Consider the following 57,671-nt stretch of genomic DNA (forward strand, 5'->3'; position numbering starts at 1 on the left):
TTCGGAAACATACTGTTTAAGGTCACGGTTGCTGGTCGCTAATACACGAACGTCCAATTTGATGCTCTTACGACTACCTAACCGCTCAACTTCGCGTTCTTGCAAAACACGCAGTAGTTTGGCTTGTAGGCTAAGATCCATTTCACTGATCTCATCCAACAGAATCGTACCGCCCTGCGCTTGCTCGAACTTCCCCGGGCAAGCTTGAATAGCGCCAGTAAATGCGCCTTTTTCATAACCAAACAAGGTCGCTTCTAACATGTTGTCTGGGATCGCCGCGCAGTTAATCGCGACAAACGGGCCATCTTTTCGGCTAGAGGCATTGTGAATGTAGCGAGACATCACCTCTTTACCAGAACCACTCGGGCCTAACACCATGACGTTGGCATCGGTTTTTGCGACTTTATCAGCCAGCATCATTAGCTTGATACTTTTTTCATCAGCAACGATAGCGTCACCATTGTCGTCCGACTTTACAGGCGCATAACGGCTGACCATGTTGAGCAGTACTTCCGGCGCAAATGGCTTTGCCATATAGTCGATAGCGCCCTCTTTCATTGCAGCAACGGCATCCTCGATGTTGGCGTACGCTGTCATTAGCAATACAGGTAGGTTGGGCCAATGCTGCTTGATGTTTCTCAATAGCGCCAAGCCGCCCATGCCCGCCATCTGCACGTCAGATACGACAATATCAACGGAGTTCGATTTTAATTTGACCAGAGCATCTTCCGCACAATCCGCTTCCAGCCATTCATAGCCAGCAAGCGCGAGAGTGTCAACAAGGGCTTCGCGTAGACCTTCATCATCTTCGACGATTAACACTTTGCTTTGAGCCATAGGATTCTCCAGTGTAAATTCAGTTAAAACTTATTAGTCTTCAGAAGAAGCACTTCTTTCAAGCGGTAGACACATGGTAAAGCATGCGCCGTCGCCTTCTTCTGATATCAATTCCAGTCGGCCTTCATGTGCTCGACATACCATTTGTACAACCGCTAAGCCGAGACCTGTACCTTGCGAACGAGTGGTAAAGAAGGGTTCCATAATTTTACCTTGAAGCTCTTTCGGTACTCCGGGGCCACTGTCTTGCACTGATATCTTAAGCTCGCCGTTTACGGGCCTAAAAAACACATCAATCTGCGATTCCTTGCCCGCAATTTGAACCGCGTTCAACACTAAGTTGCTTAATGCTGAGGCGATAGCGTTGGCGTTGCCAAACATTTGAGTCTGTTCGCCCTCAACTTCCTGGCAATAATCAATCTGGTTGGTTTTCAATGCCGCTTCCACCATAGGGTGAAATTCGGTGATCAATTCAGCAACAGTAAATGGCTTAACCACTTTGTTGTCACCACCTTTGGCAAACAACAACATGTCGTTCACTTGCTTCTCTAAGTCATGCAATCTATCCATAAGCTTAGATTGAAAACGCGTTTTTGTTGCCGGCGGCAGATTTGGCGCGGCAAGGTTTGATGCATACAGCATCGCACTTGAAAGCGGCGTTCGCACCTGATGGGCAAGCGAGGCCACCATTCTGCCTAATGAAGACAAACGCTGAAGATCACTCACGCGAGACTGCAAGAGTCGGGTCTCGGTCAAATCGGTAATCAAAATCAGCTGACCCGTGGTAGAGGCTGAAATCGCCAAACGTACTTTTCGCCCATTCTTCAATGAGATCTCATGACCATCATCATCTTTTGGGTCGAAGGCACTTTGAATCACTGAAAACCACTTCTCGCCAACCAACTCAACACCAAGAATACGGTGCGCTTCAGGGTTCGCTTCTCTCACTTCGCCGTGTGTATCTAACAAGATGACCCCTGCTGGCATCACGTCGAGTACTTGCTTATAGCGCTCAACCTGCTGTTCAACAGAATCTAGGTGTGATTGATTTTCTGGTTCGTTAGATACGTGCATGTCAAAAATTTGCCTCAAATACTAAAACAGCCTGAGACGTACAACACGAGTCAGGCTATTTGCTATATTTATCACATAGTTAAGCAAGCAACAACTCGACTATGGTTTATCTGTTCACTTAGCTAGAGTTACCAAATAGCTAAAAAGTGTGTGCTAGTTTTTCGTTTTCATCGAAAACTGGGCACTAGCGCTGCAAGTTATATTTACGCATTTTTTCAACCAGAGTCGTTCTACGCATTCCAAGCATGTCAGCAGCGCGAGCAACAATACCGCCCTGCGCTTCCAAAGCTTGATTGATCATATTCACTTCCATATCCGCGAGGAGCTCTTTCAAGTTAACCCCTTCTGGCGGTAACTCTTGAGGAGCATTGGCATTGTCGGCAATATCATCTTGCTGATCAAAACTGAAATCTTCTGAGAATAAGTCAGCAAGTGCATCACGCTCTTGCTCCTCTTCAGATCCGAAGCTATTAAACTCTGGCTGGAACTCAGGGATATCGCTGTATCGATATTTAGTTGGCAGATGATTCACATCAACCAAGCTATTTGGATACAAGATAACCATTCGCTCAACCAGGTTCGCTAGTTCACGAACGTTGCCCGGCCAGTAATGCTCCATCAAAGAGTTGATAGCACGAGCCGTGAAACAGATAGGCATGCTGCCTTCCGCTTCCATTCGAGTCATCAGCTCTTGAAGCAACAGTGGAATATCTTCTTTACGGTCTTGAAGCGCCGGCATTTCAATCGGGAATACATTTAAGCGGTAGTAAAGATCTTCACGGAACGAATCATCGTCGATCATATCTTCAAGGTTGCGGTGGGTTGCCGCAATCACTCTAACATCAGCTTGTATGGTGCTATTGCCACCTACACGCTCAAAGCATCGCTCTTGCAGTACTCGTAGCAGCTTAACTTGCATCGCCATCGGCATATCGCCAATTTCATCAAGAAACAGTGTGCCACCTTCAGCCAATTCAAAACGGCCCTTACGTGCGGTAATCGCCCCAGTAAATGCGCCCTTCTCGTGACCAAACAGTTCACTTTCAAGCAAATCAGGTGGAATCGCGCCACAGTTTACAGGAACAAAAGGCCCTGAACGACGTTTAGAGTGATAGTGAATGTTACGCGCTACGACTTCTTTGCCTGTACCAGATTCACCAAGAATCAGCACGTTCGCTTCCGTAGAAGAGACTTGTTCAATTAAGTGACGTACTTCTTGAATGCCAGCACTTTGTCCTACTAGGCTGCGAAACAGTGTGTTCTTGCGTGCCGAAGACACAACTTGAACACCTTTGCGGCCTAAGAAATCTTTACAGTGTCTTAATGCATCACTTAATTGCGGGTAGTTAAGAGGAAGTTCAAGCTCACCAACATAGTTAGTCAACTCGTCAACCGGGTGATTGTTTTTGCCAATCACCAGTAAAGGGATGTGATTGCCGTGAACAAGCTTCTCATTCAGTAATGCGTTGAAGCCTTTACTTTTAATGGTACCAATAATGCAGCCGGCCCACTGTAGTGACCAGTCAACTTTACGTGCTTGTTCAGAGCTGATTACTTCGCAGCTCTCTCCTACAAACTCTAATATTGTGCTTAAATTGTGACGATCTTGAGCGTTATCGTCGACGACAAGCAGTTTTGCCAAACCTTGCATAAGTAGGAATTATTGCCTTTATTTTGGTGCGATGCGGAAAAACGGTGAGCAACGTAGTCTATAAAACAGTGAAAGTATCAACGATTACGGTCTACGTGGACAAATTTAGGAAATCAGCAACGAAAAAAGCCATTAGGCTATCTAATGGCTTCTATTTTATTTGATTAAAAAAATAAGGCAACCAACCAATTAAGGGATATGAGGTTGGTTAAAACTGCAATTTTTCTTTAAATTCCTACGTCAGCGGACGTCAAGTTGTGATATTCGTTCGGAATTTGGTCCCAAGCGCTCTTAATTTCGCGAATAATATCGATAACATCATCAATAGGCTGTGGGTCATTTTTGTGATTTGCCGCAGAAATTTGCGTGATCATGAACTCATAAAGTTGATCTAGGTTTTTCGCAATATCGCCACCATCGTCCATAGATAGGCAACTACGTAGGCTAATAATGATATCTAGAGCCTTACCAAGTCGCTCACCTTTCACTGGGATGTTGCCTGCTTGCATTGCCGCTTTACCTTGAATCAAACGCTCGATAGCACCGGCCATTAGCATTTGTACAATCTTATGCGGTGAGGCAGCCGTTAGCTGACTATCCACTGATACCTTTTTATATGCCTGTAAAGAACCGCGCATAGTAAACCTCTTCTATAAAAACTTTTTGTATTGTTGAACTGATTTAGCACCGTGACGGTATTTGTGCAGGGTCTTACCTACTCGACTCGTCTCAGACTGCATCAATTCGACTAATTTTCTGGTTCTGGTAATGGCTTCAAACCATTCAGAACTTTGCTTAACGTCGGGATGTGAGTCGATTATTTGAAGCACGTTTTGCAATAACTGTTCTCTGTTATCGACAAGCTGCCTTATTTCTTCAGCATTAATTTCACTAAATTCCAGTTTAGAGATAATTAGTTGATCGAGTTCACAAAGCTCCTGTAGCTGGCTATTCATCTATTAGCCCAACGCATTCATCATACTGCCCAACTGAGATTGCATCTTACTGGTCGCATCTTGCATGGCTGTGAACTTAGAGTGAGTTCGGCTCTCTAGGCTGTCCATGCGGCGGTCGAGCGCGCTTTGGTCATCAACCAAACGGTAATTTTGCTCGACCAAGCTCTTCTCTCTAGTACGGATTGAACCCGTAATACCTGTGATACCTTGAATCGCATCTTCCACTCTTTTGGCGAAACCATTGTTGCCACCAAAGAACTCACCCAACTTATCGAAATTGTTGTTGAGTTGACGATCAAGCATGTCGTAGTTGATTTCTAGCGAGCCTTGTCTTGTGGTGGTGATGCCGAATTCAGTCAAAGACTTTAGGTTGTCTGGCGCACCTTCGATACTTGATGAGAACACCCCTTTCAATCGAGAGTCGGCGTTACGTACTGTACTGTCACCAGAAAGCGGGCCTTTTTGACCGGTCGTTGGATCAACACCCGCAAGGTCTTTCGACACTTGATAGAACTGGTTATAAGAGCTCACAAAGGATTCGATATCTTGGCGAACACTATTACGGTCGTACTCGACACCAATTTCTGCCGGCGGCTTATCTTTTGGCGTTTTTCCTTTCACCGTAATATCAATACCTTCAACGGCATCTTCAATCACATTGTTATTACTAGAGAGCTGAGCAACACCATCTAGGACAACCATAGAATCTTGTCCAGCCTGAACTTCGGTCATACCGCTATAGGTATCAAAAGACTGTTGCGCTTGTTCGAGGTCTGCTTGCGCTTTATCGACCTTCTCTAAAAGCTCACGCTCTTCGGGTTCTAATTTAGCACGCTCAATTTTCTTCGCTTGTTCTGCAGTGAGTTCGCCTTTTTGAACTTTCTCAGCCAACTCTGCTTTTTCTTGTGAGATCTTCTCTTCGATACGCGCTTGCTCAGCCTCAAGCTTTTGTTGGGCTTCGTTCGGTGTCACGTATGAATCGGTCAGAGTACCTGAGGCTGCATTTGACCACCCCGGCACATTGGGAGCCTTCTCTATCGCTTTTTCATCAAGCTCAAGTTCTGGTGTGTAGTAAGAATCTAAAAGCGTACCTGACGCGGTTTCAGTCCAGCCAGGGATATTGTCTTCAGGCATCACCGACTTTGCCGCTTGAGCTGCGTCTAGGGCAGCTTGGCCGTCGGCTGCGGCTTGCTCACCGTAGCTGAGACTTTGAGAGTCTCCGACAACATCTGAAGCAGAATCAGTTTGGGCTGCTGGGATGATATTGCCATCTTTATCGAGTGTTTCATTCGCATTTGGGTCATCGCTAGCGATCACTTCATCGATGAGTTCGACGGCTTTTCCTGCGGGGGTTAGAGCTAGAATATCTTGAGCAGCAACGCGTGCTTTCTCTAGCGCTTTAACACGCTCTTCAAGCGTTTTGTATTCGAGTTTTTTCAGGGGATTAGCAGCATCTGACTCAACATTAATGCTGATCTGCTGATCTGAACCAGACTGGTTCGAGGCAATGATAAGTCTTGGACCTTCGACATCATTGATAATAGAGGCACGAACGCCTGGGTTGCTATCTGCACCGTTGATACCACGAACAACTTCGATAAGTCTCGATCTGTCGCCAACTTGCACGTCAAAGCTGTCATCACCAAGCGAAACCTGCAGCTTACCTGGGCCAAATTTCATGTCTTCTGACAGTACATCAGAAGCCACTTTATGACTTTGGGCAAGCTGCAACACATCGATGGCATATTTGCCAGCGATCGCTTCGGTAGTCGCGGTTGCAGAGACAAGACCTTCATCGGTACTTTCGACTGTTCGCACAGCAAAAGCTTTTTCCTGACGAAAGTTTGTCATCAGGTTCTTCATCGAATCAAGGGATTCTCTGAGTCTTCCATAGGCACTAATGCTGGTATCGATTCGCGTTCGTTCATTGTCGATTCGTTGCTGTTTAGGTACACGCTCCGAATCAACAATTTTGCTAACCATGGAATTGATATCCATGCCAGACGAAATCCCCATTGGGCCAAAACTCATTAAATCACCTCAATAATACGACTTAAACCTTCACCTCAAATATTCGACTATTCGAGTTTTGGGCTGCTAGGCGTCTTAGAATTTCAAGCATTTCTTCATCAGGGATCTGGCGAATAATATCACCGGTTGTGGTCTCATAAATGGTAACCACATCTCTCCCAGATTCTTCATCGACCTTAAACGCCACACCTTTGTTGAGAGAGGAGATAAACTCGTTTACCTTCTCCACCATTTTGACTCGCTCTTCATCATTTAACTCTTGTCTATGTTGAGCTAATTGAATCGCCGCTTCGGTAGCTTCCTCTTTCGATTTCTCTACCTTGTCATAAGATGTTGCTTCTTTTAGTCGCGAAATACTCGACGCACTACTACCTTCATCGCTTGCAATTTTAATGCCATTAGGTGAGCCATAAGGCTGGATGTTCGATGCGTTGGATGATATTTCCATAACACTCTCCCTCCCTCCTTTATGAGCCAAACAGTAAAACTCTACCCAGAGTAGAGTTTACCGCTACTTACCGAGGTAAGTTTAGCCCAATAAGCTTAGAGCTGCTGATGGTGACTGTTTTGCTTGAGCTAGGATAGAAGTACTCGCCTGTTGTAGGATTTGAGACTTCGTCATAGCTGTTGTTTCTTTCGCGTAATCGGTATCTTTGATACGGCTCTTAGACGCATTAACGTTTTCGTTGATGTTGTCTAAGTTGCTGATTGCGTGGTCAAAACGGTTTTGGAAAGCACCTAGAGAAGCACGTTGGCTATCAACAGATTTTAGAGCACCATCAATGATAGATACGGCTTCGTTTGCACCTGCAACAGAAGTTACGTCGATATCGTTAACGGTAACGTCTTTACCAGCACCGATACCTAGTTCGCCCGCAAGGCTGCCGCCAAACTCAACATCACCTTCAACTTTTTGGCTTGAAGCGAAAAGTTGCAGTTTACCGCCTTCACCCACAGACGCTTTAACGTCTTGGCTTTGACCATTGATGTAAGTTGCTAGCTCTTCGATATCGTTGCCTTCTTTCGCAGAAATAGACAACTCTTGAGCTTCACCAAACTTATCGTTGTACTTAATCGTTAGATCAGCACCAGCACCTACACGCCAAGAAGCATCTTTGCCTTCTTCTACGCCATAGCTCTTGCCACCCATGTCTTGAGTGTCAGTACGCATGTTGCTCATAGAAAGCATTACAGCTTCACCGGAGTCTGCGCCGATTTGGAAAGATTGGGTACCGTAAGTACCGTTAAGAAGCCTGTTACCACCAAAAGAGGTCGTTTCAGCAATACGGTTAAGTTCTGTGTTTAGAGCAGATACTTCTTCTTGGATCGCAACACGTTCAGATTTGCTGTTTGAACCATTTGAAGATTGAAGAGAAAGGTCACGCATACGTTGCAGAATGTTGGTTGACTCATTCATTGCACCTTCAGCTGTTTGTGCAATAGAGATACCGTCATTCGCGTTTTTCACAGCCATATCTAGGCCACGGCTTTGCGACGTTAAGCGGTTAGAGATTTGTAGGCCTGCAGCATCATCTTTTGCGCTATTGATTTTATAGCCAGAAGACAAACGCTCCATTGATTTTTGAGTACCTTCAGCCGCGCTATTCAGGTAGCGCTGAGCCGTCATTGCAGACACATTAGTGTTTACATTAATCGCCATAGTTGATCTCCTTTAGGCATTTTTTAATGCACTTATGTGACTCTCACCTCACACAAATACATGTCAATTTGTTTATGCACCAGTGTCTCTCTCACCTTACATTGGTACATATCATTTCTCTCAATCCCTTTAACGGCCCCTTAATTAGAAGCTTTAATAAAAAATGCAATTTTTTTCGTATTCTTTTCAACAACAAAGAAAAGTGTGATCGGGCTTCAATTAATAGACTAGCATTCGTTAAAGTTTCTTATCCTCGCTCATTGATAAGTGTCGCCTTGCACATAAAGACCAAAGGCGATCCCTGATATCTCGTTCTACTCGATTCTGGGATGACGGTTAATTACCTCACTGGCTTATGGTTCACTCTTCATTCCTTACAGTGGTAGATAAGAACGAAACAAACTCCTTCCTCAAAAAACTAGATTCCTGATACCTCGTTCTACTCGATTCTGGAATGACGATTGAAAACTATTGTTTGAATCTGAGTAATTATTTACTCGATCTAACCTTGCCAAAGCAGCTATACAGTCTCCACAACCCAACCCCGTCATTCCCTACAGTGAGCAACGAACGCGATAGGGAATCTCGCTTTTGCTCCTGCTTACCAACATTGCACTTTTTCAAATACACTTTCGCCAAATTGCAGGCAATAAAAAACCCAGCCGAAGCTGGGTCTGTTTAGCGCTCATCTCTCACCACGAGCTAATTTGTGGAAGCCTTGCGTCAACACTATTGGTCAACGTGGCTTTTTAATCGATTAACCTAGTAGGCTAAGTGCCGAGTTCGGTGCTTGCTTCGCTTGAGCAAGAATCGAGCTTGAAGCTTGAGAAAGGATCTGAGACTTAGTCATCTGAGTCGTTTCTTTCGCGAAATCGGTATCTTTAATACGGCTCTTAGATGCGTTAACGTTCTCGTTAATGTTGTCTAAGTTGCTGATAGCGTGGTCGAAACGGTTTTGGAAAGCACCTAGCTCAGCACGGTGGCTGTCTACATACTTAAGTGCCGCATCGATAACTGCTACAGACTCTTGTGCGCCGCCAACAGATGTTACGTCGATAGTGTCAACCGTTACATCTTTGCCAGGTTGCATGCCTAGTTCGCCAGCAAGGCTGCCAGAGAATGCCACTTCACCTTCAACTTTGTTGTTACCAGTAAACATTTGTAGCTTGCCATCTTCAGTTACAGACGCTTTAACAGAATCTTGTTGACCGTTGATGTAAGTCGCTAGCTCTTCGATGTCGTCACCCGCTTTTGCGCTGATGTCGATTTCTTGTGCTTGACCGAAGTTGTCAGTGAATGACAGTTTTAGGTCGTTAGAGCCTGCTTGAACGTTCCAATCTTTATCTTTCGCGTTCTCAGTTTGGTAGCTCTTACCACCCATCTGAGCGTTATCAGAGCGCATGTCTTTCAGTTGAAGCATTACCGCTTCACCGTTGTCCGCACCGATTTGGAATGATTTAGTACCGTGAGTACCGTTAAGCAGCTTGTTACCACCAAAAGACGTCGTTTCCGCGATACGGTTTAGTTCGTCGTTCAGTGCTGTTACTTCTTCTTGAATCGCTACACGCTCAGATTTTGAGTTTGAGCCGTTTGAAGATTGTAGAGACAAATCACGCATACGTTGCAGGATGTTCGTTGTCTCGTTCATTGCACCTTCAGCAGTTTGTGCAATAGAGATACCGTCGTTCGCGTTACGTACAGCAACATCAAGGCCGCGGCTTTGAACGTTCAAACGGTTCGAGATTTGTAGGCCCGCAGCGTCATCTTTTGCGCTGTTGATTTTTGAGCCTGAAGCTAGACGCTCCATTGATGTTTGTTGTGCGCTGTTTGCGTTGTTTAGGTAACGTTGCGCTGTCATCGCTGAAACGTTTGTATTTACATTCACTGCCATGGTGATTTCTCCAATTGATTTTCCGGTATAGCGGTTTCCGACGTCTCGGAAAACCAAGTAGTTCTCTCAAAGTTACTTTTAATAACGGCGCGAAAATCAGAAGCTTTAGAAAAACTTTCAAAAAACCACAAAAAATTATTAATTTAATATTTATCAACAACTTAATTTTCATCACTTTCTAATACAGCGATAGATTTCAATTGGAAAAAGATCTCAACCTGTTCGAAAAACGTACGAATCGCCATCTAAATGACTCAAGGTGGAGAAATGATCAATCGCCAAAGATCTCTGGCTTAGGCAGATCTTGTGTAATAAATGACATTATTTGTCGTGAAGAAGAACCGTCAAATAGAGATTTGAGAAAGGTAGAGCGAGAAAATTCGCAGGAAAATAAATAGCAAAAACAAGAAATACAGAAAGGAAAAAGCCCCTTTTCCTTTGAGAGAACCGGGGCTAGTTGGCGCGTCAGAGCCTGTGTGGAGATCATCGAGAAATGAACACATTTCCGACTTGCCGTTGCATTCTTACCGTAAAAATGGATAGCAGGTGAGAGATGAGAGAGCCAAACACTCAATAGTAAGTATGCTTGCCAGTTTCCCTTGCTGCATGGCTCACGTCTGAACACGAGCAGCAAGTTCAACCAATAACTATTGCAATAATGTCATTGCAGAGTTAGGCAACTGTTTTGCTTGAGCAAGTATCGAAGTACCTGCTTGTTGCAGAATTTGTGACTTGGTCATTTGCGTCGTCTCTTTCGCAAAGTCCGTATCTTTGATTCGGCTGTTAGAAGCGTCTACGTTCTCTTGTACGTTTGCCAAGTTATTAATACTGTGGCTTAGACGGTTCTGTTTCGCACCCAAATCAGCACGCTGTGAATCTACGTACTTCATTGCAGAGTCAATCACACTGATTGCGTTCTGTGAACCTGCAACGCTTGTTAGGCTGATATCTTGAACTGATGTTGCACGGCCTTCACTCTTAATACCTAGCTCAGATGCTAGACCACCAGAGATAGACATTGAACCCTCAAGATCAGGTTCAGCAACGAACAACTGTAAACGGCCTTCATCGGTAACCGATGCGTTCACTAGATCAGATTGACCATTAATGTAAGTCGCCAGTTCTTCAATATCGTCACCCGCTTTAGTATTGATATCTAAAACGATGTCTTCGCCCGCTTTAGTCTTAAATTCGAACTTAAGATCGCTTGCAGTTGGCGGCACTTGCCAATCTTTATCTTTCGCGTTTTCTGAATCAAACGTAGTACCACCCATGCGGAAATCATCGGCACGAATGCTAGTCAACGCCATGATCATCGCTTCACCAGAGTTAGAACCAATCTGGAACGACGCTTCACCAAATGAACCATTCAGTAGACGACGGCCACCAAACGAAGTTGTTTCCGCGATACGGTTAAGCTCATCTTGAAGTGCCATTGACTCTTCGTTCAGTGCTGTACGCTCTGCTGGAGAGTTGGTACCGTTTGATGATTGAATCGCTAGATCACGCATACGTTGTAGTACGTTGGTTGATTCGTTCATCGCGCCTTCAGCGGTTTGAGCAATCGAAATACCGTCGTTAGCATTACGCATTGCTACATCAAGACCACGAGATTGTGCCGTTAAGCGGTTCGAGATTTGAAGACCCGCTGCATCGTCTTTCGCGCTGTTGATCTTGTGACCAGATGACAAACGCTCCATAGAAGTCGCTAAGTCATTAGACGCTTTATTCAGGTAACGTTGTGCTGTCATAGCAGATACGTTAGTGCTTACATTGATAGCCATTTTGCTCTCCTTATGAGTTCGCAAACTTTCTGCGAAGCGGCCAGCTTTACTCTCATATGGATAAGCACTGACCGTGTATTACTCGATAAACCCTATTCAGGATTTAGGATCTGTATTAATCATTTATAACCAACACAGATACAAGTTGTATGCCAAGTTTAATTTTGTATAAATAATTTTTTAATTAAATAAAAATCAAGAACTTACACAAAATTAAACGCGATTATGATTGTTTGTTCTTTGAGGGTAAAACAACGTATACCCTCCTGATTGCCGTTTTTTGCCGCTATCTTGAAAAACAAAATTTTTCGTACAAAAAAGCGGCAAGCATTGGAGTCATTCGCACGTATGGCATAGCACATAAGGCAAAGAATCGACTCCGCGATGAACAGCAGTTCACCACTAAATCGTTAAATATAGTTAAACAAGGTTAGGTCTTTTGTTTTGCCAAACGCTTGTTGTGAAGCTTGGAGCGCTCGAGAGTTTTCATTGAACTCAATGATGGCTTTCGAATAATCCAAGTCTTCAAAATTGCTTTTCGCTTTCGCCAAAGACAACTTAAAATCTTCATGTTGTTGCTCTTGAATATCCAAGGTACTCAAGCGTGCACCGACATCGGTTCTCGCCTTGGTTAAATGGATAAACGCAGCGTGGAACTCTTCTGTTACTTGGTGCAATTTCGCCGTTGCCGATGCATCCGACACAGGGTTTTCTGCTTGTTCTGCCGCCTCTTTGAACGTATCAAAGATCGAAAATGTCTCTCTCGGCTCTAAGGTGATTGAATCACCCTTAGTGATCTGGCCTTTGACTTGAATATTCAGCCCTTCGTAAACAATGCCTGTTGAAGGATCAAAATCTTCTGCCGCAACCACAGCGCCGTCTTTTTCAAGCTGATAAGCGAAATTGCCTGTCTGCATGTCGACAAAAGTCACTTTGTAAGTAGACCCATCTTCATTGCTGTTGGTCGCACGCCCGAGCAATAACTCGGACGCAGGTTCAAGTTCATATTGAGGCTCGTAATCACCGAACGGGTTGTCTATTTCCATAAACATTTTGCTGCCGGGATCATTCATCGCCATTTCAAAGCTGCTTGCCACACGCATCTTGCGTTGGTAGTCATCACCTTGATACGTAACATTCCCTTCGTTATCTCGAAAGAAAGGCTGATTTTTCGGCTTAGTGCCTGCAAATGTGTAGTTACCCGACTCATCTTGAGAGTTGGCCAAGTGCAGGAAGTTATTCGCTAACTCTTGGATCTCACGCTTTTTCGCTAAACGGTCTTCAGGGGAAAGCGCACCGTTGATCATTTCCATCACGGTTCGTTTAGCTTCATCAGCAAAGCCTTCAGTGTTAGAAACCAATACCTCATGATGCTCAAGACGGTTTCTGACTAGAGTAATCGCATCGACATACTGTTTAAGCTGTTCTGACTGCTGACCAATGTTCTGTAAATAGTGCGTCGCTAATGGGTCATCACTTGGCGACTGTAACTTCTTACCCGAAGCAAGTTGCGCTTGGTTGTGATGCACCTTGTTCTCTTGACGGCGCAAGTCGTTTTGTACTGACTGATAATTATGGAAGCTAGAGATACGATTCAACATTTATACCTTCCTATCTCAGAGCCAAAATAGTGTTAAACGTATCGTTGGCTGCTTGCATGATGCGTGAAGAAGCCATATACGCTTGCTGAAATTTCATCATATTTGCCGCTTCTTCATCGAGGTTTACTCCCGAGATAGAAGCTATACGTTCTTGAGCCGACTGTTTTTCTAACGTCGCAATATCACTCAGGCGATTGGCCGTTGAAGACTTCAAGCCCGTATTGGTATTCAGGTTGTGGTAAAGGTCTAAAATCGTAGACTCACCATCATTCAACAGCTTTCCTGTTTGAAGATCTTGCAGCTTACGCAGGTTACCGTTGTCACCTTCTGATGGGACAAGGTTTGCCGTAAACTTATCGTTTGCCACCGCGCCGGGTGTGAGCTCAAACGTCGTACCGTTGATGGTCACTGGCCCTTGTGGCGGATACGGTTGAGGCTGCATTAAAATGTTACCCTTCGGATCCGTCACAGCAAACTGCTCACCTTTTGGTGAGACAATCACTTCAAACTCACGCAGTTGACCTGCTTCTAGAATTTTGAAACCAGCAGTACCCTTAGCAAACGTGGTCGATGCCTCATAACTTTGCGCGGCAATGTCTTTCGGGTCTTTGGTTTCCATCTGCATTTGAGCAGCAAAATTACGCGTTGGACGCAGTAACAGCTTCTCTCCTAGTTCTGGAGGGTTACGTACTTCCACTCGCATGCCATCAAGATAAAAAGCACTACCGCTAGAGTCGATCGCCATCTTAACGGTCTCACCGTTTGGCTTAGTCACGACATAGTCACTGCCATCGTATTTCAGGCCATACTCACCGCCTTTTAAGGCAGAGGTATCATCAATGTATACCGCAACATCTGCTTTCGATTGCCCGCTAGCCGTGACACGAGATTTTGCCACCAGCTCTGAGTTCACATCGGTAAACAGGTTCTTACCCACGTTGCCGTTAAGATCCAAACCTTGTTCTTGAAGACTATTTACCTCATATGAAAACGCGGTCGCCAAACGACCAAGCTCATCCATGATTGCCGGGATATGTTCGTCACGCATGTCTAGCATGGCGCCGATTTTTCCGTCGATATCACTGCTGGTGATCGGTTTTAAAGATTTACCTTCAACAATCGCTAGGCGGCGCTGATGTGCATCGGGTAAACCATCAACCATTTTTAATTGGCTTGCTTCACTACCAGAGACCAAGGTGTGGCCATTACCAATATGGACATTAAACCCTTCGGCATTTGAGCGTGGTGTCACTGTTACTTTGGTGTAACCAGAAAGCTCATTAATCAACTTTTCGTGCTGATCTCGTAGGTCATTATGAGGCCCAGGAGTTCGCATCATTAAACGCTGAACATCACGGATCTCGTACGCTAGTTGGTTAACTCGCTCGATACCCATATCTAATTTTTTATTCGTAGAATCAGACTGTTGACGAACCGTTTCATGGAATTCATTTAACGTCTTGCTGAGTAGTCCAGCCTTTTCTAATACAACTTTTCGAGCACCGACATCATTCGGTGTATCGGCTAATGTTTTAACCGAATCAAACCATTCATTGAGGTTTTCTGGAATCTTCTTCGATGCAACCGATGACAGCATACTCGACAGCATATCGAGGTTCGCTTCGGTGTCGCCTTTATTGGCGGCATTGGTTGTCGATAAGTTAAGTTCGTTGACGGCAAATTGGTCCCAAGAGCGGCGAACATTTTCCACATGCACACCCATACCGTAGCTTTGGCCACCGTACTGACGCGGGTCATTCACACCTTGAATCACAGATTGGCGGCTATAGCCCTCTGTGTTGGCGTTAGAAATGTTATGACCTGTGGTGTTTAGCTGTCTCTGAGCAGTAAGAACACTTTGTGCCCCTACATTCAGAAGATCCGACGCCATAATGCCCCCAAAAAACTTAACAAAATCAGGATAAACTGATTAACTACCAGTTTAAAAAGCAATATATGTGCCAATAGAGATGACGGAAAGCTAAAAGACAATAATTTATTGAAGTGTAAGGAGATAACTAAGGGCTTCGCAGCAAACTTTGAGGTGGCAGATAAGAAAAGAGCCTGCCAATGGCAAGCTCTCGAGTACATTCAATAACGCTAGTTCATCTCGTCAATCTTGGCTTTAACTCGCAAAACCTTGTCTGCATAGTTAGGGTCGGTTGCGTAACCTGCTTGGTGAATACCTTTGATGAAATTCTCTGAGTTGCCTTGATGCTGCAATGCCGTTTCGTATCTTGGGTTTTCGTTCAAGAACTTCACATAGTCGTTAAAGCTATCTTCAAAGTTTGAGTAAGAACGGAAAGAAGCCGACTCTTTAAAGGCTGTTTTGCCATGGAACTCAAGTGTCTGCGTAGCAACCTTATCACCTTTCCAGCTTCTGTCTGCTTTGATGTTGAATAGGTTATTACTGTTACCCAAAGAGTTCTTAACCATTTTAGAACCCCAACCCGTCTCAAGGGCAGCTTGTGCCAATAGTAGAGACGAGTCCACACCAAGTGCACTTGCCGCTTTTTCAGCGTAAGGCTTCATTGAAGTCACAAACGATTCTGGAGAATCAAAGGATACTGGCTGTTTTGCTTTAGACGCAACTTGGGCAGATTGAACGTCTGACACTCGCTCTTCCGAACGGCCTGAATATTGCGGTCTTTGCAATGAAGCATCAAAGCCCTCACTGCGAACCTTCTCTTCAGAGGCGTCGCTTGCTTGGCCAGCGCTTAACTGAGCAACAATCATGTCCGCAAGACCGAGCGAACCTGATGCACTGAGTTCGCTCGCCATTTGGTCATCTTGCATCTGACGATAAAACTGCTCATTCTGGCTGTTCAGCATATCCGACTTAAAGCTCGAGTTCGCATCGCGCATTGACTTAAACAACATCGAGGTGAAAATCGATTCAAACTGTTTTGCCGCAGCGGTTAATGCTTCTTTCTCGCTGCCTTCTTCACCGTTTACCGCTTGTTGACGAAGGCGGTCTAGACTGCCGATATCGTGAATAAAGCCGATATCATTGTTATTCTTAATCATGCTTTGCCCCCTTAGATAATGATCAACTGACCTTCAATCGCACCCGCTTGTTTCAGTGCTTGAAGGATTGCCATTAAATCAGAAGGTGCAGCGCCCACTTCATTGACTGCGCGGACCAAATCGTCCAGCGTTAGGCCAGGTTCAAATTTGAACATCTTGCCATCGCCTTCCGTGATTTCGATATCAGAATCAGGAACCACTACCGTTTGGCCACCAGAGAATGCATTCGGTTGGCTTACGTTTAAGTTTTCTTTGATTGCAACCGTCATACCACCGTGGGTGACCGCGGCTGCTCTTAGACGAACATGCTTACCTACCACAATGGTACCGGTACGAGAGTTAACAATGATTTTTGCAGAACCCTCTGCAGGATCAAATTCGATGTTTTCGATTGCCGACAAGAAAGCCACGCGTTGGCTGATTTCTCGAGGAGCGCGAACTTTTACAGACGTCGCGTCTACCGCAGACGCCATCTGTGGACCTAGGAAGTTGTTAACCGCATCAGCCAAACGCTGAGCCGTTGTGAAATCAGATTGAATTAGGTTAAAGGTGATATAGTCGCCACGGCCGAATGGGGTTGGGATCTCTTGTTCTACTGTTGCACCGCTAGAGATGATACCCACGTTAGGGTTGTTACCGACAATCTTAGAACCGTCGTTACCTTGTGCGCTAAAGCCGCTTACTACCAAGTTACCTTGTGCGACCGCGTACACCTGACCGTCTAGACCTTTGAGGAAGGTTTGTAGCAGAGTACCGCCACGTAAGCTTTTTGCCGAACCGATAGAAGAAACGGTTACGTCAACTTCCTGACCTTGCTTAGAGAATGCCGGAAGTTCCGCGGTAACAATTACTGCCGCTACGTTTTTGGTTTTTGGCTTGGTGCCGGGCGGCAATTGAATGCCAAAATTTTGCAGCATCGCGTTAAACGTTTGATCGGTAAAGGGAGTTGTCTCACCTGTACCCGGCAAACCTGTCACCAAACCATAACCGACAAGTTGGTTACTACGAACACCCGCCACTTTTGCCACATCTTTGATGCGCGCAGCATGGGCACTGGTGGCAAGAAATAGCATGCCGAATAGTACGAGTGTTAGTTTTTTCATTGAGTAACCTGTCTGTATTGCTTTAATTTATAATAGCTTAGCTAAATATGGCTGCGTGGTAGAGGCTGTCAGTATGTCGACACCCTCTCAAGCTCTACAGTGATACATTAAAGAATCGTGCCAAGAATCCAGGCTCTTGCATATCTTTCTGTACGCCAGTCCCTGAGTACTGAATTCGCGCGTTAGAAACACGGTTTGAAGCGATGGTATTTTCAAAGTCAATATCGTCTGGACGGATGGTGCCGCTTAGGCGGATGTACTCATCGCCCGTGTTCAGTGTCATCCACTTCTCACCACGAACCACTAGGTTACCATTGGCTAATACTTCGATGACTTCAACGGTAATGTAACCGCTGATACTGTTACTTTGGTTGGCTGACGCATCACCCGCAAAGGTATTGGTGTTGCTCAGGTCATAAGAGAAGTTGTACTTGTCGATCGTCAGCTCTTGACCACCAACAGCCAGTGGCTCCATCGATGCATCGTTAGACTTAGACATGTCTGCATTGGCTTTTTTGGTCGCTTTAGTATTCTCATCTAGCGCTACTGTAATTATGTCACCAATACCACGAGGCTTTGAGTCGTCATACATGCTGCCAATGTGGTTCACATTAAACAGTGAGCCCGTTGCCGCTGCGTAATGCTCTGGTTTCTGCTTTGGGTTGATTGGCGCCCATGCTGGGTCACCAGCAATTGGATCGGTTCTACCACGAAGCGTGTCGATAATGCCTGAGCTCTCTTGCGCCGACTTATCACCTTCCACAGCATCAACCACTGTGGTTGCATTTTCTTCTGCCGGAGTCTCGATCGGGTCCAGCACAGCACAGCCCGACATAGACATAAACAAAGCTAAACAAAAAATACGTTTCATGGCGATATACTCTCAGCAGACAGTGGTAAATGGATCAATTTGCAGAAACAGATCGATTAATTAAAAAAGTAAACGGCGAATAAACCAATTACAGCTGTTGGTTAACAAAGCTCATCATCTTGTCTACTGACGAGATAACTTTCGAGTTCATTTCGTAAACACGTTGAGCTTCGATCATATTCACTAGCTCTTCGGTTACGTTTACGTTCGATGTTTCTAGCATCGATTGGCGGATGTTACCTAGGCCATCAAAACCCGGTACACCCTCTTGTGGGTCGCCACTCGCGCCAGTTGGCAAGTAAAGGTTTTGACCTACTGGCTCTAGACCACCCGGGTTTACAAAGTCAGTAATGGTAATTTGACCAACCACGACGTTGTTTTGCTCACCACGTAGACGAACTGATACTTCACCGTCGTTACCAACCGTTACCGAGATCGCGTCTTCAGGAATCACGATTTCTGGTTGTAGAGGATAACCTTGACCCGACGTTACGATCGCGCCTTCACCGTTCAGTGTGAACTGACCATTGCGGCTGTAACCTGTTTCACCGTCTGGCATTTCAACTTGGAAGAAACCGTCGCCTTCAATCATCATGTCTAGGCTGTTAGATGTCGTTTGTGCGTTACCGTGAGTGTGCACTTTTTGAGTTGCAACTACCTTAGAACCGGCACCCAGCATCAAACCACTTGGCAGCTCAGTATTCTGAGACGATTGACCACCCGGTTGATTAATATTCTGGTAGAACAGGTCTTCAAATACCGCGCGGCTCTTTTTAAAACCAATGGTCGAGGCGTTGGCAAGGTTGTTCGAAATCGTTGAGATATTGGTTTGTTGGGCGTCTAAACCCGTTTTACTTACCCATAATGCTGGATGCATAGCAATGTCCTTGAAATTCTATTAGCTCATACGAAGCAGTGAATCAGACGACTTGTCCATTTCCTCTGCTGTGCTCATCATCTTGACCTGCATTTCAAATTGACGTTGTAAGTCAATTAAGCTGGTCATTTCACCTACGGCATTTACGTTACTGCCTTCGATAGCACCTTTTAGCAACGTTACCGCTGCATCTTCTTCGTATTCCTGATCTGGGTTTTTCGAACGGAATAGACCATTCGTGTCTTTAAACAAACTTTGATTGTCTGGACGCACAAGCTTAATACGATCAACGACGGCCAATTCTTCAGCTGGAGCGCCTTGAGGAATCACCGAAATCGTACCGTCAGTACCAATTTCTACTTTACTGATTGGGATGGGCAGCGTGATTGGCGCATCGTTTTCACCTAGCACCAAATGGCCACTTGCATTGGTTAGCAAACCGTTTTGGTCAACCTTAAGGTTACCGTTACGCGTTAAACCTTCGCGGCCGGTGTTATCCATAACTGAAATCCAGCCATCACCTTGAACGGTAACATCGAGATCTCGGCCAGTGGTAACCACACTACCTTGCGCAAAATTATGACCAGGACGCTCTGTCATGCTGAAAACACGAGTAGGCATGCCTTCACCATACGCTTGCATTGAACGTGCTTGTGCTAAATCAGCACGGAAACCCGTTGTACTTACGTTGGCAAGGTTGTTTGCACGTAGCTGCAAAGCCTGCATATTTTGCTTTGCGCCACTCATGGCAAGAAACAGTGCGCGATCCATAATTTTGCTCCAAAAAATCATCTTCTAGAGCTTATAAAGCAAACACTGTGCCAATATTTTTAACTGTTATTTATCAATAATTTAAATAGAAAATGAACAAAGAGGGGTGATCATTAAAGGATCATTCAGGAAGAATTGTTGCCAGTGGCATTACCGTGCGGCAATAGGGGCGGCAAATAAGAAGACAAACAACAATACCCAATTCAATAACATTGAATTGGGTATTCGCAGATGATTCAAACGCTCGAAACGATTAACGAATCTGAAGAATATTCTGTTGTAGTTGGTTGTGTACTTCTAGAGAACGCGAGTTCGCTTGGAAGTTACGTTGAGCAGAAATCAAATCAACCAGTTCTTGAGTCATATCGATGTTCGACTGCTCTAGCGAACCGTTGTTGATGCTACCAAATGAACCTTTGTTCGATTCACCCCAGATCTTGTCACCAGAGTCGTTGGTAGAATCCCATTGAGTACCGCCTTTCTTATCCAGACCTTGCTCATTTGGTACACGAACCAAGCCTACACGGCCAAGCATCACGTTTTCACCATTTGAGTAAGTACCTAAAACACTGCCGTACTCATCGAAATCGATTTTGGTTAAGAAACCTGTTGTCGCGCCATCTTCATCAAACTTAGTCAATTCAAACGGAGCAGCAAACTGAGTTGAAGAATCTAGACCAAACTTAAGCACTTGAGTTGGATCGGCACCGTTCAAGTCAATTGGGTTCGCGCCAGCACCCAGTGGTTCCGAGTTAATCGGTTGACCATTGTTCAGGCTTGCTAACGTACCGTCATTGTTGAACTTCATTGTGTGACCAACATGACCTTGTGCATTCGTCGCATCACCACCAGTAATGTTGACCGGCTTTTCACCGTTCTCATCTGACATGGTGTAGTACGTTTGCCAAGTGTTTGGTTGAGTCTGATCTTTGAGGTAGTAAGTCGTTAACTTGTAAGACTGACCCATAGAATCGTATACCGTCGAAGACGTTGCACGGTTATAAGTATCAGCATCTTTGAAGTTAAATGCAGCCGGGTCTTTAAGATCACCGTTTGCAGGAAGGTTAACCCCTACTTCAATGTTTTCTGTCTGTTTTGGTTTACCAAACTCAGCAGGAATGTCGAGAGGCTTTGGCGCATAAGAAAGAACTTCACCCGAGTTTGGATCAACATCGTAACCTAACAGAAACTCATCGTTAGCGGTAACCATGTAGTTGTCTTTGTTTAGGTGAAATGCACCATTACGCGTTAATTCGTTAATCTCTGGCACCATGCGGTCTTTCGATACTGCAAAGAAACCTGTACCACTTACACGTAAGTCCATTGGGTTGTTCGTATAAATACTTGAACCTTCGTGGAACTGTTGCGCCACTTGGCTAGCTTGCGCACCGCCACCTGCCGTCGTTTTTGCGTTAGTGAACAACGAGCTTGAATAAACATCACCGAACTCGGCACGAGACTCTTTAAAGCCGAATGTGTTTGCGTTCGCAATGTTGTTACTGGTTGTATTCAGGTCTAATTGTGCAGCGGATAGGCCGCTTAAAGCTACATATGACATTCCATTATTCTCCTAATCTATCTAGCTAGCATAGTCACTCAATAAAGAGCTACGCTTTACCAACTTCTAGTACTTCAGCAAGTCGTACTGGCGATGTGAAACCAGCCAGATTGAGTAGTACGTTGCCATCGCCCTTACCAAGAAGCACACTGTTCACGTTCGCATAACTGGAAACTTGGAACTCTGTGTTCTCGCCATCCAGCAAACCCGACGCTTTCACGTTGTATTTACCGGCCGGCAATGGATTACCGTCTTCGTCTTTTCCGTCCCATTCAACACGTGTATCACCAGATGGTTTAGAGCCGATATCAAATGTGCGAACCAATTGGCCAACTTCGTTTTCAACACGGACCATTACATTGTCCATTGCCTGAGGAAGCTTAACCATTGCCGCCATACCGCCATCACCGGGTTTTACACCTGCCGCACCAGGAACCAATACATCACGGCCAACCAAAGAGGATGCTTGAAGTGCTTGGTTAGAGGTCATTGATGAATTCAAGCTTTCAAACTGTGTATTCATTTTGCCAATGCCATCTACGGTCGCAAATGAAGCCATTTGCGCAATCATCTGGTCATTGCTAACCGGCTTGAAAGGGTCTTGTTGTGCTAGTTGCTTAGTCAACAAAGATAAGAAGTCTTCTTGTTTAAGATCCTGCTTACCTGTTGTTTCGTCGGGCTTCTTAGCGCCATCTTGAAGACTCTTCAGCTGGTCAACATAGGACAAGCCGCTTTGACCAACATTGTTGTTGATTCCAGCCATGTGCTACCTCCTTATCCTTATTGACCCATCTGCAGCGTACGCAGCAGCATTTGTTTACTCGAGTCAGCAACCTGTACGTTCGTTTGGTACGCACGTGATGCCGAAATCATGTTTGCCATCTCTTCCATAACGTTTACGTTAGGCTTGTAGATATAGCCTTCGTTGTTCGCTAATGGGTGATCCGGGTTGTACTCCGCGCTCAGCGGCTTATCGCTTTCTACAATACCTAGTACTTTCACAGGCACAGTGTGGTCACTGTTACGTGCTCGATTTAACTCAGCGCCGAACACTGCGTGGCGAGCCTTGTAAGTTTCTTCAACAGAACTACTTACACTGTCCGCGTTCGCGAGGTTGCTCGAGGTCGTATTTAGACGAACAGATTCAGCACTCATCGCAGAACCAGTCACATTGAATACATTAAATAAGCTCATCTAATTATTCCCCTTTAATCGCTTTAGTTAAATTCTTGAACTTACTTCCTAAGAAGTCGAGAGAGGCTTGATGCCTAATTTGGTTTTGCATGAAAAGGTTTCTTTCCAAATCCAAATCAACCGTGTTGCCATCTCCTGTATCAGGTTGGGTAGGAATGCGATACTTCGTTTCCCCGTTCACCGTTGTTGAGGCAGAAATGTGCCGACCATCTGTACGGCTAAGACCAATGCTTGCCCCAGAACTTGCCGCTTGCAGTGATTTCTTAAAGTCTAATCCCTTTGCTTTATACCCAGGCGTGTTTGCTTGCGCGATATTGGTGGAAAGCACCTCAGCGTTACGCTCACGTACACCAACTGTGTGCTGGTGAATGCCCAAAGCATTGTCAAAAGAAATAGCCATGTAAACCTCAACTCAAGAACTGACTGTTATGAAATAACCAAAGCAATATATATACCAACTTTTAAAACAAAGCGGTCTATCAATACTTTTACAGGTTACTCGTAGGTAAACTTGCAATATACAAGCCAAAAAATAGAGTAAATTGGAATGTCACTCTGACTTAAAGATATAGCTTAAGCCGGAAAAAGAAAACCCAGCACTTGGCTGGGTTTTGAATTTAAGCAGTAACGTCGCACCTTATACTGGTGCTATTCATTACTTTAATTTGTAGATGATGCCTGGATTACAGCGAACCATTTCAAAACGATCCGTTAAGCCTGTTAACGATTCAGACGCACCCAATAGTAGGTAACCACCAGGGTTGAGGCTGTTTGCCATCTGGTTAAGTACCTTTGACTTCATATCAGGTGAGAAGTAAATCAGCACGTTACGACAAAAAATGATGTCGAACTTGCCTAACAATGCATAGCTGTCCATCAAGTTTTGAGGACGGAAGTTCACCATGCGCTTCACGTTGTCTTTCACTTTCATACGACCATCACCCGCATCTTCAAAGAAGGTACGACGACGCTCAGGGGAAAGTCCGCGTCCCAAAGCTAGGTTGTCGTACGCGCCCGTGCGGCACATATCCAACATACTTGCTGAGATGTCAGTTGCGGTAATCGATACATTTGGCAGCATACCCGGCTTACGAGCTTGAGTTTCAAGAATCGTCATTGCCATTGAGTATGCTTCTTGGCCTGAAGAGCTTGCGGCAGACCAAATCTTAATAGGACGTTTATTTGCCGCTATTTCCGGTAGAAGCTTATCCGCAAGCACAGCAAACGGGTAAGTATCACGGAACCAAAGTGTCTCGTTCGTCGTCATGGCATCGACAGCAGCCACACGCAGCTCACGGTTTCGACCTGTTACTACATCTCTCAACAAATCAGATAACGAAGCTAACTTAAACTTCGTTACTAATGGGCTTAAACGACTGCGCACTAAATACTGCTTGCTGTCACCTAATACAATGCCACATTGAGATTCTAAGAAACGGCTGAAATCGCGATACTCTTGATCACTTATTGTTATAGCAGTCATTAATGTCTCTTTTAGTTAGTTAACGCAGCTTTTACCGCTGCACCAAGCTCATCAGGGTTGAATTTCGCGATGAAGGAGTTAGCTCCTACGCGTTCAACCATGGCTTGGTTAAATACACCACTCAATGATGAGTGTAAAATTACGTATAAATCTTTAAGTTCGGCGTGACGACGAATCTCAGCAGTTAGCGTGTATCCATCCATCTCTGGCATTTCGATATCTGAAATCACCAACGAAATCTGGTCGTAAATACTGCCTTCTGATGACATCTGCACCAGCTTCTCATAGGCCTCTTTACCATCTTTCACTGAGATAACTTCAAAGCCAATTGACTCAATAGCACGTTGGACCTGCTTACGAGCAACGGTCGAGTCATCAGCGATCAAAATGCGACGAACCAGTTCTTTCTCTTGTTCTACTTTCGCAATGTCTTCAGCAATCTTGCTGTCCATTGTTTCATCAACAGGAGAAATTTCTGCAAGGATCTTCTCAACATCGAGAATTTCTACCAATTCATTGTCAATGTTGGTTACCGCTGTCAGGTAGTTAGCTCTACCTGCGCCATCCGGCGGCGGAAGAATCGATTCCCAGTGCATGTTAATAATGCGCTCTACTGAACTTACCAAGAAACCTTGAATGGTTCGGTTAAACTCAGAGATAACCACAAAACACTTTTCAACATCCGTTGTAGGACGGCCACCAATCGCTAAGCTCAAGTCGATCACAGAGATCGTTTGGCCACGAATGTGTGCGACACCTTTAACCAGTGGGTTCAAGTTTGGCATCTTCGTCAGCTTAGGGCATTGAAGCACTTCTTTTACTTTAAAGACATTAATGCCGTAACGCTGACGCCCCATTAGGCGAAAGGTTAGTAATTCTAATCGGTTTTGACCGACGAGTTGCGTACGCTGATTCACCGAATCAAGAATACCCGTCATGAGCTCATCTCCATATCAAACTTTTTTGGATAAAAAGTGTTAGTCTACTGCAGGCTACGAACCACTAGAGAAACAGAATGATGTATTATAAAACAAATCTGCCGCTTTTTTCCATAGCAATGTGTAGAGCTACTTTTAAAACTGTCGCTAAGTTTATCGGCATTTTATCAATATTGTTTAGTTTTTTTGTACAAGCTGCGACCCCAGAACAAATTGAGATGATTCAGTCTGCAGCAGAACAACATATCCTTGATACGGTAGAGCAGCCACAAGGCGGCGAACTCTTTGTTAATTCAGCAAATGTTGATTCAAGAATCAAAGCGACAGACTGCCCAATTCCTTTAGAGACCAGCGCCTCAACCACCACCAATACCCGCAGCAGTATTACGGTTTTAGTGCAATGTGTTCCTGATGAGTGGCGCGTTTATGTACCCGTGCGTCTTTCGATGTCGGTGCCCCTTGTCACCACCACTCGTTCACTCGCGAGAGGCGAAATCGTCGGTCAATACGATGTCACCACCGCTATGATTTCTCTTAACAAGTTTCGTCGCCAAGGTTTCACAGCCCCACAACAAGTCATCGGCGTTAAGGTAAAAAAGAACCTAAGACCGGGCGATGTTGTAGAAAGAGGTGATATCTGTGTCGTCTGCCGAAACGAGAAGGTTATCATACAGGCAGTAAAAGGTGGCATGACCATTACCACCAAAGGGACTGCGCTTACCGATGGCTCTATGGGTGATCAAGTAAGAGTGAAAAATGACAAATCACAGCGTATAATTGAAGGAATTGTTACCAGCATGTCTGAAGTCACAGTTTACTTTTAACTCTTTACTTCTAAATTGACGGTATCGTTAGCGATTTCACTCTCTAATCTAACGCCAAATATGACGGCGGCGGTGTTTTGTCGCTTTTCGACTATTGAGCTAAAAATTGCTAAAGTATTCGAACCCTTGGTCGATATTGACTGTACAGGTTCCCATTTTTGAAGAAAAAGGCTTAACTATGGCAGGCATTGATAATATTCGTTCAGGGCAAACCCTAACGACCACTAACCGATCAGCAGTACGCTCTGATTCTAGTTCTGAGGCATCACGTTCTGATGTATCAACTAAATCACCAGCAAGCAAAGATGCGGTTTCACTTAGCCAACAAGGCAAAGCGATTGGTCAGCTCCACCAAGATATGGCAGCACAACCAAGCTTTGATTCTGTGAAAGTAGCAGCGATCAAAGAAGCGATTGCGAACGGTTCATACACTGTTGATCCAGAAAAACTGGCAGACAACATGATCAAGTTCGAAGATGAATTAAAAGGTCTTTAAGCCAACACTCACTTTTGATTGAAGTGATTGTCTTAAAGCATACGAGGTTATGAATAGGTTTACGTTATGGCGGCACTAGCAGATTTAGTTAATTTTCAACTTCAAAATGCCAAAGCCTTATCTGAATTAATAAGTTCAGAGAAAACCGCTATTACGAGCCGACAATCAAACGATATTGAGCGAATCGCCAAAGAAAAAGTAGTCCTTGTTGAACAATTAAGATCAACCGATCAGCGAATCGCGACCCATACCAATATCTCAGAACTGACCGAGAATCCTGAACTTGCTCAGTTAGTCACAAAGATCCAGTCGATAGTGCACGATTGCCAGCAAGCGAACCTTGTTAATGGCGAAGCCTTGAATCGAGCACACCTTAGCTTCAAAAAACTCAGCAATATGATGCAGCAAAGCCACGGTAAAATTGGCATGACCTACAATGCAGGTGGTCAAACGCATACTATTTCCACGCTGGGAACCAACGTAAAAGCCTAGTTAAGCTACCTCTTCAACAACACTCCTACTTAAGTCTGTATCTGTATCTGTATCTCAGCTTATCCTTAGCATGATATCCGTCAAAACTCCCACTAGTTCGGTAAATGCGCGGAACAAATCGACAGACACAAAAAAGCGGCAAGTATTTTCATACTTGCCGCTTATGATTCATATCAGTTATTGGTTGCCGATACGCCATCTGGAAAGCGAGTAGCAGCCAATATCACTGATCAATTCAAACACAGAAATTAGAACAGTGTTTGTTGTCTCTTCTCAGGCACGGGTTGTACTTCACCGTAATTACGTAGCTGTTCCATCTTACGGATATCAAGCTGAAGCTCTGTTACATAGCTATCACCCACTGGGTAGCTGCGTACCACTTCTGCACCGCGGATTACGCCATCAACCGCACCAGAAGTACGTTCAGTACCAAGGCGTTGATCTTCCAGCTCTGCTCGACCACTCACACGCATACCATAGACTTGTTCAGCAAGTTCACGATAGGCGTCGATCTTGGAAGCTCTCATCGCACGGATACGTCTTTCTTCGTCGTTACGTCCCTTCTGCTCACTGATACTCGCGTAGCCAACGGCAACTAAGTAGTCGTCTGGCCTCATGTTTTGCAGTGGCTGACAGCCAACAAGCAGTAAAGCGGCAACAACAAATATTAACTTCTTCATCTCGAACTCCTAAGGGCGAAGAATAACAGTATAAGGCTGACTGATCGTTGGGTCAGAACGAATGATAACGCCATCTTGAGTTCGAATACTGTTTAGAGTATCTAGGTCACGACCAATACGGTCTGCAGGCAAGAAGCCTTGTGCCGTCGCCACAACAATGCGAGTTTGCATGCCAACAACACGAGCATTGACTAACACACCGCCTTCTTGGCGAAGCATAGTGCCTGTCAGTACGTACTGTACGTCTTGCTCTTGAGCTAAGTCTTTCCAATCGCGGCTTAACGCGAAGTCACCTTGGTGAGTCACTTGAATAGAACCTGTTGTTTTGAAATCAACAACCTTGAAGCCACGACGCTGAAACTGATGAATGAAACCTTCTGATACCGAGTTTCCTAGCCAGTTCGTTGTGTCCATGTGTTGTAGGTCAACAAACGAAGTAATCGCTATCGGAGTTCTTGCTGAGATACTCGTATTCGAAATGATCAGATCTTCGGTCATACTTTCCACGAAGAAATCCATGGTATGACGAGGGCTATCCATCAACATAAACTGACTGCCTGAATACTCAGACTTGCCGTTATAGATTGGCGAATAAGCACATGAGGTCAATAACATGACACTCATTACTACGAGCCATTTTTTCATTCTCTTATCTCCAGATAGGTTTAGTGCTCCCTGTTCCAATATGTTCTCACCATTATTCTTTTCAATGGATTACAATGTTGGAACAGTCTTTGCTTTTCATTAATGGTTCAGATTAAGAAAAACGCACTTAAGTCAGCTTCAAGCTTATAGTTATTTGTTAAGCAATATTTATACCCAACTGGTAACGAATAGATGAAAAAAATAATTTCTTACTTATTTTCAATAAGTTCACTGATAACCATAAGCTTCAGTGCTCATGCCTCTTGGTATGAAGTTACCGGTACCGCAGCCATCGTATCCTCAGAGGAAACGGCAAGGGTTCATGCTCTGGAAGACGCGGTATATAAAGCGATCCAGTTCTCAGGTGCTGATATTGGTAGTATCTCCAACCTCACGCCGTACCTCGACGCAAACAAGAAAGAATTTCAATTTACCAACCATGAAGTGCGCTACATCTTGGTAGAAAAAGAGAAAAAACGCAGTGGCAATATAATGATCACCGCAAGGATCGACATCTATCCTTCGGCAAATGCTTGCCATGAGAGTCAATACAAGAAGACATTTTTGGTCGGCAACATTGATGTGACCTCCCCTCAGCAAGCAGTGATGGGCAGAATCTATAACATTGGTGATGATTTTGGTCATGTCGTGGATCGACAGCTGGCGCAAGAATCTCGCAGCTTTGTTTCCGTTGGCACGACCAATTACGATATCGACAAGCGTCAACCAGAGGTGATCAAGATGATCGCCCAAGATACTGGCGCGCAGTACATCATTGGTGGCGACATTACCGATTTAACCGCGACCATCGAATCCAAGCTTTTGAAAGATGACATCATCAATCGTCAGTTTGCGTTAGAGATGCAAGTCTTCGATGGCAAAACAGGACATCAGGTTTACAACCGTAGCTATCGTGAAGTGGCAAAGTGGCCATTTGCTAAGACCAGTGAAGTGGACACCCGCAGTGCTCGTTTCTGGGCATCAACTTACGGCAGTATGATGCTGCGTGTTAGCCGCAATATTATGTTGGACTTGGAATCTGAAGTGTCATGTAAGATCACGCTTCCAGAGGTGGCAGCGGTATTTGGTAACACGGTGACCATTGATTTAGGTCGAATGCATGGTGTTCAACAAGGTGACAAACTGCAACTGTGGCACACAGGTTCGTTTATCGACCAACGCGGCTTGCCACGTAATAAGGTATCTCAAAGCGATATCACACTGACCGTTTCTCGCGTTTATGAAAACGAAGCAGAACTGACGATCGACCAACCAAGCCTTGCTGGAAGCATTCAAATTGGTGATGTGATGCAGAAAATCATGTAGTTAGCGACACGCCCATCTCATAGTTTCTAATAAAGCCTTAGCACTTTTGTTAAGGCTTTATTTTTTTCATGGGTATTAGTTTCGGTTTTGCAGTATTTGGCGTAGTCTTATTAATAACATAATCATCACTTAGCAAACTATGAGTCAGAATAATCTAATTGGTGCTACCGGTTACCGCTTTATCTCGAAAGGTAAAACCGCTTTTAAGATCCACATTCATACTCCCGAAGATACGGTGTTGCATCGGTCGGTCGGTTTTGTTCGTATGGGTGAAGACAAAGCACTGAAGAAAACCATTAAATTAAGAGATGAACTGGGCAGACAGCTTTGGGGTAAGTTTTGGCCCAAAGTCCTCAAAGAGCCCTACCTGATGACGCGCCTGCCTCATAGTCTAGAACCCAAAATTGTATTCAAACCAAATCCAACTCAGAGTGATCCCGAACACCGCGACGAATGCTACATCGCTAAGTGGCGGGTATTCTCAGAAAACGGCGACTACAAATACAAAACTAAGGTGTGCTCCATTAGAAAGCACGGCCGACTTGCCGCTTATAGCCAAACCAAACGCGCACTGCTTGATGCCCACAAAGACGTGATTGATCTGCTTATCTTTATGGGACGATTGAACAGCATCGACCTGAAGTAGCCTAGAATGCAATTAGGTTGATTAACTGTATTGTTCACATACAAAAACAGCCGCACATTGCGGCTGTTTTTCTTTTTGGTTAGGCATCTTGGCGCTTTAGCATGTCGTCCACACACTAAATAGACCACCTAGCTTCGGCATATCTCAGCCAATGTCGTGAGTCGGCGCTTAGATTCTTTCACATAAGGGTTGGCTTGATCCCATGCGTAGCCCGCAAGAATTGAGCACACCATCTGCTTAATCTTTGGGTTTGGATCTTGATAGAAAATCACATCCTGCAAAGTACCTGAGTACCACCCCTCAACATACGTTCTAAAGGTGTTTACGCCAACCATCAACGGATCGGCATAATCGCGCTCCCAATCGACGTGTTCACCGTTAAGCTGCTTTTCAACACACTCAACCGCAAACTGAGCCGACTTCATCGCAATTGTCACGCCGGATGAAAATACCGGGTCAAGGAACTCACCAGCATTGCCAAGCAACGCGTACTTATCCGTCGCCAGATGTTTTACATTGGCAGAATAGCCACCAATTTCACCCGCAGGGCTTGGATAATCGGCATTTGCTAGAATCTCGGCTAAGCCCGGCTCTTCTGCCGCTAGCTGTTTAATGGCAGCTATCTTGTCTTCTGGATAGGATTCAAAGAACTTAGGTTCACCTACCACACCAAATGAAGAGACACCGTTACTAAACGGGATCAACCAATACCAAACATCAGGATTCGTTGGGTGCACTGAGATCAAGATTTTATTGCGGTCATATTCGAGGTCGGTATCAACCTCTGCAATATGATCGTTAATGTGCGTAAAAATAGCTTTGCGTGGTGGAAGTGATGACGGCTCTTCCAAGTTAAGCATTTTCGGTAGCACTCGACCAAAGCCACTGCCATCTAGCACATATTGCGCTTCTAGTTGATAACGCTCTCCACCCAGCACTTGCACATCTAAGATGGTAATGTCGTCGGTGAAATTAATGCCCATCAACTCATGTTGGTAATCAATGCTGACACCCTGCGACTCAGCCGTATCTGCCAATACCTTATCAAAGGCACCTCGCTGAACCTGAAACGTGGTTCCTGGACCAGAAGAGAACTTGTCTTCAAAATTGAACGCCGTATAAACGCCATTTTTGCGAAAGGCTGCGCCATCTTTGTATTGGAAGTTGGCGTTGATCACTGCATCAGTCATCCCAGCCTGTTCAATCACTTCCATGCAAGCTGGTAATAGGCTTTCACCAATAGAAAAGCGAGGGAATACGCTCTTTTCAATCACTCGAACATCGATGCCTTTCTTATGAAGCAAAGACGCTGCAATTGAACCTGACGGCCCAGCTCCGATGATCACCACTTGAGTTGATAGTTTTTTCATTATTTAAGCCATGTTTGTTATTTTTATTGCGCGCCAGCTTTCAATTCAAGAAGTGTGTGACCAAGACCGATGTCGTCGGTACGAGTTACCACTTCAAAGCCCGCTTCTTCAACGATCTCTAAGAAATCTTCACTGCGGTAAAAACGGCTGTTGCCATTTGCCAAGCAGGTAAAGTAGAGAGACGTCGCGTTTAAGCTATAAGAAGCCGCATCGTATTTCTGTGCATCCCAAAACAGTTCAAGGATATAGACAGTCGCGTCTTCTGACATATGAGAGCGAACACGCTTTAATATGCTCAGAATCTCCATTGGCGAGAAGCAATCAAGGAACTGGCTCATCCACCACACATCGGCACCCGTTGGCAGAACTTGCTGTTTATCCAACATGTTCGCTGGGAATGGCGTGACTCGGTCTTGATGACCGCTCTGCGTTGCATTTGCCATTGCCATTTCTAGCTGTTGTGGCAAATCAACAATCGTAACTTCAACGTCCGAGTCGTGATTGCAACACTGCATCGCCCACTTACCGGTGTTACCACCAATGTCCACCAGCGACTTAGGTTTCTTGCTGAAGACTTTTTCAAGTAACACAGGGAACGAACGATCCGAATAAAAATGATCGAACTTGAACCAGCTCTCTTTGGCTTTTTCTGGCAATTGAGACAAGCCTTGGTAAATGGTTTCCCAGTCACCCAGCTCTTTCAAGCCCGCGGGAGTGCCTTCTTCAATCGCTTCGGTTAGATGCATCATCGCGGCGTAGCAAACATCGGCAGTAAAATCCATGTTTGCGTTGGTCATGCCATCGTGCAGAAGGTAGAAGCCAAGGTTGGCCATTTTGTAGTTAGGTTTGTCCCAAGTAACAATATGCGCACTTAACGCCATATCGAGCAGGACTTTTACGCCGTACTCAGATACACCTGTTGATTCAGAGATAGACTCTGCTGGTAAACCCTCGTTGCCCGCGTCATCTAACGCTTTCAAAATGCCTAAATCACGAAGTGTACGAGCAGTATGAAAAACAATCGGAGCGAAAGACAATTTCTGCGCTTCTGTTTTTGCTTCTAATGCGTTGAATGGATCTAATTTATATTCCGACACGAAAAACCTAACTTTAAATAATAGAGAGTTACTCAGCTGCCATTTGCGCAAGCTTACGTTTAATATCAACGTTTAAGTTATTAACCCAACGGTTGTAATTACGGTGTATTTCACCATCGTCGTACTTCAAATTCTCTGACTCAACGTAAAGAATAGAGTAAAACTTATCACTATAAGGAATTTCAACCACAGCGTGGTGCGAACGAACATACAATTCAGCGCGGATCAAGCCAGGCTTTATTTCTGAAACCAACCAGCCTCGATTTTCAGCAGATTCATAAATAGCTGATTTAACCTGTTTACTTTGAAGATTCAGTGCAACTGGAGTATCCTCAACATTCATTACAGGTTGGACGCGTCCACATCCTGCAAGAACGAATATGAATAACATTGAAACTGCTATTTTTAGTAATTTCATTTAAATTCCTTATCTGTGTTTATTTATAAGCGCGCATAGTATTTAGTTAGACTCAAAGCAAATCAATACTCTATGTCAAATCAATCCCAATTAATGTCGTTTAATATTGAGAAATGGTCTGCAAATTCAGCGGGGCTCAATTCTGTTGCCCAATGGCAAGCGTGGAGCACTAATTTAGATTGGCCACAAGATGGCTCAACTGAATTTAAAGCGATTCCTCCAATGATGCGCCGCCGAATGAGTGTACAAAGCAAACTTGCTGTCCAAACCGCGTTAACCCTATTAAAAGACACCTCGATTGATTATCTGGTCTTTGCTAGCCGACATGGTGAGTTGCATCGAACCGCCACTTTGATTCAGTCGATATTAGAAGGTGACGATGCCTCACCAATGGCGTTCTCACAGTCGGTACATAATACCGCAGCCGGTCTAACCACCATTGCCGCCAAAGCGCCGATTCCACTGACTTCAATCGCCGCAGGGCAAGATACTTTCCATAACGCTCTGATCGAAGCTTATCTTTACCTTCATCAATATCCGTCGCATCGAGTGTTAGTTATCGATTTCGACCAACCTCTGCCCGAGCTCTACCAAGAGTACGAAACACAGAACTTTGCTGATTATGCGCTGGGCTTAGTGCTCACCGCTGGCAGTGAATACTCTATTACTAGGACAGTAGAGACCAATCAAGCACCTTCCGTGTTACCACAAGGGTTACAAACGCTCCAACATATCTTATTAGATACAAATAAGTGGGCTATTGCTGGCAAGCACCAAACTTGGTCTTGGGTAAATAACACCGAGACAGGTACAGCGTAATGAGCAGAGTAGACCAATATTGGCGAGTATTCGCGACAGGCCTCTGCTTTACCATCTTTGGTTTGGGTGGCTTAGTATTGAGCTTCTTAATCTTACCGACTATCGCGCTAACCACTCCCAATACCATTAAAAGAGAGCTTAAAGCACAGCGATTAATACGTTTCTCATTCAACGCCTTTTGTCAGTTCATGAAGTTCACCGGCGCGATTGATTACCGAATTGATGGTGCGGATCTATTACGTGAAGATCGTAACTGTATCATCGTCGCCAATCACCCTAGTTTGATTGACTATGTATTGATCGCATCTCAACTTCCTCAATGTGATTGCCTCGTTAAAGCGGCCATTTGGGAAAACCCTTTTATGAAAAGGATTGTCAAAGCGGCAGGTTATATACCGAACCAAGCCCCTGACGATCTTTTAGAGCGCTGTGAAGAACGCTTCTCACGTGGCAATGTCCTGCTGATTTTTCCCGAAGGAACTCGCACAACGCCAGGAATTGAACCATCCTTACAGCGTGGGGCGGCACAAATCGCGACTCGAACACAAACCGATTTACGCGTGATTCATATTACAGTTTCTCCGACATTCTTAACGAAAGAGAAAAAATGGTATCAAGTTCCTGCGACGAAGCCCTTTTTTCATGTCGCGGTGAAAGGTAAAATAGAAGTCGAACCATTTATTGAAGGCTCAAATAATTTAACTTCGGCAGCAAGGCGCCTTAATCATCACCTTGCACAAACAATTTTCCCTTCCGAAGAAAACATTTAGTGTATCAATAACATAACAGGCGATATCGGCATTTCGAAAATACCTCATATAATGTAGAATCGCCCCCTTAAAGCAGCATTCAGATAAAGCATTAAGTAGGCCAAAGTGGAAACATTACACAACGAACTGAAACAACTGATCATCGACGCATTGAATCTTGAAGACATGAGTATTGATGAGATTGAAACGGAAGCTCCACTATTTGGTGATGGACTTGGATTAGACTCTATTGATGCACTAGAGCTTGGTCTTGCTATCAAGAAGAAGTACAACATTGTTATCGATGCCGACGATTCAAACACTCGCCAGCACTTTGCATCCGTTGAAAACCTAGCAAACTACATCTCATCTCAAACGAACAACTAGACAGATCTTTATGACACAAGCTAACCAACAAGAAGTATACAACCAGGTTAAAGATGCGCTGATTGAGCTGTTCGAGCTTGATGCTGAAGATATCACGCCTGAAGCACACCTTTATCTTGATCTAGACCTAGACAGCATTGATGCGGTCGATTTGGTCGTTCACCTACAGAACGTAACAGGTAAGAAGATCAAACCTGAAGAGTTCAAAGCAGTACGCACCGTTAATGACGTTGTAGAGTCTGTAGTTGAACTATTGAAGGACGCATAATGCGTCCTCTGCTGACTTTACTGTCGGCAATCATACTTTTCACTTATCCAATAGCGGTTTACTTTGGACTCAACAAGTTTGGCCTACAAACCGTTGGTATCGTCTTGGCCGTTATCTTTGCTGTCCGCATTTTCACTGGCGGTCAGGCCAAAATCAAAGAGCTAAAACACCTAGCTTGGATCAGTGGTAGTGCCGGGATTGTTCTGCTGGCATTAGGATTAACCTTCAAGCAGCATGGCTGGTTAACCTATTACCCCGTCATCGTTAACGTTTGTATGTTGGTTGTCTTTGCTTCAAGCCTTTGGCAACCGCAAACGATTATCGAGCGTCTTGCTCGACTCCAAGAGCCTGAACTTCCACAAAGTGGCATTGATTACACACGAAAAGTCACCAAAGTTTGGTGTTTGTTCTTTGTTATCAATGGCTCTATTGCCCTTTACACCTGCTTCCAACCTCTTGAGATATGGACCCTATACAATGGCTTACTCAGCTATCTGTTTGCAGGGTTACTCTTTGCAGGAGAGTGGATAGTAAGACAGCGCATTCGTCAGAGTTAAATTGTTATGACACAAACCGTATCTTACATCTCGTTGTCTGAGCTTCTCAGTCAAGCAAGAACCCCTGAATCGATTGTCTGCTTTGACGACAATAGCGAGATTACGTGGCAAGCATTTAACGCCGACTTATCTCAACTCGTTCACCTTTTATCTTCATCCCCTTTTCAACGAGTTGCGATTTGCACCCAAGACAGCTACCTATTTTCAGTGGCCTTTTTGGCATGTGCCGTCAGCCAAAAACACATCATTTTGCCGGGCAACTACCAGCCCTGTGCGCTTGCCGAATTGAGAGAACATTTTGATTGCCTGTTAGTTGATGACTCGATTGGCGAAGTTGAGGTGAGTGACGTTCGCAATATCCAAACCTTATTGTACTCAAGCACCGAAGTACAAAAGCCCCTAACCGATGATCTTATAACCATTGATTTGGCAACAGTCCCATTAACTCTGTTTACTTCAGGTTCAAGTGGCACGCCAAAAGCGATAGATAAAACGTTAGAACACCTAGATATTGAAACAGCTCAGCTAGATAAGAACTGGGGAGAGTTGATCAAAGGCAATCGAGTTCACAGCACGGTTTCGCATCAACATATCTATGGTTTGCTGTTTAGAATCTTATGGCCGCTATGCTCTGGCGTTCCATTTGCAAGAAACAACCTTGAGTACCCAGAACAGATCTTGTCTCACGCCAATAAAAACTGTGTGCTGATCAGCAGCCCTGCACTACTCAAACGCTTAAAGCATGAGACCAACAAGGTACAACTTGCAGGAATCTTCTCTTCGGGTGGTCCGTTACCTACCGAGTCAGCTCATCAGTCACGAGATCTACTTGGTCATTTACCGATTGAAGTCTTTGGCAGCACAGAGACTGGCGGTATAGCCTTTCGTCAGCAAGAGAACGCTCAAACGCCTTGGCAACTTTTTGACTGTATTGAGGCTAGTCTCAACAGTGAGAATTGCATTAAGTTATTGTCGCCCTACATTGATAACAATAACTGGTACCAAACCGCTGACGAATGCGAAATGGTCTCGGAGAACCAATTCATATTGAAAGGCCGAACCGACCGAGTGATCAAGATCGAAGAAAAACGAGTATCACTGGTTGAAGTGGAGAAACGACTGGAGCAACTGCCTTGGATAAATGAGTGCGTGGTGATTCCATTTGAGGAGCCAGAGCGATTAATCTTAGCCTCTGTTTTGGTATTATCTGATGAAGGCGAAGCGACATTCGCGACCATGAGCAGAGGTAAGTTCTGGTTGATGCTGCGTACAGAGCTCAGAAAGTGGTTAGAGCCAATCGCTATCCCACGAAAGTATCGTATTGTTGATGAGACTCCTCTCAACAGCCAAGGCAAGCGATTAACATCTCACATAGAACAGCTAATAAAATCATAGAAACCGCTGATCGTATTTTACACTGAGATTATCTTTTTATATTTTTGTCAAAGAACCAATATTTGCCCAAGGATTCTAAGCACGCCCTATGGATAAAAGAAAACCAAACATCATTGCTGTAGACACGGTAGAAAATGAATCGACCCTGACACTTCATGTTAGCGGAGATATCACCGATTTTAAGGGGCACTTCAAGAGCTTCCCTATTCTACCGGGCGTCACGCAAATTGATTGGGCACTTCACTACGCAGTCCAAGAGTTAGGCGTTCCTGGTTCCTTTAAAGGCATGGAAGTCATTAAGTTCCAAGAGCCTATCCTGCCTGACGCTACAATCCAGCTATCACTCAAATGGGATGCTGACAAAGACAAGCTGAGCTTTAGTTACACCTCAAACAACGGTGAACGGACCCACTCTTCAGGCAAAATGAAGCTGGGAGAAAAAAGTGAATAGCGCTCTCGTCGAGGCTACTTCTCAACATCCAACAGAAGAAAGCAGCTACAAGGCTTGCTTCCTTATCCCGTGCTTTAACCATGGCACAACCATGCCTACTGTGGTCTCGTCGCTCCATCACTTTGAATTGCCGATCATCATCGTTGACGATGGCAGTGAACTGACCACAAAACAGTTTCTGGCTCCTCTTGCAGAGCACTCACACGTAACCTTGGTGACACTTGAGCAGAACCAAGGCAAAGGCGGTGCAGTAAAAGCCGGTATCAAAAAAGCACACGAACTCGGCTTTAGCCACGCCATTCAAATTGATGCTGACGGACAACACGACCTTGAAGCCTTACCAACATTAATTGAGGCCTCACAAGCTAAGCCACAACGTCTGATATCAGGCCAGCCTGTTTATGACGAGAGCGTACCTAAGGCAAGGCTCTATGGGCGCTACGCGACACACATTTGGGTATGGATAGAAACCCTATCTCTATCAATTAAAGACAGCATGTGTGGCTTTAGAGCGTACCCTGTCGACCAAACACTAGCAGTGCTAAGCAAATACGATGTTGGGTCTCGAATGGACTTCGATATCGAGATTTTGGTTCGCCTGTATTGGGAAAGCTGCGACATCGACTTCGTTGAAACGCGGGTTATCTATCCTGAAAACGGCATCTCTCATTTCGATGCGCTGTGGGACAACGTAAAAATCAGCTGGATGCATACGCGATTGTTCTTCGGCATGTTGCCAAGAGCACCCAAGCTGATTGCTCGCCATTTCAAATCCGATTCTGCTGAAGATGGTCAAAAACAAGATTCATCGACCGGATCAAACAACAACGAGCCAGAACAGCCCCATTGGTCCCGCACTCAAGAACGCGGCACCGTACTTGGCATCAAGCTTTTGCTAGCCATTTACACCCTGTTAGGTCGCAGTGTATTCAACCTGATTTTGCGTGGTGTGATGCGTTACTACCACCTCACGGGCAAACGCGCACGAAATGCCTCCGAGCAATACTTGTTTCAACTAAAGGTTTACGCAGAGCAACAAAACATTGAGTTACCTGCAGAGCTAACTAGCTATAACCATCTACTTTCGTTTGGCCATACCATGCTAGATAAACTGGCGGCATGGAAAGGTGATTTCTCGGCGGATAACCTGACGATTCATGGCCAAGACCAATTCGAGAGCATGGTTGCAAATAAGCAAGGTGTGCTGATTTTAGGCTCGCACCTAGGCAACATTGAATTGTGTCGCGCTTTGGGTCGCAGACACTCGAACATCAAAATCAACGCGCTGGTTTTTACAGAACACGCCGAACGTTTTAATTCCGTAATGAAAGCGGTCAACCCGCAATCTGATTTAAATCTGATTCAGGTGACATCAATGGGGCCTGATACCGCTATCTTGTTACAACAGAAGCTGGAACAAGGTGAATGGATTGTGATTGTTGGCGATAGAACCTCCACCAGCAAAGAGAGTCGCTCAGTATGGGCGGAGTTCTTAGGTAAGGAAGCGCCCTTCCCTCAAGGGCCATTTATGTTAGCCTCGGTTCTCAAAGCGCCAGTATTTCTATTATTTGGACTACGTGACGATTCACAATCCAAGCCGCACTTTAATGTCTATTTCGAGCATTTTAGCGACAAGATAGAACTACCAAGAAAGACTCGCGAACAATCTTTACAGCAAGTCGTGCAGAAATACGCAGACCGACTTCAGCACTACACACTGAAAGCACCGCTTCAGTGGTACAACTTTTTTAATTTTTGGACATTGAGCAAGCACCATGACGAAAAAGAATCCAAATAGCATCACCTTTGGTGCCGAACGCCTCACGATTGAGGATGTTGTCGCTATCTCACAAGGCGCAAAAGCCTCGATGAACTCAAGTGAAGCATTCACATCTAAGATCGACCGTGGTGTCGCTTTCTTAGAACGCCTACTAAAAGAAGAAGGCGTAATTTATGGTGTAACAACGGGCTACGGTGATTCATGTACCGTTGCGATTCCACCAAACCTTGTTGATGAATTACCACTGCATCTAACACGCTTCCACGGTTGTGGCTTAGGTGAAATACTGTCTCACGAGCAAGCTCGTGCAGTATTAGCAACGCGTCTTTGTTCGTTGTCACAAGGTGTCTCTGGTGTTACTCATGATTTGCTCAACCAAATCGTTACTCTGATTAATCAAGACATCTCACCACGTATTCCTCAAGAAGGCTCTGTCGGTGCCAGTGGCGACTTAACGCCTCTCTCTTACTTGGCTGCAGCCCTGATCGGCGAGCGCGATGTTATTTACAAAGGCGAAGTTCGCCCTACTAGTGACGTCTACAAAGAATTAGGCATTAGCCCTATCAAGCTCAAGCCAAAAGAAGGCTTAGCATTGATGAATGGCACGTCAGTAATGACGGCTTTGGCTTGTATCGCCTACAAGCGTGCGGAATACCTAGCTCAGCTATCAACTAAGATCACCTCAATGGTATCTGTGGGTATGCACGGCAATGATTTTCACTTCGATGAAGCGCTGTTTGCAGTGAAGCCTCATCCGGGTCAACAGCAAGTGGCTGCATGGCTACGTGATGACTTACAAGCGGATCGCCCGCCACGCAACAGTGATCGCCTACAAGATCGTTACTCTTTGCGTTGTGCGCCACATGTGATTGGTGTGGTTCAAGACTCTCTGCCTTGGCTACGCCAAATGATTGAGAACGAGTTAAACAGTGCTAACGATAACCCAATTATCGATGGTGATAATGAGCGCGTACTGCACGGTGGACACTTCTACGGTGGCCATATCGCAATGGCAATGGATACACTAAAAACAGCAGTAGCCAACCTTGCAGATCTGCTTGATCGCCAAATGGCGCAACTAATGGACTACAAGTTCAATAACGGCTTGCCATTCAACCTAACCGGTGCAGAAGGCGAACGTAAACCGATTAATCACGGCTTTAAAGCAGTACAGATTGGCGTTTCAGCTTGGACAGCAGAAGCATTGAAACACACCATGCCAGCAAGCGTATTCTCTCGTTCAACAGAGTGTCACAACCAAGACAAAGTCAGCATGGGCACCATTGCGGCTCGTGATTGTCTGCGTGTTCTTGAACTGACTGAACAAGTAGCGGCAGCATCACTTCTGGCGGGTACACAAGCGCTTGAACTTCGTAAACGCCACAATGAGCTTGATGAGCACCACATGAGTGAGAACCTAAAGCATATTCGCGACGAAGTGCTTAAAGAGTTTGAATTTATCGTTGAAGATCGACCACTTGAAGGCGATCTACGTCACTTCATTGCTCGTATTCAAAGTCAGCACTGGTCACTTTACTCATAAAGTAGCTAACTTCATAAAGTAGCCACCCTTTACGCAATATTGTTGAGAGCGATTTATGTCTGAAATTCTTCATCCATTACAATCTGAGGTGACGCTTATCACCTCATTCCAAGATGCCGATCCGATGGGCGTGATCTATCACGGCAACTACTTCCGATTTTTTGAAGAAGTTAGGCGCATCATGATGGATAAGATTGAGTACAACTACCATGAGATGAAGGATTCAGGCTACATGTGGCCGATCATCGACACGCGTGTAAAGTACATTAAGGCGATACCGTTTAATCATCAGATCAAGGTATCAGCTAAGTTGACTGAGTGGGAAAACCGCCTGCGTGTTGACTACGAAATTCACGATGCCAACACAGGCGCTCGTATGACGCGCGCCCACACCATGCAGGTTGCGGTAACCATTGAAGAGCAAGAGATGTGCTTCGCTTCGCCGAAAGTGTTTACCGACAAGGTAGAACACTGGCACCAGTTTGGTTGCTTACCTCTAGCCGATGGGCATCAATCTCAGGCCATTAACACACAGCAGGTGAAACATGAGTCTGTTTAAGCGTAGACGTAAGCAAATCAGCATCGTACTACTAGGGCTTGCCTCTGTGATGGCGAGTAACCTTGTTATTGCTAACGAAAATTCAGTAACCGTCGGCTCTATTTCAGATCTGCAAACCGTATTAAGCGCAAACAACATAGTGCGTGGTGAGTTCACCCAAACACGCAACATGGAAATGTTCGCCCAGCCTCTAACATCACAAGGTACATTTCTGTTAGACAAATCAAGTGGCTTACTCTGGACACAAACAACGCCGTTCCCTGTGAATTTGGTACTCACCGATAACAAACTGAGCCAAAGGTTTGCCGATCAACCCGCTAAAATCATCACCGATAAAGAAAACCCAATGGCGTTTTATTTCAGCCATATCTTCTTGTCGGTGTTTCATGGGGACACGCAAAAACTTCAGGAACAGTTCGCACTCGATTTTGAGCCAGCAACTGTCACAAGCTCTGATGAAAATACAGAGAATAAGTCTTGGACACTGACTCTAAAGCCTAAAAGTGCACCGATGAACGCGGTATTTGAAGCCATTACTCTGCAAGGTCAAAATGATATTGAACGCATTGAACTGAGAGAGATTCGTGGAGACAGCACGGTGATCGAATTTAGTCAGTTAAGCCATCTACCGGAAGTATTATCAGATGCTGAAGCGCAACAATTCCAACTCTAGTCTTGCCCTTGTTTGGCTTGTTGTCGTCATGCTATTTAGCGGATTATTGATAAAACAATTCGCTTTTTCTTCGTCGGTACCGATTGAAAGCAACATTCTAAAATTACTGCCAGAAAACCAGCAAGACCCAATGGTCGAGCAAGCCTTTCAGCAGATATCCAGCTCGATGAGCGAGCAGGTGGTGTTTATCATCAGCGCCCCCGACGTTGACCAAGCCATGATGGCGACCGACGCTTTTGAAAAAGCTCTCAACCAAAGAGCCTTTTCAAGTCTGCCAACTCTGTTTCAGCAAGTTCAAGGCAAGATCAACGCCAGCACCCAAAGCCAGTGGAGCGATTTCTATTTTCGTCACCGAGCTCAACTGCTGACCCAACAACAAAAAGAGACGCTGACCCACTCGCAGGATTCGCGAGCTCAATACGTCATTCAGTCTCTGTACAATCCGTTCTCAGGCGTCACTGCAGCCGAACTGTCGATGGATCCATTTCTACTATTTCGCGACTACATCAGTGCTGTTGGCGTTCAATCAAGTAACTTTGTTCTGAAAGAGGGATACCTCACCGCTCAATCTAATGACCAAACTCATATTTTGGTCACAGCGACTTTGGCGGGTTCACCTTATAGCTTGGCCATTCAAGAGCAACTTCCCGATCTTAATTCAATTGAGCGTGAAGTCGAAAAGCAGTTTGGCGTCAAAGTGCAGCATACCGGTGTGGTGTTCTACGCCAATTACGGTACCGAAAGTGCGAAATCAGAAATCAGTACCATTGGTTTGGGCTCTTTGGCCGGTGTTATTTTATTGGTGTGGCTGACGTTTCGTAGTGCCCTACCACTTGCCTTATCTTTGCTATCAATCAGTACTGGGTTATTGGTTGCGCTGGCAAGCACCGTCGCTATCTTCAGTAACGTTCATCTGTTTAGTTTGGTGTTCGGTGCCAGCTTAATTGGCGTATCCATCGACTACTCTTTCCATTACCTAGCCGATCGTTTGGCGGCTGGTAATCAATGGCAAAGCGACAAAGGCTTGAAACACATTCTCATTGCGATCACCTTGGGTCTGTTCACCAGCTTGATTGGCTACTTAGGTTTGCTGGTCGCGCCTTTCCCGGGATTGCAGCAACTTGCTCTGTTTTCGTCGATTGGGCTGATCGCAGCTTACGCCAGTGTGGTGTGTTGGTATCCCGTTTTAGCGGCAAAACCAAGCCAAGAGCGACCTCTTCCCTTGTCGAAACTTTGGCATACTTGGTTAAGCCTCTGGAGCAACCAAAAGTTTAGAATTGGCTTACCATTAATAGTGACTGTCGTTAGCTTGATATCACTCAGTCAAATTCGCTACGACGACGATATTCGTCAACTTCAGGCGATGCCAGAGCAACTCAAACAGCAAGAGCAAACCATTACTGAAATCTCAGGGTTAGGCAGTGGTCAAAATATGCTGTTGGTGACTGCTAAGAGCGACCAGAAGCTACTCAAAAAACTGGCAGAAATCACCACAAGCTTAGATTCTCTAGTCGATAGCCAAGCTATCTCAGGGTATCGCAGCATCAATCAACAGTTGCTAAGCGAACAAGAGCAACATGATAACTATCAGCTAGTTGAACAACTCTATGTCCAACAAAGCCATATATTACAAAGCACGCTAGGTTGGTCTAGTTTTCCACAACTACCAAAATTCGAGCCAATCACGGTATCCGGATTTTTGGAGTCACCGGTATCAGAACCAGTTCGACCACTTTGGTTAAAACCTATCGACGGTCACGCAGCGTCAGTCATTTTGATCAAAGACGTCACAAATTCAGAACTGTTCTCTCAATGGCTCGATTCAGGCTTTGCTCAACAGCAAGGTGTTAAATACCTCAATAAAGCCGATGAAATCTCTGCTCTCTTTGCGGAATACAGAGTCAAAATCACCGAGTTATTATTGATAACGTTAGCCGCTATTGGAATGGTTTTAGGTTGGCGTTACGGTGTGAAGCAAAGCCTATTAATGCTGTTGCCTTCATTGATTGCCGGAGTGGCGGGATTAGCGGTCACGGGTATTTTAGGCTCAACACTAAACCTATTTAATCTGCTTGGCTTGATTCTGATTTTAGGGATTGGTATCGACTACACCTTGTTCTTTGCTGAGCAGAAGAAATCACTAAGTACCTTATTGGCGATTACCTTGTCAGGCCTCACGACACTGCTGTCATTCGGCTTACTGTCACTGAGCCAGACCCATGCCATTCATAGCTTTGGGGTAACCGTTCTGACAGGGATCTTTGTCGCGTGGCTACTTTCTCCGCTCGCGATCAACAGTAGTAAAAGCGTAGAACGACCAACCTCTCGAGAGGCTTTTAGATGAATAAGACGTTAAAGGTAACCTTCGCCACACTGGTGGGTATTCTACTCACTGCCTGCTCGATGGTTTCTAAGCAGCCGAGTGGTGCCAGTGTGTCTATCGACAATGACACCGAGCTCGCACTACCAATGCCTGCTGAACTGGGATACTCCCTCACGGCCAGTCAACTGATTAGCGCTACGTGGGAAAATGATACACAGCAACTGCCTGTTCAAGTCGAGGTCACAGCGGATAAAGTGGTTTTAGCTGGGTTCTCCTCGTGGGGTACTCGCATTCTATCGCTGCAATACCAGAATCAAGTGATCGACACACAAGTTCTATCTGGCCTTGGCGCGACTTTACCGCAACCCGAACAGGTGCTTTTTAATTTAATGCTGACCTTATGGCCAGCAAACGCATGGGCGCAACCTTTACAGAGCATAGGTTGGCACCTAGTCGATACCGACACAACAAGAACCGTTTTTGACGACAACCAACAAGCCATCATTAGTATTGAATACCAAGCAAAAGTCGGCGAACCAAAGACATCTGGAGAGATTGTTTTCAAGCATCTAATCCAAGGCTACACCATCACCATACAAACGTTGTACTCAACGATTGTCGACAACCCAATTAAGAGTTGAACACTATGCCTATTTACATCCAAGACTGTGGTTTCCACTCAGCGCTAGGTTCAGAGATTGCCGACATTCATGGCTGCCTGAAAGACGAACGTGAATCAAATATGGTCGAAGTAAATGATATGCTGAACGATGGTAAACATACTGTCGTTGGTCAGATCGCGGGTGAACTGCCAGCGATTCCTTCAGATCTTACGCAATACGCCACTCGCAACAATCAACTGGCGTTATCAGCTCTAAATCAAATCCAAGACTCTATCGAACAAGCAAAATCTCAGTTTGGCGCAGATAGAATTGCAGTGGTTATCGGCACCAGTACTTCGGGAATTTCGGACGGTGAGGCCGCTTTTAAGCACAAACTCGACCAAGGTTCTTTTCCCGAACATTATCACTACTCAAAACAAGAGCTAGGGAACACCTCTGACTTTGTTAGTCAATACTGCTCATTAACCGGGCCAAGCTATGCGATCTCGACAGCTTGCTCATCCAGTGGTCGTGTGTTTCTAACTGCGCAACGTTTGCTAGATTCAGGCATGGCTGATGTTGTGTTAGTCGGTGGTGTGGACACCTTATGTAAGCTGACACTCAACGGTTTTCATGGCCTAGAAGCACTCTCAACGACACATTGTAAGCCATTTAGTGCAACCCGAGATGGTATCAATATCGGCGAAGCGGCGGCATTTATGTTGCTCAGCAAAACAAAGTTAGCTGGTGTTAATGCAGCACAAAACACGTCGAACATCGCCTTATTAGGTTGTGGTGACAGCTCTGACGCACACCATATTTCAGCGCCCCACCCTGAAGGCAACGGCGCAGAACAAGCGATGAGAAAAGCTTTAGATTCTGCACAGTTACAAGCAGAAGAGATCGGTTATATCAATGCCCATGGCACCGCAACGCCACTCAACGATTCAATGGAAAGCAAAGCCATCCATCGTATTTTTGCAAACAAGGTTCCCGTTAGCTCAACCAAGCCGCTTACCGGGCATACTCTAGGAGCTGCAAGTGCGATTGAGGCGGCGATTGCATGGCATATTTTAAAATATGACTTACCGCTTCCCTTACAAAAATGTCAGGATAAAGCTGAAGATATTGAGATTGATTTGGTAAACTGTACCCAGAAACTTAAAGTAAAGAACATCTTAAGCAACTCGTTTGCTTTTGGTGGTAACAACATTAGCCTGATTTTTGGTGTAGTAAATGACTGATATCCCTTCTGTAGACCAACTCCTCCCTCACGATGATCCGATGATATTAATCGATCGCGCTATCAGTGTAGAGGCGTTGTCGATCCACTGTCAGGTCGATATTGGTGACCATAACCTGTTCTTTGACGCCCAATCTCAAACCGTACCTGCTTATGTTGGTATCGAGTTTATGGCGCAGTCTGTTGCTGCTTGGTCTGGATACCACGCGCTGAAAAACGGCACCACTCCCCCAATCGGTTTCTTACTCGGTTCTCGCCGTTACAAGTCACTGTGTGATGAATTTACTCAAGGTCAGACCTTGATATCTATGCCGAGCAACTGATGGAAGACAGTGGCATGGCCGTGTTTACCGCTAGAGTCGAAGACCAAGGTGAGTTAGTGGCTCAATGCCAACTCAATGTCTACGTGCCGACCGAACAAAAATTACAAGAAATGAAAACTAGGAGCCCATCATGAACCGTCAGGTTTTAGTCACTGGTGCCAGTAAAGGCATTGGTAAAGCGATCGCTATTCAACTCGCGAAAGACGGATTTGAAATTGCCGTTCATTACATGGGTGACAAGCAAGGTGCTGAAGACACGTTAAAGTCGATCACCGAACTGGGTGGCGCAGGACGTCTGATCCAATTTGATATCAGCAATCGCAGCGAGTGTCGCGAAACGCTTGAGTCTGATATCGCTGAACATGGCGCTTACTATGGTGTCGTGAACAACGCGGGCATTACTCGTGACACAGCTTTCCCAGCCATGACAGAAGAAGAGTGGGACGGCGTTATTCATACCAACCTCGACAGCTTTTACAATGTGCTCCACCCGTGTGTCATGCCTATGGTTCAGAAACGTAAAGGCGGTCGTATCGTCACTCTGGCTTCTGTATCGGGCATTATGGGTAACCGCGGTCAAACCAACTACGCAGCAGCTAAAGCCGGCGTGATTGGCGCGACTAAGTCTCTGGCTCTAGAACTCGCAAAACGCAAGATCACGGTAAACTGTGTGGCTCCTGGCTTAATTGACACAGGTATGGTTGACGAGCACGTTAAAGATCATGCGCTTCCTCAAGTTCCACTGCGCCGAATGGGCGAGCCTGAAGAAGTCGCCGGCCTAGTCAGCTACCTTATGTCTGATATTGCAGGCTATGTGACTCGCCAAGTGATTTCAGTTAATGGAGGCTTAGTATGACCCGCCGCGTTGTTGTAACTGGCATGTCTGGTGTTACTGCCTTTGGTAATGACTGGCAGCAGATAGAGCCAAAACTAAAAGCCTGTGAAAATGCGACTCAATATATGCCAAGCTTTGAGCAGTACGATGGTCTCAACACTAAGCTTGCTGCGCCTATTGATGACTTCCAACTGCCAAAACACTATAAGCGTAAGCAAGTGCGTGGCATGGGACGAGTATCCCGCCTAGCCACCGTTGCGACAGAAAATGCATTAGAGCAAGCAGGGCTGATCGGCCACGATATTTTAACCAATGGTGAAACCGGCATTGCTTACGGTTCTTCAACCGGCAGTACTGATGCCGTTGGTGCGTTTGGCGTGATGCTTAACGAGAAATCGACACGAGCAATCACAGCAACCACCTATGTTCAAATGATGCCACACACCGCCGCGGTCAACGTGGGTCTGTTCTTCGGTCTGCGCGGCCGCGTGATTCCCACCAGCAGTGCGTGTACTTCAGGAAGCCAAGCGATTGGTTATGCCTATGAAGCGATTAAGCACGGCTACCAAACCGTGATGGTTGCCGGTGGTGGTGAAGAGCTATGCCCAACTGAGTCTGCCGTTTTCGATACCCTTTTTGCTACCAGTTTAAAAAACGACACACCCAAGAAATCTCCTAGCCCTTACGACAGTGGGCGCGATGGCCTTGTTATCGGTGAAGGCGCTGGCACGCTTGTTCTTGAAGAGTATGAACATGCTGTGGCTCGTGGCGCAAAGATCTACGCTGAGATCATCGGCTTTGCCAGCAACTGCGATGCCGCTCATGTGACACAACCTCAGATGGAAACCATGCAAATTTGTATGGAAAAAGCTTTGAAAGATGCGCAACTTCCGGCTGAAAAGATTGGCTATGTATCTGCGCACGGAACAGCGACTGAAAAAGGCGATATTGCAGAAAGTAACGCGACCGCGAACATTTTTGGTGAAGTGCCAATCAGCTCATTGAAAAGCTACTTTGGTCATACGCTTGGCGCGTGTGGTGCGATTGAAGCTTGGTTAAGCCTAGAGATGATGCATTCAGGTTGGTTCAGCCCAACCCTAAACCTTGAGAATGTCGATGAGCAGTGCGGCAAGCTCGATTACATCACCGGCTCAGGCCGCGAATTGGATGTTGAATATCTGATGAGCAACAACTTTGCCTTTGGCGGAATCAACACTTCAATCATCTTCAAAAAAATCTAGGATAGATAATGAGAAATTGGTTAGTTGCTGCTGTTGTCGTTTTACTCGCAGGTTGTAGTGCTCCGAAATATTCAGGAAACGCACTTCCAGAAGCAAATAATGTAGAAAGTATCACTATCGTGGAAGACGTGAAAACTCGCACGGTTTTCCTCGATTCCATGCTCGACTGGTGCCTGAATAATCAGGTTAAATGTAAGGTAGTGGCAGACGGTTCAGAACATAATCCAGAGGACATCACGCTGGATTATGTCTCTCGCTGGAGCTGGGATTTCAGAACCTTTGTGGCAGACGCTAAGATCTCGGCTTATCAAGATCAACAGCGCGTAGGCAATGTCGAATTCAAAGCGCCAAACAGCGGAAACTTTTCTAAGTTTGGTGACGATATGGGACGCATCAAAGCGATGATGGATATCTTGTTCGATAAGAAAACAGCCGCGCAAGCGACTCAAATGATTGCCGACGACAAACTCTAACGAAATCGTTCAGATAGTAAAACTCGAGACAAATAAAAAGGGTCAGTAACCAAGTTACTGACCCTTTTTTGATTCTAGCAATCGCTCAATTAAGCGTTAGCTTCGCGCTCAGCGATGAACTCAAGAGCCATCTTGATGCGAGCGATTACGCGCTCTTTACCAACAAGCTCCATCACTGCATCAACAGAAGGAGACTGACCGCCGCCTGTTACTGCTACGCGAAGTGGCATGCCGATTTTACCCATACCGATCTCTAGCTCTTCACATACTGCTGCAATTACACCATCTTTGATGTTTGCAGTAGTGAAATCTTCAAGCGCTTCAACCTTAGCAAGAGCAAGCTCTAGTGGGCCTTTAGCAACACCACGTAGGTGCTTCTTAGCTGCGCCAGCTTCAAACTCAGAGAAATCTTCGTAGAAGTAACGAGATTGCTCAGCAAGTTCGATAAGCGTGTTACAACGCTCGCCAACTAGCTTGATCACTTCAGTGATAGCCGGGCCGTTTGTTGTATCGATCTTCTGTGCGTCTAGGTGCCATTGCAGGTATTTAGCAACGTACTCAGGCTCAGAAGTCTTGATGTAGTGGTTGTTCAACCAAAGTAACTTATCAGTGTTGAATGCAGAAGCAGACTTGCTGATAGCGTTCAGGCTGAAGAATTCAATCATCTCTTCTTGAGAGAAGATCTCTTGGTCACCGTGAGACCAACCTAAACGAACTAGGTAGTTGTTTAGTGCATTTGGTAGGTAACCTTCGTCGCGGTATTGCATTACTGAAACAGCACCGTGACGCTTAGAAAGTTTTGCACCGTCATCACCAAGAATCATTGCACAGTGAGCGAAAGTTGGAACTGGCGCGCCTAGTGCTTCATAGATGTTGATTTGACGAGGTGTGTTGTTGATGTGGTCTTCACCACGAACAACGTGTGTAATACCCATATCCCAGTCATCCACTACAACTACGAAGTTGTATGTTGGTGCACCGTCTGTACGACGAATGATTAGGTCATCAAGTTGGCTGTTCGCGATTTCAATGCGACCACGGATTTGGTCATCAAATACTACGCTGCCTTCTTTAGGGTTACGGAAACGGATAACGCATGCATCACCTTCTTTTGCTGCTTCGTTTGCTGCAACAATTTTAGGGTGGTTAGCATCGTAACGAGCCATCTCTTTGTTTTCTTCTTGCTCTGCACGAATTTCATCAAGCAGTTCTTTAGACGCGTAGCATTTGAATGCTTTGTCTTCAGCAAGTAGCTTATCAACCATTTCGTTGTAACGGTCAAAACGCTTAGATTGGTAGTAAGGACCTTCATCCCATTCCATACCCATCCATTGCATGCCTTCTAGAATTGCATCAACCGCTTCTTGAGAGTTACGCTCAAGGTCCGTGTCTTCGATACGTAGAACGAATTCACCACCTTGGTTCTTAGCGAATAGCCAAGAGTAAAGTGCAGTACGTGCACCACCAACGTGAAGATAGCCAGTTGGGCTAGGAGCAAAACGAGTTTTAACCGTCATTTAAATACCTTGATTATGTAGGTGATTCTTTTAGTGCTCGCCATTACAAAGCCTGTAACAGACAAATATCACTAAATTTTGGGCGCTATTTTATCACCACCGCTTAAATCTACAATCAGTAGTGAATGATTAATGTGCTGATCTTGTACGAAAGCTATCGTAGAAGGAGAAAACCAATAGCTCAAGTCCATGTCATATGCTCTAAAAAGATAAATTCTCGCCACGCTCGCGATAAATCTCATCCACTCCACCACTCAATATTCCAACAAATATTAAATTCTTGAATTTATGTTTGACCTTACCCTTACGGGAAGGTTTATGTTAGGGCTAGATGAGAATTGGAGTTTCGATATGAACCATTACACAACTGCGCTCAACGGCCTAAATTGCATGGGGTGTGCGAAGAAAGTTCGCACACTGTTTGATGATCTCGAGAATACGACGATCAATGACATATCGCCGACGTACATCGATATTTCGACGCCTTTTAGTCATGTTGAACTCAACGAACAGTTAGCAACCCTTGGTTATACCATGGGTAATTCGCTGCATCTTTCATTATCAGGGCTCAGCTGTGGTAAGTGCGTGAACAAACTGACTCAAGCGCTTCAACAAATCGAGCAAGCCTCAAATATTGAAGTCACCAAAGATGAATTGTCGTTGGTGACTCTACTTGAAGAATCCGAGCTTATTGAGCTGGTCGAAAGTGTGGGTTATCAAGCAGCTCCCTACTCTGAAGCCAATAACCTTTTATCAGATTCAGAAAACGAACAAGCAGATAAAAAGATTGAAGATACTGAAGATAAAACCACAGCTAGCCAATATACCTATCACCTTGTTCTTGAGGGAATGACGTGTGCGAGTTGTGTGTCTTCGGTAGAGAAAGCGCTGAAAAAGAATGAGTTTGTCGACCAAGCACAGATCAACCTCGCTGAGCAGACAGCCTTGGTTTTCACCTCTCAAGCAAGAGACATCATTGAAAACGCTCTAATAGAATCGGTGAAAGCTGCTGGTTATGGCGCTGAGTTTGTCGACGATGCGGCGACTCAACAGCAAAAACAACAAGAACAGCAACTTCGTACTCAACAAGCCTTCCTTAGTAATTCAGTAAGTGCATTGGTGATCGGTGCTCCGCTGATGGCATGGGGCGTGTTCGGTGGCAGCATGACCATTGCTACATTTAACGATCAACTGGCTTGGGGCTTGGTTGGTGTCATTTGTTTGATACTGCTTGCTACCTCAGGTCGTAGCTTCTTCACGAATGCTTGGCAATCACTGATGCACAAACGTGCAACAATGGACACGCTAGTTGCTTTAGGTACTGGCGCGGCATGGTTCTATTCAATGCTGGTTGTGCTGATTCCATCATGGTTCCCAGAACCATCGCGCCATGTCTACTTCGAAGCAAGTGCGATGATTGTCGGCCTTATCTCTTTGGGTCACTACATTGAAGCCAAAGCCAAAGCGCGTACCACAAAGTCTCTACAGGCATTGATTAACTTACAGCCTCAAAAAGCGGTAGTTATCGTCGATGGCAAAGAACAAAACATCGCAGTAGAAGCCATTCAGGTAGGCATGCAGGTACGAGTAAAACCCGGAGAAAAAGTGCCGGTTGATGGTGTCGTAGTCTCAGGTGAATCTTATATCGATGAGTCGATGCTGACCGGTGAACCACTTCCCAACGTTAAATCAACTAATGATGGCGTTTCTGCGGGCACCATTAATGGGGATGGTAGTTTAATTATTGAAGCGACAGGGATTGGATCAAGCACCATGCTGGCTCGAATCATTCAAATGGTTCGCCAAGCGCAAAGCAGTAAACCTGCAATCGCCAAGCTTGCCGATTCTATCTCAGCCGTTTTTGTTCCGGTTGTGGTCGCGATCGCTGCTGTTGCTGCCCTAGTTTGGTTTTTTGTAGGCCCACAACCAAGCGCCAGTTACATGTTAGTGGTATCAACCACAGTGCTGATCATCGCTTGTCCATGTGCATTAGGCCTAGCCACACCGCTTTCGATTACTGTTGGCGTCGGTAAAGCAGCTGAGTTTGGCGTTCTTATTAAAGATGCGGATGTATTGCAGTCTGCCAGCAAGATCGATGCTGTTGTGTTTGATAAAACAGGGACGTTGACCCAAGGCAAACCAACCGTTCAACAGGCCTTTTACGTTAATCTAACGGAGCAAGAGTTACTGGCTTATGCTTATTCAGTAGAAGTAGGATCTGAGCACCCACTTGCCAAAGCCGTTTGCCAATATGCAGAGAGCTTGGAAGTTTCAGTACTCCCACACAGCGAATTTGAAAACCAACGAGGGCTTGGGGTTCAAGCTACAATTAACGGAAAGAACGTGCAAGTTGGCTCGCTTAAGTACCTCACCCAATTAGGTATCAATACAGAGGTTGGCGCGGATTTCATCGAGCTTTGCCGCTCGCAAGCGTGGACACCTATTTTCATTGTGATTGACCAAAAACTGGAAGGCATATTAGGCATTTCAGACGCGTTAAAAATAGATAGCAAACAGGCGATAGCTCAACTAAAATCCGCCGGAATTCACACTGTGCTATTAACGGGCGACAACGACTCTGTGGCTCAAGCAATAGGTAAAAGCGTCGGTATCGACGAGGTTATCTCAGAAGTACTTCCAGAGCAGAAAGCTCAACATATTGTTCAGCTTCAACAGCAATATAAGAGTGTTGCCATGGTCGGAGACGGTATTAACGATGCACCCGCTCTTGCTCAAGCGGATATAGGAATCGCAATGGGCAGTGGCAGTGATGTCGCGATTGAAAGTGCGCAAATGACACTACTCAACTCATCGCCATTATCAGTAAGCAACGCTATCGAGCTATCTCAAGCGACCGTAAGAAATATGAAGCAAAACCTATTTGGTGCCTTCATCTACAACTCGCTTGGTATTCCTATCGCGGCCGGTGTGCTTTACCCATTTTTCGGATTTCTGCTTAGTCCAGTAGTTGCAGGGGCAGCGATGGCGATGTCGTCAATTACGGTAGTAAGCAATGCCAACAGGCTGAGATTGTTCAAACCAACTCATTCTAATATTAATAAAAACCATATTCATGAGGTTAACCATGATTCGTAAAATTATGACTCTTACTGCACTCGCTGCAATCTCAGGACAAGCTTTAGCTACTGATGTCCTAAACCACAAATCTCCATACTGCGGCTGCTGTACAGAATGGACTGAACATATGCGAGATGCTGGGTTCGATGTTACTGAGAAGCTCCACGATGATATGAACCCAATCAAGCAGAAACTAGGGGTAACACAAGAGCTAGCCTCTTGCCACACTGCAGAGATCGACGGTTACGTATTTGAAGGACACATTCCAGCAGATGACATTAAAGCCTTTCTAGAAAACCCACCACGTAATGCGATTGGTTTAGCGGTTCCGGGCATGCCTATGGGTTCGCCAGGCATGGAGTATGGCGATAAGAAAGACGAGTATTCTGTGTATGCGTTTAATGAAAAAGGTCAGGTGTTTGAATACCGTCACTACAACGGGAAATAGAACCTAAACAGACCAACACACAACTATAAAAAAGAAGTCATAAAAATAGAGCCTAGCATTTAGTAAACCCAAGACTGTGGTTTACTTGCTAGGCTCTTTGCTTTTGGACAGTAAAGCAAATCTTGTCGCGGCACCAACCGGGCTGTTAGTACCGCTATGTTCCTCTCGCTAATTAACTAAGAAGTTATTCAACAACAAAGCTATTTAACAAAGAAGTTCACTCGGCTAATAATCTAAGCGACTAAGCAGCCAAGCGAATCAGCTTAGAAGCCGTAAGAAGCACCGAATACGAATGCGTTGTTCTGCTTAGAAGCGCCGTTTGCGAAATCTACACCGTTAGCTTGGCTACGGAACTCAAAGTAAGGTTGAACGCCTTGACGAGTCCATGTAGCACGTAACTCATGGTCCATCGCTTCAGCGTCAATCATGTATACGTTGTTGTAGCTAAGTGCTAGGTCAGCATTCACTGTGTAACCAATGCGGTTATCCATGCGGTAATCTGTATCAGCATTAGCAGAAGTATCATCGATGTGTGCACGAGTACGGTTGCTAATAGAAATACCGTTATCGAAGTTGTAGCCGATCTTAACTAATGGACGGAACTGAATGCTCTCGCCTGCAGAGAATACATGCTGGTAACCCGCAGCAACCCATAGGTTGTCAGTGATATTGAAAGCTTGCTCACCACCAACAGTGATGAACGCGTTTGCTTGACCTGTAGTTGGTAAGCCACCAGCTTCAGCAGCAGATAGTCCTTCAAGTTCACCCAGTTGGATACCATCAAACTCAGTGTAAACAGTGAAGCCGCCTAGAGAGTTATCAAACGTGTGACCAGCCTCTAGCGTAGAAGTCATGTCAGAACCGTGGATACGGCCATCGTCATGAATTTGGATGTTACCCGTTACGTAAGAAGAACCAGCAAAAGCACTAGAAGCGAAAGCAAGAGAAAGAGCACTTAGAGCGATAATTTTTTTCATAGTAAACTGCCTTAGTTTAATTTTTTCAGCGGCACATCTTCGGTACATCATTCACCTTCACCGCTTGAGTAGTTGGTAGCCTCCCTGGCATGAAATCTATGTTGCTCGAATTAATTCGCGTTTAAAAATAAAAGAATGGGCAGAGTGATCTCTCTCACTATCAAAAAAGAACAAGTTATTTAACACTTTAAAATCATTCACTTAAAAACATAAAAATTGATAAAAAACTCAAGACGAAAAAACACACAGATCCGGATCACATTATTTCACGCCACGAAATTAGAATGAGTTAGTTCAATCACACTTGATTTAGAGTTTTTTATGGAGGACTTATTTTTTGAAGAGAATAATGAGAAGCGCGTCACTTTTGCGATGGAACTCACCTTATGTGCATTGTTGACGATATAAACAAAGAGTATTTCTATATGTTTCAGCTTAAGAGAAGTGCCTAACTTAGTTTGGACGAAAAAAAAGCTCCCACTTTTATCTAAATAAGACAATAGCTAGGGAGCTTTTCTATTAATGTTGCTTATCGATTATTCTACCGAAGTCACTCGACTTACTTTCTCGCCACTTTCAGAGATAGAGCGGATGTAAGTTTCGCCAGAAACCGATGGACGTTGTTGCTCATCATACGTTAGCCAGTTTTCACCATCAGCTGAGTATTGAAGCTCTACGCCTGGGAATTGAACGTTCATTGCAAGCTTGCCATCAACCACTTTTGCACCCGGAACTGGCAGTCGGTAATCAATGCCCGCTTTTTCAAGCTTAGCCAGCTCACGTTGGCCAACAATATTCGCGAAACGATTAAAGTCACTGTTTAGAGCCTGCTTATTCACTAAGTCAGTATCTTGAGAGTACTCAACGCCCACTTTGTAGTCGTTTTCCCAATCCGCTCGGTGCCATGCACGCTCAGCTGCAGCAAGAACGCGTGGGAATACCATGTATTCATACTGCTCGTCGGTACGTACTGTTTCAGACCAAAGCTGAGCTGACAAACCGTAGAAAGGTTTCGCTTCAATCTCGCCTTTACCACTGAAGCCGTTGCCGTCACGGTCTAATGACGTTTCTGCGTTTTGTGGCATGTTCTCTGGAGCAAAGCCAAACATCTTACGAGTATCGGTTGCACGCGTTGCCCAGTAGTAACCACGTTCTGCTGCGTCTACTTCGTATGGCATATCCATGTATACGTAATCTGGGTTAGAAACAATTACGTCATAACCTTTCGCAGACCAGTCGTAAACTGATGAAGTACCGCCCCAGTAAAGAACATCCCAGAAGTTAACGCGCGTACTTTCTGTTGCAAATGCCTCTTCACCTTCGCTGTATTTCAGGCCATCTTGCCACGCTTGGAAGTGTGGAATGCCCTTCTCAGCAACAATCTTAGACACCTCTTCTGCAAAGTGGCTTGGCAGATGACCGAAATCGCTTACTGTACCGTCCGCAATTAGTTTCTGACATTGTGGAGACTGTTGGAACGGCTTATCTTGCTTAGACAAATCAATGTTACCTTTCCATGCCACTTTGTCTTCTGCATTAATATCTTGTAAGCCAGCGCCTAACTTAATGTTTTTCGCTTCATCGCCACCAAAGTGCCAAGTCGTTAGCGGAACACCCGCTTCTTGGTGCATTGCAGCCACTTCAGAGATCACTTTATCAACAAAGTGAGTCGACGATTCCATACATGGGTTAATGAAGCTTTGCTTATCGTAGAACTGAACGGTCGTCACGTTCGATGTATCTTGTGGATCCATCAGACGGTATTCGTTCGCTTCCGCTTCTTTACCTTCCGCCATTAGGCGAGTGTAACGTGCTTCCATTGATACCACAGCAGAACGAGCGTGTGCTGGCATATCAATCTCTGGGATAACTTCGATGCTGCGCGCTTTTGCGTAGCTTAAGATCTCGACGTAATCCGCTTTAATAAAGAAACCAGAGCCGAAGTTGTCTGTTGTTGGACCTGAACCTAGCTGAGGCAGTAAACAGCTTTGCTCTTCCAAATCGAAACAACGATTAGACCCTACATCCGTTAGCTCTGGTAAACCTGGGATTTCTAAACGCCAACCTTCATCATCTGTTAAGTGAAGGTGCAGTTTGTTCATCTTGTAGGCTGCCATTTGATCTAGCGT

General features: G+C 45.2%; 55 protein-coding genes and 1 pseudogene (2 of these 56 only partly in view). 25 read left to right on the forward strand and 31 right to left on the reverse strand.

Annotation, left to right across the window (positions count from 1 at the left end):
* The 23 genes from HRQ85_RS18985 to HRQ85_RS19095 all read right to left on the reverse strand — a co-directional run.
* On the reverse strand, positions 1 to 837 hold the 5' portion of the coding sequence (locus tag HRQ85_RS18985; protein ID WP_017060685.1) for a sigma-54-dependent transcriptional regulator. The gene continues 573 nt to the left of window position 1, outside the view; only the first 837 of its 1,410 coding nucleotides appear in the window; its start codon is at positions 835 to 837; its stop codon lies beyond the left edge, outside the window.
* 33 nt (positions 838 to 870) lie between these two features.
* Entirely contained in the window at positions 871 to 1,911 is a 1,041-nt protein-coding gene (locus HRQ85_RS18990; protein WP_019820743.1) for a sensor histidine kinase, read from the reverse strand.
* Between the two features lie 184 nt (positions 1,912 to 2,095).
* A complete protein-coding gene (locus HRQ85_RS18995; protein ID WP_172380362.1) occupies positions 2,096 to 3,562 on the reverse strand; it encodes a sigma-54 dependent transcriptional regulator in 1,467 nt (488 codons plus the stop codon).
* A gap of 227 nt (positions 3,563 to 3,789) precedes the next feature.
* Positions 3,790 to 4,200 carry a flagellar export chaperone FliS gene (fliS, locus tag HRQ85_RS19000; RefSeq protein WP_004736194.1) on the reverse strand — a complete coding sequence of 137 codons (411 nt, stop codon included), beginning with the start codon at positions 4,198 to 4,200 and terminating at the stop codon, positions 3,790 to 3,792.
* Positions 4,201 to 4,212: 12 nt separating this feature from the next.
* Entirely contained in the window at positions 4,213 to 4,518 is a 306-nt protein-coding gene (locus HRQ85_RS19005) for a flagellar protein FliT (RefSeq protein WP_172380363.1), read from the reverse strand.
* Positions 4,519 to 4,521: 3 nt separating this feature from the next.
* On the reverse strand, positions 4,522 to 6,549 hold the full coding sequence (gene fliD / locus HRQ85_RS19010; protein WP_172380364.1) for a flagellar filament capping protein FliD: 2,028 nt from the start codon (positions 6,547 to 6,549) through the stop codon (positions 4,522 to 4,524).
* Positions 6,550 to 6,571: 22 nt separating this feature from the next.
* Positions 6,572 to 6,997 (reverse strand): flagellar protein FlaG, encoded by a 426-nt coding sequence (flaG, locus tag HRQ85_RS19015; protein ID WP_048607821.1) that lies wholly within the window; start codon positions 6,995 to 6,997, stop codon positions 6,572 to 6,574.
* Between the two features lie 81 nt (positions 6,998 to 7,078).
* Positions 7,079 to 8,209, reverse strand: coding sequence for a flagellin (locus tag HRQ85_RS19020; protein ID WP_086971088.1), 1,131 nt, complete (start codon positions 8,207 to 8,209; stop codon positions 7,079 to 7,081).
* Between the two features lie 757 nt (positions 8,210 to 8,966).
* Positions 8,967 to 10,100 carry a flagellin gene (locus HRQ85_RS19025; RefSeq protein ID WP_048659821.1) on the reverse strand — a complete coding sequence of 378 codons (1,134 nt, stop codon included), beginning with the start codon at positions 10,098 to 10,100 and terminating at the stop codon, positions 8,967 to 8,969.
* Positions 10,101 to 10,747: 647 nt separating this feature from the next.
* Positions 10,748 to 11,884 carry a flagellin gene (locus tag HRQ85_RS19030; protein ID WP_123301870.1) on the reverse strand — a complete coding sequence of 379 codons (1,137 nt, stop codon included), beginning with the start codon at positions 11,882 to 11,884 and terminating at the stop codon, positions 10,748 to 10,750.
* 410 nt (positions 11,885 to 12,294) lie between these two features.
* Positions 12,295 to 13,485 carry a flagellar hook-associated protein FlgL gene (gene flgL / locus HRQ85_RS19035; protein WP_123301871.1) on the reverse strand — a complete coding sequence of 397 codons (1,191 nt, stop codon included), beginning with the start codon at positions 13,483 to 13,485 and terminating at the stop codon, positions 12,295 to 12,297.
* A 10-nt stretch (positions 13,486 to 13,495) separates the two neighbouring features.
* Positions 13,496 to 15,376: a flagellar hook-associated protein FlgK gene (flgK, locus tag HRQ85_RS19040; protein ID WP_172380365.1), complete on the reverse strand. Its 1,881-nt coding sequence runs from the start codon at positions 15,374 to 15,376 to the stop codon at positions 13,496 to 13,498.
* 209 nt (positions 15,377 to 15,585) lie between these two features.
* Positions 15,586 to 16,512: a flagellar assembly peptidoglycan hydrolase FlgJ gene (gene flgJ / locus HRQ85_RS19045; RefSeq protein ID WP_172380366.1), complete on the reverse strand. Its 927-nt coding sequence runs from the start codon at positions 16,510 to 16,512 to the stop codon at positions 15,586 to 15,588.
* 11 nt (positions 16,513 to 16,523) lie between these two features.
* On the reverse strand, positions 16,524 to 17,615 hold the full coding sequence (locus HRQ85_RS19050) for a flagellar basal body P-ring protein FlgI (RefSeq protein ID WP_017076828.1): 1,092 nt from the start codon (positions 17,613 to 17,615) through the stop codon (positions 16,524 to 16,526).
* 94 nt (positions 17,616 to 17,709) lie between these two features.
* Positions 17,710 to 18,486 carry a flagellar basal body L-ring protein FlgH gene (gene flgH / locus HRQ85_RS19055; protein WP_048609565.1) on the reverse strand — a complete coding sequence of 259 codons (777 nt, stop codon included), beginning with the start codon at positions 18,484 to 18,486 and terminating at the stop codon, positions 17,710 to 17,712.
* 88 nt (positions 18,487 to 18,574) lie between these two features.
* Positions 18,575 to 19,363: a flagellar basal-body rod protein FlgG gene (gene flgG, locus HRQ85_RS19060; RefSeq protein WP_017062259.1), complete on the reverse strand. Its 789-nt coding sequence runs from the start codon at positions 19,361 to 19,363 to the stop codon at positions 18,575 to 18,577.
* A 21-nt stretch (positions 19,364 to 19,384) separates the two neighbouring features.
* Positions 19,385 to 20,134 carry a flagellar basal body rod protein FlgF gene (locus HRQ85_RS19065; RefSeq protein WP_172380367.1) on the reverse strand — a complete coding sequence of 250 codons (750 nt, stop codon included), beginning with the start codon at positions 20,132 to 20,134 and terminating at the stop codon, positions 19,385 to 19,387.
* 253 nt (positions 20,135 to 20,387) lie between these two features.
* On the reverse strand, positions 20,388 to 21,692 hold the full coding sequence (gene flgE, locus HRQ85_RS19070; protein ID WP_017062260.1) for a flagellar hook protein FlgE: 1,305 nt from the start codon (positions 21,690 to 21,692) through the stop codon (positions 20,388 to 20,390).
* Positions 21,693 to 21,741: 49 nt separating this feature from the next.
* Positions 21,742 to 22,455: a flagellar hook assembly protein FlgD gene (gene flgD / locus HRQ85_RS19075; protein ID WP_010439286.1), complete on the reverse strand. Its 714-nt coding sequence runs from the start codon at positions 22,453 to 22,455 to the stop codon at positions 21,742 to 21,744.
* Between the two features lie 17 nt (positions 22,456 to 22,472).
* Positions 22,473 to 22,886, reverse strand: coding sequence for a flagellar basal body rod protein FlgC (gene flgC, locus HRQ85_RS19080; protein WP_172380368.1), 414 nt, complete (start codon positions 22,884 to 22,886; stop codon positions 22,473 to 22,475).
* 4 nt (positions 22,887 to 22,890) lie between these two features.
* Positions 22,891 to 23,286 (reverse strand): flagellar basal body rod protein FlgB, encoded by a 396-nt coding sequence (gene flgB / locus HRQ85_RS19085; RefSeq protein WP_004736175.1) that lies wholly within the window; start codon positions 23,284 to 23,286, stop codon positions 22,891 to 22,893.
* Positions 23,287 to 23,541: 255 nt separating this feature from the next.
* Positions 23,542 to 24,369, reverse strand: coding sequence for a protein-glutamate O-methyltransferase (locus HRQ85_RS19090; RefSeq protein ID WP_004736174.1), 828 nt, complete (start codon positions 24,367 to 24,369; stop codon positions 23,542 to 23,544).
* A gap of 11 nt (positions 24,370 to 24,380) precedes the next feature.
* The gene (locus HRQ85_RS19095) at positions 24,381 to 25,307 is read right to left on the reverse strand and encodes a chemotaxis protein CheV (RefSeq protein ID WP_048609568.1); all 927 of its coding nucleotides are present in this window, start codon (positions 25,305 to 25,307) and stop codon (positions 24,381 to 24,383) included.
* Positions 25,308 to 25,384: 77 nt separating this feature from the next.
* On the opposite strand from HRQ85_RS19095, the gene flgA reads away from it, so the two are divergent.
* The 3 genes from flgA to HRQ85_RS19110 all read left to right on the forward strand — a co-directional run bounded on the left by flgA (position 25,385) and on the right by HRQ85_RS19110 (position 27,119).
* Entirely contained in the window at positions 25,385 to 26,131 is a 747-nt protein-coding gene (gene flgA, locus HRQ85_RS19100) for a flagellar basal body P-ring formation chaperone FlgA (protein ID WP_172380369.1), read from the forward strand.
* Between the two features lie 178 nt (positions 26,132 to 26,309).
* On the forward strand, positions 26,310 to 26,627 hold the full coding sequence (gene flgM, locus HRQ85_RS19105) for a flagellar biosynthesis anti-sigma factor FlgM (protein WP_017062263.1): 318 nt from the start codon (positions 26,310 to 26,312) through the stop codon (positions 26,625 to 26,627).
* Positions 26,628 to 26,693: 66 nt separating this feature from the next.
* A complete protein-coding gene (locus tag HRQ85_RS19110; RefSeq protein ID WP_172380370.1) occupies positions 26,694 to 27,119 on the forward strand; it encodes a flagella synthesis protein FlgN in 426 nt (141 codons plus the stop codon).
* Positions 27,120 to 27,367: 248 nt separating this feature from the next.
* Here HRQ85_RS19110 and flgP read toward each other — a convergent pair whose 3' ends face one another.
* Entirely contained in the window at positions 27,368 to 27,799 is a 432-nt protein-coding gene (gene flgP / locus HRQ85_RS19115) for a flagellar assembly lipoprotein FlgP (protein WP_017062265.1), read from the reverse strand.
* Positions 27,800 to 27,808: 9 nt separating this feature from the next.
* Positions 27,809 to 28,444 carry a FlgO family outer membrane protein gene (locus HRQ85_RS19120; protein ID WP_017064137.1) on the reverse strand — a complete coding sequence of 212 codons (636 nt, stop codon included), beginning with the start codon at positions 28,442 to 28,444 and terminating at the stop codon, positions 27,809 to 27,811.
* Positions 28,445 to 28,636: 192 nt separating this feature from the next.
* Between HRQ85_RS19120 and HRQ85_RS19125 the strand changes: the two genes are divergently transcribed.
* Positions 28,637 to 29,770 (forward strand): flagellar assembly protein FlgT, encoded by a 1,134-nt coding sequence (locus tag HRQ85_RS19125; RefSeq protein WP_172380371.1) that lies wholly within the window; start codon positions 28,637 to 28,639, stop codon positions 29,768 to 29,770.
* 139 nt (positions 29,771 to 29,909) lie between these two features.
* Complete coding sequence (locus tag HRQ85_RS19130; RefSeq protein ID WP_017062268.1) at positions 29,910 to 30,416, forward strand: hypothetical protein; 507 nt, start codon at positions 29,910 to 29,912, stop codon at positions 30,414 to 30,416.
* 128 nt (positions 30,417 to 30,544) lie between these two features.
* Here HRQ85_RS19130 and HRQ85_RS19135 read toward each other — a convergent pair whose 3' ends face one another.
* The 3 genes from HRQ85_RS19135 to HRQ85_RS19145 are packed head-to-tail and all read right to left on the reverse strand — an operon-like array spanning position 30,545 to position 33,301.
* The gene (locus HRQ85_RS19135; protein ID WP_172380372.1) at positions 30,545 to 31,786 is read right to left on the reverse strand and encodes an NAD(P)/FAD-dependent oxidoreductase; all 1,242 of its coding nucleotides are present in this window, start codon (positions 31,784 to 31,786) and stop codon (positions 30,545 to 30,547) included.
* 23 nt (positions 31,787 to 31,809) lie between these two features.
* Positions 31,810 to 32,883: a methyltransferase gene (locus tag HRQ85_RS19140; RefSeq protein ID WP_172380373.1), complete on the reverse strand. Its 1,074-nt coding sequence runs from the start codon at positions 32,881 to 32,883 to the stop codon at positions 31,810 to 31,812.
* Between the two features lie 28 nt (positions 32,884 to 32,911).
* Positions 32,912 to 33,301 carry a hypothetical protein gene (locus HRQ85_RS19145; RefSeq protein ID WP_019824137.1) on the reverse strand — a complete coding sequence of 130 codons (390 nt, stop codon included), beginning with the start codon at positions 33,299 to 33,301 and terminating at the stop codon, positions 32,912 to 32,914.
* A 72-nt stretch (positions 33,302 to 33,373) separates the two neighbouring features.
* Here HRQ85_RS19145 and HRQ85_RS19150 point away from each other — a divergent pair, with 72 nt between their 5' ends.
* From HRQ85_RS19150 to HRQ85_RS19235, 18 genes and pseudogenes are all read left to right on the forward strand, one after another.
* Entirely contained in the window at positions 33,374 to 34,120 is a 747-nt protein-coding gene (locus tag HRQ85_RS19150; RefSeq protein ID WP_172380374.1) for a beta-ketoacyl synthase chain length factor, read from the forward strand.
* Positions 34,120 to 34,890: a lysophospholipid acyltransferase family protein gene (locus HRQ85_RS19155; protein WP_172380375.1), complete on the forward strand. Its 771-nt coding sequence runs from the start codon at positions 34,120 to 34,122 to the stop codon at positions 34,888 to 34,890. The genes HRQ85_RS19150 and HRQ85_RS19155 overlap by 1 nt, the downstream gene beginning before the upstream one ends.
* Before the next feature lie 105 nt (positions 34,891 to 34,995).
* Positions 34,996 to 35,256, forward strand: a complete 261-nt coding sequence (locus HRQ85_RS19160; RefSeq protein ID WP_004736154.1) for a phosphopantetheine-binding protein — start codon at positions 34,996 to 34,998, stop codon at positions 35,254 to 35,256.
* 10 nt (positions 35,257 to 35,266) lie between these two features.
* The gene (locus HRQ85_RS19165) at positions 35,267 to 35,524 is read left to right on the forward strand and encodes an acyl carrier protein (RefSeq protein ID WP_004739745.1); all 258 of its coding nucleotides are present in this window, start codon (positions 35,267 to 35,269) and stop codon (positions 35,522 to 35,524) included.
* Complete coding sequence (locus tag HRQ85_RS19170) at positions 35,524 to 36,081, forward strand: septation protein IspZ (protein WP_050633644.1); 558 nt, start codon at positions 35,524 to 35,526, stop codon at positions 36,079 to 36,081. The genes HRQ85_RS19165 and HRQ85_RS19170 overlap by 1 nt, the downstream gene beginning before the upstream one ends.
* Before the next feature lie 6 nt (positions 36,082 to 36,087).
* Positions 36,088 to 37,476 (forward strand): AMP-binding protein, encoded by a 1,389-nt coding sequence (locus tag HRQ85_RS19175; RefSeq protein ID WP_172380376.1) that lies wholly within the window; start codon positions 36,088 to 36,090, stop codon positions 37,474 to 37,476.
* Positions 37,477 to 37,564: 88 nt separating this feature from the next.
* On the forward strand, positions 37,565 to 37,927 hold the full coding sequence (locus HRQ85_RS19180; RefSeq protein WP_172380377.1) for an ApeI family dehydratase: 363 nt from the start codon (positions 37,565 to 37,567) through the stop codon (positions 37,925 to 37,927).
* Positions 37,920 to 39,725, forward strand: coding sequence for a glycosyltransferase family 2 protein (locus tag HRQ85_RS19185; protein WP_172380378.1), 1,806 nt, complete (start codon positions 37,920 to 37,922; stop codon positions 39,723 to 39,725). The genes HRQ85_RS19180 and HRQ85_RS19185 overlap by 8 nt, the downstream gene beginning before the upstream one ends.
* Positions 39,703 to 41,250, forward strand: a complete 1,548-nt coding sequence (locus HRQ85_RS19190; protein WP_050648065.1) for an HAL/PAL/TAL family ammonia-lyase — start codon at positions 39,703 to 39,705, stop codon at positions 41,248 to 41,250. The genes HRQ85_RS19185 and HRQ85_RS19190 overlap by 23 nt, the downstream gene beginning before the upstream one ends.
* Positions 41,251 to 41,305: 55 nt before the next feature.
* Positions 41,306 to 41,809, forward strand: a complete 504-nt coding sequence (locus tag HRQ85_RS19195; protein ID WP_172380379.1) for an acyl-CoA thioesterase — start codon at positions 41,306 to 41,308, stop codon at positions 41,807 to 41,809.
* A complete protein-coding gene (locus HRQ85_RS19200) occupies positions 41,796 to 42,482 on the forward strand; it encodes a LolA family protein (protein WP_172380380.1) in 687 nt (228 codons plus the stop codon). Before HRQ85_RS19195 ends, HRQ85_RS19200 begins: the two co-directional genes overlap by 14 nt.
* On the forward strand, positions 42,454 to 44,826 hold the full coding sequence (locus HRQ85_RS19205; protein ID WP_172380381.1) for an MMPL family transporter: 2,373 nt from the start codon (positions 42,454 to 42,456) through the stop codon (positions 44,824 to 44,826). The genes HRQ85_RS19200 and HRQ85_RS19205 overlap by 29 nt, the downstream gene beginning before the upstream one ends.
* Positions 44,823 to 45,446 carry a DUF3261 domain-containing protein gene (locus tag HRQ85_RS19210; protein WP_172380382.1) on the forward strand — a complete coding sequence of 208 codons (624 nt, stop codon included), beginning with the start codon at positions 44,823 to 44,825 and terminating at the stop codon, positions 45,444 to 45,446. The genes HRQ85_RS19205 and HRQ85_RS19210 overlap by 4 nt, the downstream gene beginning before the upstream one ends.
* Before the next feature lie 5 nt (positions 45,447 to 45,451).
* Positions 45,452 to 46,651, forward strand: coding sequence for a beta-ketoacyl-[acyl-carrier-protein] synthase family protein (locus HRQ85_RS19215; protein ID WP_172380383.1), 1,200 nt, complete (start codon positions 45,452 to 45,454; stop codon positions 46,649 to 46,651).
* Positions 46,644 to 47,107 (forward strand): annotated as a pseudogene (locus tag HRQ85_RS19220) (hotdog family protein). Before HRQ85_RS19215 ends, HRQ85_RS19220 begins: the two are co-directional and overlap by 8 nt.
* Complete coding sequence (locus HRQ85_RS19225; protein ID WP_172380384.1) at positions 47,104 to 47,829, forward strand: 3-ketoacyl-ACP reductase FabG2; 726 nt, start codon at positions 47,104 to 47,106, stop codon at positions 47,827 to 47,829. Before HRQ85_RS19220 ends, HRQ85_RS19225 begins: the two are co-directional and overlap by 4 nt.
* Entirely contained in the window at positions 47,826 to 49,049 is a 1,224-nt protein-coding gene (locus HRQ85_RS19230) for a beta-ketoacyl-ACP synthase (protein ID WP_172380385.1), read from the forward strand. The genes HRQ85_RS19225 and HRQ85_RS19230 overlap by 4 nt, the downstream gene beginning before the upstream one ends.
* A gap of 8 nt (positions 49,050 to 49,057) precedes the next feature.
* Positions 49,058 to 49,522 carry an Sbal_3080 family lipoprotein gene (locus HRQ85_RS19235; protein ID WP_172380386.1) on the forward strand — a complete coding sequence of 155 codons (465 nt, stop codon included), beginning with the start codon at positions 49,058 to 49,060 and terminating at the stop codon, positions 49,520 to 49,522.
* A gap of 89 nt (positions 49,523 to 49,611) precedes the next feature.
* Here the strand turns inward: HRQ85_RS19235 and gltX are convergent, their stop codons facing one another.
* Positions 49,612 to 51,039, reverse strand: a complete 1,428-nt coding sequence (gene gltX, locus HRQ85_RS19240; protein ID WP_017069020.1) for a glutamate--tRNA ligase — start codon at positions 51,037 to 51,039, stop codon at positions 49,612 to 49,614.
* Positions 51,040 to 51,327: 288 nt separating this feature from the next.
* Between gltX and HRQ85_RS19245 the strand changes: the two genes are divergently transcribed.
* Together HRQ85_RS19245 and HRQ85_RS19250 are read left to right on the forward strand one after the other, a co-directional pair.
* Positions 51,328 to 54,135 carry a heavy metal translocating P-type ATPase gene (locus HRQ85_RS19245; RefSeq protein ID WP_301540144.1) on the forward strand — a complete coding sequence of 936 codons (2,808 nt, stop codon included), beginning with the start codon at positions 51,328 to 51,330 and terminating at the stop codon, positions 54,133 to 54,135.
* Positions 54,125 to 54,565: a DUF411 domain-containing protein gene (locus HRQ85_RS19250; protein ID WP_017060536.1), complete on the forward strand. Its 441-nt coding sequence runs from the start codon at positions 54,125 to 54,127 to the stop codon at positions 54,563 to 54,565. The genes HRQ85_RS19245 and HRQ85_RS19250 overlap by 11 nt, the downstream gene beginning before the upstream one ends.
* 263 nt (positions 54,566 to 54,828) lie before the next feature.
* On the opposite strand, the gene HRQ85_RS19255 is transcribed toward HRQ85_RS19250, so the two are convergent.
* Positions 54,829 to 55,542, reverse strand: a complete 714-nt coding sequence (locus HRQ85_RS19255; protein ID WP_050633628.1) for an oligogalacturonate-specific porin KdgM family protein — start codon at positions 55,540 to 55,542, stop codon at positions 54,829 to 54,831.
* A 536-nt stretch (positions 55,543 to 56,078) separates the two neighbouring features.
* Positions 56,079 to 57,671, reverse strand: partial view of a beta-N-acetylhexosaminidase gene (locus HRQ85_RS19260; protein WP_172380388.1) — the 3' portion only. Its footprint extends 1,059 nt past the window's final position; the window shows 1,593 of its 2,652 coding nt (coding positions 1,060–2,652); its start codon lies beyond the right edge, outside the window; its stop codon occupies positions 56,079 to 56,081.

Source organism: Vibrio sp. Vb339, from assembly GCF_902751245.1.
Taxonomy (GTDB): domain Bacteria; phylum Pseudomonadota; class Gammaproteobacteria; order Enterobacterales; family Vibrionaceae; genus Vibrio; species Vibrio coralliirubri.

Excerpts from the sequence above, each read along its gene's own strand:
- HRQ85_RS19125 (WP_172380371.1), top strand. The coding sequence starts at position 28,637 with ATGAAAAAAATAATTTCTTACTTATTTTCAATAAGTTCACTGATAACC.
- flgK (WP_172380365.1), bottom strand. The coding sequence starts at position 15,376 with ATGGCGTCGGATCTTCTGAATGTAGGGGCACAAAGTGTTCTTACTGCT.
- HRQ85_RS19170 (WP_050633644.1), top strand. The coding sequence starts at position 35,524 with ATGCGTCCTCTGCTGACTTTACTGTCGGCAATCATACTTTTCACTTAT.
- HRQ85_RS19065 (WP_172380367.1), bottom strand. The coding sequence starts at position 20,134 with ATGGATCGCGCACTGTTTCTTGCCATGAGTGGCGCAAAGCAAAATATG.
- flgL (WP_123301871.1), bottom strand. The coding sequence starts at position 13,485 with ATGTTGAATCGTATCTCTAGCTTCCATAATTATCAGTCAGTACAAAAC.
- HRQ85_RS19205 (WP_172380381.1), top strand. The coding sequence starts at position 42,454 with ATGCTGAAGCGCAACAATTCCAACTCTAGTCTTGCCCTTGTTTGGCTT.
- HRQ85_RS19245 (WP_301540144.1), top strand. The coding sequence starts at position 51,328 with ATGTTTGACCTTACCCTTACGGGAAGGTTTATGTTAGGGCTAGATGAG.
- flgM (WP_017062263.1), top strand. The coding sequence starts at position 26,310 with ATGGCAGGCATTGATAATATTCGTTCAGGGCAAACCCTAACGACCACT.
- HRQ85_RS19005 (WP_172380363.1), bottom strand. The coding sequence starts at position 4,518 with ATGAATAGCCAGCTACAGGAGCTTTGTGAACTCGATCAACTAATTATC.
- flgA (WP_172380369.1), top strand. The coding sequence starts at position 25,385 with ATGATGTATTATAAAACAAATCTGCCGCTTTTTTCCATAGCAATGTGT.
- HRQ85_RS19235 (WP_172380386.1), top strand. The coding sequence starts at position 49,058 with ATGAGAAATTGGTTAGTTGCTGCTGTTGTCGTTTTACTCGCAGGTTGT.
- gltX (WP_017069020.1), bottom strand. The coding sequence starts at position 51,039 with ATGACGGTTAAAACTCGTTTTGCTCCTAGCCCAACTGGCTATCTTCAC.
- HRQ85_RS19150 (WP_172380374.1), top strand. The coding sequence starts at position 33,374 with ATGTCAAATCAATCCCAATTAATGTCGTTTAATATTGAGAAATGGTCT.
- HRQ85_RS19225 (WP_172380384.1), top strand. The coding sequence starts at position 47,104 with ATGAACCGTCAGGTTTTAGTCACTGGTGCCAGTAAAGGCATTGGTAAA.
- HRQ85_RS19250 (WP_017060536.1), top strand. The coding sequence starts at position 54,125 with ATGATTCGTAAAATTATGACTCTTACTGCACTCGCTGCAATCTCAGGA.
- HRQ85_RS19145 (WP_019824137.1), bottom strand. The coding sequence starts at position 33,301 with ATGAAATTACTAAAAATAGCAGTTTCAATGTTATTCATATTCGTTCTT.
- HRQ85_RS19025 (WP_048659821.1), bottom strand. The coding sequence starts at position 10,100 with ATGGCAGTGAATGTAAATACAAACGTTTCAGCGATGACAGCGCAACGT.
- flgD (WP_010439286.1), bottom strand. The coding sequence starts at position 22,455 with ATGGCTGGAATCAACAACAATGTTGGTCAAAGCGGCTTGTCCTATGTT.
- HRQ85_RS19190 (WP_050648065.1), top strand. The coding sequence starts at position 39,703 with ATGACGAAAAAGAATCCAAATAGCATCACCTTTGGTGCCGAACGCCTC.
- flgJ (WP_172380366.1), bottom strand. The coding sequence starts at position 16,512 with ATGATTAAGAATAACAATGATATCGGCTTTATTCACGATATCGGCAGT.
- HRQ85_RS19180 (WP_172380377.1), top strand. The coding sequence starts at position 37,565 with ATGGATAAAAGAAAACCAAACATCATTGCTGTAGACACGGTAGAAAAT.
- HRQ85_RS19215 (WP_172380383.1), top strand. The coding sequence starts at position 45,452 with ATGCCTATTTACATCCAAGACTGTGGTTTCCACTCAGCGCTAGGTTCA.
- flgE (WP_017062260.1), bottom strand. The coding sequence starts at position 21,692 with ATGTCATATGTAGCTTTAAGCGGCCTATCCGCTGCACAATTAGACCTG.
- HRQ85_RS19120 (WP_017064137.1), bottom strand. The coding sequence starts at position 28,444 with ATGAAAAAATGGCTCGTAGTAATGAGTGTCATGTTATTGACCTCATGT.
- HRQ85_RS19165 (WP_004739745.1), top strand. The coding sequence starts at position 35,267 with ATGACACAAGCTAACCAACAAGAAGTATACAACCAGGTTAAAGATGCG.
- HRQ85_RS18995 (WP_172380362.1), bottom strand. The coding sequence starts at position 3,562 with ATGCAAGGTTTGGCAAAACTGCTTGTCGTCGACGATAACGCTCAAGAT.
- HRQ85_RS18990 (WP_019820743.1), bottom strand. The coding sequence starts at position 1,911 with ATGCACGTATCTAACGAACCAGAAAATCAATCACACCTAGATTCTGTT.
- HRQ85_RS19095 (WP_048609568.1), bottom strand. The coding sequence starts at position 25,307 with ATGACGGGTATTCTTGATTCGGTGAATCAGCGTACGCAACTCGTCGGT.
- flaG (WP_048607821.1), bottom strand. The coding sequence starts at position 6,997 with ATGGAAATATCATCCAACGCATCGAACATCCAGCCTTATGGCTCACCT.
- flgC (WP_172380368.1), bottom strand. The coding sequence starts at position 22,886 with ATGAGCTTATTTAATGTATTCAATGTGACTGGTTCTGCGATGAGTGCT.
- HRQ85_RS19175 (WP_172380376.1), top strand. The coding sequence starts at position 36,088 with ATGACACAAACCGTATCTTACATCTCGTTGTCTGAGCTTCTCAGTCAA.
- HRQ85_RS19155 (WP_172380375.1), top strand. The coding sequence starts at position 34,120 with ATGAGCAGAGTAGACCAATATTGGCGAGTATTCGCGACAGGCCTCTGC.
- fliS (WP_004736194.1), bottom strand. The coding sequence starts at position 4,200 with ATGCGCGGTTCTTTACAGGCATATAAAAAGGTATCAGTGGATAGTCAG.
- HRQ85_RS19030 (WP_123301870.1), bottom strand. The coding sequence starts at position 11,884 with ATGGCTATCAATGTAAGCACTAACGTATCTGCTATGACAGCACAACGT.
- HRQ85_RS19210 (WP_172380382.1), top strand. The coding sequence starts at position 44,823 with ATGAATAAGACGTTAAAGGTAACCTTCGCCACACTGGTGGGTATTCTA.
- HRQ85_RS19130 (WP_017062268.1), top strand. The coding sequence starts at position 29,910 with ATGAGTCAGAATAATCTAATTGGTGCTACCGGTTACCGCTTTATCTCG.
- flgH (WP_048609565.1), bottom strand. The coding sequence starts at position 18,486 with ATGAAACGTATTTTTTGTTTAGCTTTGTTTATGTCTATGTCGGGCTGT.
- flgB (WP_004736175.1), bottom strand. The coding sequence starts at position 23,286 with ATGGCTATTTCTTTTGACAATGCTTTGGGCATTCACCAGCACACAGTT.
- flgG (WP_017062259.1), bottom strand. The coding sequence starts at position 19,363 with ATGCATCCAGCATTATGGGTAAGTAAAACGGGTTTAGACGCCCAACAA.
- HRQ85_RS19090 (WP_004736174.1), bottom strand. The coding sequence starts at position 24,369 with ATGACTGCTATAACAATAAGTGATCAAGAGTATCGCGATTTCAGCCGT.
- HRQ85_RS19110 (WP_172380370.1), top strand. The coding sequence starts at position 26,694 with ATGGCGGCACTAGCAGATTTAGTTAATTTTCAACTTCAAAATGCCAAA.
- fliD (WP_172380364.1), bottom strand. The coding sequence starts at position 6,549 with ATGAGTTTTGGCCCAATGGGGATTTCGTCTGGCATGGATATCAATTCC.
- HRQ85_RS19050 (WP_017076828.1), bottom strand. The coding sequence starts at position 17,615 with ATGAAAAAACTAACACTCGTACTATTCGGCATGCTATTTCTTGCCACC.
- flgP (WP_017062265.1), bottom strand. The coding sequence starts at position 27,799 with ATGAAGAAGTTAATATTTGTTGTTGCCGCTTTACTGCTTGTTGGCTGT.
- HRQ85_RS19135 (WP_172380372.1), bottom strand. The coding sequence starts at position 31,786 with ATGAAAAAACTATCAACTCAAGTGGTGATCATCGGAGCTGGGCCGTCA.
- HRQ85_RS19200 (WP_172380380.1), top strand. The coding sequence starts at position 41,796 with ATGAGTCTGTTTAAGCGTAGACGTAAGCAAATCAGCATCGTACTACTA.
- HRQ85_RS19230 (WP_172380385.1), top strand. The coding sequence starts at position 47,826 with ATGACCCGCCGCGTTGTTGTAACTGGCATGTCTGGTGTTACTGCCTTT.
- HRQ85_RS19020 (WP_086971088.1), bottom strand. The coding sequence starts at position 8,209 with ATGGCGATTAATGTAAACACTAATGTGTCTGCAATGACGGCTCAGCGC.
- HRQ85_RS19195 (WP_172380379.1), top strand. The coding sequence starts at position 41,306 with ATGTCTGAAATTCTTCATCCATTACAATCTGAGGTGACGCTTATCACC.
- HRQ85_RS19255 (WP_050633628.1), bottom strand. The coding sequence starts at position 55,542 with ATGAAAAAAATTATCGCTCTAAGTGCTCTTTCTCTTGCTTTCGCTTCT.